Origin of the sequence: Allorhizobium sonneratiae (genome assembly GCF_023700755.1) — a bacterium.
GTDB classification, from domain to species: domain Bacteria; phylum Pseudomonadota; class Alphaproteobacteria; order Rhizobiales; family Rhizobiaceae; genus Allorhizobium; species Allorhizobium sonneratiae.
On the sequence record NZ_JAMKOJ010000001.1, the window covers coordinates 115,344 to 172,648 of the forward strand.

Here is a 57,305-nt window from a genome sequence, read left to right on the forward strand (position 1 = left end):
CGCTTGGCATTCCCGTTGATATTCCAGCCGATGGCGATTATGGCGCGGCATTCGGCGCGGCCCGTCTCGGTCTGATTGCCGAGACCGGTGCCGATCCGCTCAGCATCTGCACCGCCCCGCCGACCCGCACCGTGGTGGAGCCGGTCGCGGCACTGACGCCCGTCTATGAAGAGGCATATCGGCGCTATCGTGCGCTGTATCCGGCGCTCAAGGCGCTCTGAAGGGGCTTTATCCCATGCTGGTAATGAGACCGGTCGCAGACGCCTTGCCTCAGGAGGTCAGAACCCTTGCCGTGACGGCCAAGGAGGAAGGCTTTTCCCACATCGAACGGCTTGTGCGGGAATGGGATGACGGCTTTCGCTATGGACGTAGAGGTGAGGTTCTCCTGGCCGGTTGGCAGGCCGATCATCTCGCAGCCATTGGCGGTGTGACGCACGATCCTGTCCTATCGGATGCGCTGCGCATGCGTCGCTTCTATGTGCATCGCGACTATAGACGGCAAGGCGTGGGGCGCACTCTGGCGCGGTCCCTGCTGGACCATGCCCTCTCTTTCCATCGGCCTCTGTTCGTGCATGCCGGAACGGCTGACGCAGCCTCCTTCTGGGAGGCGATGGGCTTCAGCAGGCATGAGCAGGATGGCCATACACATCACTTCACTATCAATGACAATCAGGAGGAAGACCCATGAGCACAGGCTTTTTCGGTGATATCACCAAGATCAAATATGAAGGGCCGGACAGCAGCAATTCGCTGGCGTTCCGTCATTATAATCCCGATGACGTGGTTCTGGGCAAGCGCATGGAAGACCATCTGCGGTTTGCCGTCGCCTACTGGCATACATTCGTCTGGCCGGGGACCGATCCTTTCGGCGGCAATACCTTCGAGCGTCCCTGGTTTCAGGATACGATGGAGGCTGCCAGACTGAAGGCGGATGTGGCCTTTGAATTCTTCCAACTGCTTGGCGTGCCCTATTATTGCTTCCACGACGCCGATGTTCGGCCCGAGGGCAGGAACTTTGCCGAAAACACGAAGAACCTGAACGGGATCGTTGATTATTTCGCGCAAAAACAGGCCGAAACCGGCGTCAAGCTGCTCTGGGGTACGGCCAATCTCTTCTCGCATCGCCGCTATATGTCGGGTGCGGCGACCAATCCGGACCCGGATGTCTTTGCCTTTGCCGCGGCCACGGTCAAGACCTGCATCGATGCCACCCATAAGCTCGGCGGGGAAAATTACGTGCTCTGGGGCGGGCGCGAAGGCTATGAGACGCTGCTCAACACCGATCTCAAACAGGAACTCGACCATATGGGCCGCTTCCTCAATATGGTGGTGGAGTACAAGCACAAGATCGGCTTCAAGGGCACGATCCTGATCGAGCCGAAGCCGCAGGAGCCCTCCAAGCATCAATATGATTACGATGTGGCGACCGTTTATGGCTTCCTCAAAAATTATGGCCTTGAGAAGGAAGTGAAGGTCAATATCGAGCAGGGCCATGCCATTCTGGCCGGTCACAGTTTTGAGCATGAACTGGCGCTGGCCAATGCGCTCGGTATTTTCGGTTCTATCGATATGAACCGCAACGACTATCAGTCCGGTTGGGATACGGACCAGTTCCCCAACAATGTGCCGGAAATGGCGCTGGCCTATTATCAGGTGCTGGCGGGCGGTGGTTTCACCACCGGTGGCACCAATTTCGATGCCAAGCTGCGCCGCCAGTCACTCGATCCGGAAGATCTGCTGATCGGCCATATTGGTGGCATGGATGCCTGCGCCCGCGGGCTGAAGGCGGCTGCGAAAATGATCGAGGACAAGGCTCTGTCCGGCCCGCTTGAGGCCCGTTATGCCGGTTGGGCCAGCGATGCGGCCAAAACCATGCTGACCAGCGAAACGCTTGCGGATATCGCAGCGCGCGTCGAACAGCATGACATCAATCCGCAGCCGAAAAGTGGCAAGCAGGAACTGCTGGAAAACGTGGTCAATCGCTACGTATGAGGGTAAAGCGGCGAGCGTCCATATCGCGCTGAATACGTCTATAAAACGCCGTGCGTTTGAGAAACGCACGGCGTTTTAGCTTTAAAATCAGACGTCAAACCTGAATATTTTTCGTATTTCATTCGTCCCTCAGTGGAACATGAAGTTATCGTCAATTAACTTTTTAGTTGTATCAAAAGTTACAGATAACCATGGATTGCTTAACTAAAACGATAAACATCTTAAGAAACAAAGTTAACAAGACACGTTGATCAGAGGTTGTGGCAATGAGTACGACAACAAACCCCAGCAGTAACTCGACTGTAATTGCTGAATCCCCGAATGTTGCTGTCAGCATTTTTTACCAGGCGGCTGGCCAGGCTTATTCCCTGTCCATGCAGAATGCCTCTTCCAATCAGCAGAATGTAAACTCACTTGCCCCCTCCATTATCGCCAATGCGCTGGCGATGCTGAACAAATAACAATCCATCTTCAGAGCTGAAATACGATATCGAAAGATGAAGGTTGTGGGGCGATGTGGCCTTTTTCAAAAAAAACCTCCAGCATTGACCGGACAAATTCTACCTTGGTTGAACCAGTATCGGATGAACTCATGTCGGACGAACCAGTATCGGATGAACCCGTATCAGATGAAGCAACCACGTCTTTTCTCACCATTACCGATCCAACAGTTGATGTCTTTACGTCTGCCGCCATGGGGCAGGTGGTGTCGATGCTGGGGGAGGATGCCCGCTCTTTTCTGCAAGGTATGGAACAAATCTATATTACGGCTGCGGCAAAGGCACTGGGGATGATCGGTAGTCTTGATCCGCAACTGAGCAGTCAGGGCGTAACCCTGTTGAATAACATCAAGACGTCTCAGGCCGATACAGGCGTTTTTCTGAAAGACATCGCCGATGTCGCGAAAGATTTTGTCAGCATTCAGGAGTAAACCATGGCGCATAATCATATCATCGATATCACACCGAACCAGTCTTCTTCTTCCTCACAAGAGGGGAGTGCGGCTCAGGCGGCTCAGAGTGTGACGCTGAATGAGGCGTCGCAGAAGCTGATTGTTGAGGCGGTCAAGGCTGAGTTGATGCAGGAGATCGGGCCTCTCATCCTGGAGTTGAAAAAGCTCTCCGACAAAAAAGTGTCCCCTCAGGCAGGGCAGCCCTCCACCTTGGCGACATTGCTTGGAAAACGCGGGGTGGCCAACCTTGGCACCGGCAAGATGATGACGGCAGAAGAAAAAGCTGAACGTCTGGAAGAGGTCAGTCAGCGCGCATTTGATCGCGTCATGAAAGTCCAGGCTCGGTGTGAGGCCTTGCAGAAACGGGTCAATACGAAAAAGAAATAGGATCTCCATCCGGACTGCGCTGACCGTATGACCAAATCGTTTCCTCAATCAAACTCTGGAGTCGTTTAATGAGCACTGAAACGGATACACAATCGGATGAATTGACATCGGGCAATGCAGATGTGACGGCCTATGCCACAGCGATGGCTATGGGCAACAGCTATGTAACGTCAGCACATGCAATGGGGGTTGCCTTTGCAAATGCGGTCCATGCGCAAAACAATCATTCTATCCAGTCTTTAGCAAAAACAGAAAAAGAAGCCGGCGCGATACTCAAGCAATCGAATATGCTGGATGCCATTATTATGGTCAATCAAGTCACGGACGAAAAAACGACCTGGCCTTGATGATAACAATCTGGCGATTTTCATATCAGAGCCCAAAACAAGAAACATGCACTCGTCTTGGGCTGATGGCGGACCTGTGACGATCGCCTTTCACAAATACAGCTGATGCTGTGAACAAATCTCTTGCTTCACGAAAGCAATGGGATCGCCTGATTACGCAACAATCAGGTTATTTTCACCAAACTCAACATGGGAGTTTATAAATGTCTGTACCTACCACTGTCAATCCCGTTATCACCGATGCCGTTACCCAGGCCAATGTCAAAGTCGTTGCTGAGGCTCCGGCTATGGCCATGGGGTCGCTGTATCAGACGGCTGCTCACTCCACCGGCCTGATGTTTGAAAATTCAGTGACTGCCCAGAATAACCAGAACATTCTGGCTCAGGCTGCAACCACCCAGGGCGTCATGCAGATCTACAGCATCGATACGATCTCTGACGCGATCGCCGTTGTGCAGATGCTCAACGCAAGCTGATCCAGGCTCTGTTGCATAATGCCTGAAATCGGCTGAGATTTAAGGTGAAAATTATGCAGCAAATTTAAAGGGCTATAGCGTGCTTTGTGCGTTTTATAAAACGCATGGCGCTGTCGTGCCGGGAGCCAACAAAACTCCCGGCATTTTCAAACATGTTACGTGAAATCCTTGAACGGTTTTGCGGTTACAATGTCCTTGAAAACAAAAACCGTGAGATTGGCTGCTATAATTATCGGATCGAGACGTGCTCTACTGCACAATCTGTCAATCTTCGTTTCCCTTCGACCTTTGATCTCCAGCTCATAATTTTTTTATTCATGGAATGTCTGTGATGTCGAATACTCGTTAAAGTATTATTTATTAAGTTTTGCTATTTTTACGATATTGTTTTCAAGTGTTTGTATTCGTTTTATTTTTAATAATTTGGTCTCAAGCATAACCAGTCTCTGTTTGATGGAGTTTTCGAAATGTCAACGAAGCAAAAGACTGCTGATCGAAACAGAATGATGCGTAAAACTGGTGGTGGCATTTTGGATGATGTCCAAAAAATTCTCGAAATGTCGTCTCTGTTTTTTGATTTTGAGCCGATTGATATCAAAAAAATCATGTCTCTGGGTATATTGAAGAAGTATGACAAGAATGATCTTGTCGTGAGCGAAGGCGGCCAGAAGCGCTTCATCGGGTTTGCGATAACAGGACTGTTCGTCTGCAGGCGCTGCTCGCCCAATGGTCTTGTTCTTGCATTGCAGAATGTTCGGCCGGGCTGTGTTTTCAACGAGATGTCGCTCCTCGATGTGTCGGAAAGCAGTGTCGAAGTTGCTGCAGCCGTGGATCAGTCCTCTGCTTTGATGTTTCCTGTGGCCGTCTTTCGCGATCTGGTGGCAAAATATCCCATTCTCAGCAGCCGATTGATTGAGGATATGGTTGCCAGGATCGGCTCTTTGTCCGAATTGAGCTTCGAATTGGCGACGATGAAAACCGATGACCGTCTGCGGCGCACCATCACCAAACTTGCGCTTGAAAGCGATCAACTGAAAGATGGGGGGTTGATATGTCCTGCCCCGACCCATGCCGAATTGGCCTCCATGCTGGGGACGACCCGGGAAGTGGTCAGCCGCTCGATCACAGCGCTCTGCCGGGAAGGGCTGATCGAGACCAGCCGGCAATATATTCTCATTCGCTCTGCCGAGGCGCTGGCCTGATTCCTGCATTGCGGGCCGGGCGTGGTCACACAGATCACGTCCGGCATTTTGACTGCATAATTCGTGAAATCGAAATCGATTGTGGAGCATCGTGCGTTTGATCAAAAGCACGATGCTGTCATGTTCGGCAGATCAGGCGGCGCGATCGAAATTCTGCCCGTGTCTTTGCGTTTCGAGATTGAAGCGCACGACCAGATCCCTGAGACGATTGGCCTCGCTGGCCAGCGAGGCGGAGGCCGCGCTGGTTTCCTCGACCATGGCGGCATTTTTCTGAGTGTTCTGGTCCATGTGGTTGACGGCGGTATTGATTTCGCCAAGCCCGGTCGCCTGTTCGCGGGCCGACATGGCAATGGCGGCGACATGCTCGTTGATGGTGCCGACGAGCCCGCTGATCGTGCTCAGCGCGGTCCCGGTATTGGACACCAGCTTGACGCCTTCCTCAACCTGTGCTGCTGAATTGCTGATCAGGGCCTTGATTTCCCGGGCGGCATTGGCCGAGCGCTGGGCCAGTTCACGCACTTCCTGGGCAACGACGGCAAAGCCCTTGCCCGCATCACCGGCACGGGCGGCCTCGACACCGGCATTGAGCGCCAGAAGATTGGTCTGGAAGGCGATCTCGTCAATGACCGAGATGATGTTGGAAATCTGGGCTGCACTTTCTTCAATCCGGCTCATGGCGTCCACGGCCTGGGCCACGACCTCGCCAGATTTGGAGGCGCTGCGATCGGCCTCGGTCGCCACGCGACGGGCCTCTTCCGTGCGTTTCAGCGAGGAGGAGACATTGGCAGTGATCTCATCCAGGGCTGCGGCGGTTTCTTCCAGAGAGGCGGCCTGCTGTTCGGTGCGGCGGGAAAGATCGTTGGTATTGCCGGCGATGTTTTTCGTGCCGGCATCGATGTTCATGGCGGCGGAGACGACGACGGTCAGTGTCTGGCGCAGTTCTCGCACGGCATCGTTGAAATTGCTGCGCAGCTCCTCATATTCGGGCGCGAAACGTTCGGTAATGTCAATGGTCAGGTCGCCCTTGGCAAGCGCGCGCAGACCATTGGCAAGACTGTTGGTGGCCTTGGCCATTTCGCTGACGCGCTGCTGGTCGCTCTCGGCTTTCTGGCGACGCTCCACTTCGACCAGATCGCGGTTGGCATCGGCGTCACGGCGCAGATTTTCGGCCGAAACGACACTGTCCTTGAAATATTGCACTGCGCGGGACATGTCGCCGATTTCGTCACCGCGGTCCTGACTGGGCACAGGCGTGTCGAGCGCGCCCTTGGACAGCATGTTCATCACATTGGACAGGGAAACGAGCGGCCGGATGATCGAACGCAGCAGCACCATCAGCGCCAGAGCCGAGGCAAGAATGGTCAAGGCTGCGATCAGGGCAAGCCCGCCAAGTGAATTCCAGATCTTGCGGGAGATCGAGGAGGTGTCATAGGCCAGCACCATGCTACCGATGGTCATGTCCTTGCCTTCTTCGGTATGATGCAGCGGTATCGAGACGGTGCGCAGGTCCGTGCTGTCTGTGGTTGATCCCGCTGAGCCGGAGCTTTTGTCGAGCACGGAACTGTCGCCGGCTGTATAAAAGGGCTTGCCCTTGTCGTCGAGGATCAGGGCGGCGCGAAAATCCGGATCGGTGGCCATAGGCTGGAACGTGTCCTGTGCCAGACCTTTATCAAACTGCCACATGGCGGTCGATGCGCCCGATGTGGTCATCGAGGCGCTCAGTTTGACCTTGTCGTCGAACATGGTTTTGGCGGTTGTGGCCTGAGACCAGCCGGAATAGATGCTCAACGCGGCACAGCCAGCCAGAATGAGCGCCAGCGAGGGAACCATGACCTGCGTGCGGATGGATTTGCTTTTGAACATGGGAGTGTCCTGACATGGATAGAATGGTGACGAACGATGACGCGTCCGGTCATTCCCTCGGATTGAGCCAATATTGCTTGTCCATCTCCAGCATGGATTGCGGGAGGTTGGGATTATGGATGTCGATGATCGTTCGCTTTTTCAGATCGCCCTTGGTAAAGGCCAGTTGCACATCCGGATCGGCCATGAAGACTTTTTTGAAGGAACCGTCCTGCCAGGCCAGCTTCAGCCCGTTCAGGAGATCATCGCGCAGTTGCGGTCTGGATTTCGGCACGTAGAAAATCGCCGCGGAGGGGTAATGCAGTATCAGGGTCTTTTCGACAGCCAGACCCGGAGCGGTGGCAACCTGTGCGGCCTGTTCGTTGAAGGCTTCGTTGATGGCGCGGGAGAAATAGTCGCCCCGGCCGCCGACCGTCATACGGTAGAGGTTCTTTTGCGGAGCGGTGCGCACAGTCAGGCCGTTCTTGCGCATAATATCGACATCCGCCCAGCCAATGCCGAGAAGACCGATATAATGGCGCAGATCGTCAAGCGTTTTGATGCGGGAAAATTCGTCCTGACGGGCGCCGTCGATCAGAAAGATACGATAGCCGACCAGGCCGCGGTCAATCGGAAAAGGCACCGCTAGCGCCTTGCCCTCGAAGGCTTTCGTCGCATTGACCCAGGCAATGTCCAGTTTCGACCCATCAGCAAGGGCGTTAATCATCGCTGGCGTCGTATTGTACCCCATGGGGGACGGTTTCAACTGATAAGGCTTGCCCGATTTTTCAATGGCAAGCTGCAGAACCTTGAAGCCAAGCGTCTTATCCTTGTTGCCATAGGAATTGTAGTAGATCGTGTTGCCATCATCTGCCTTGGCTGGCGATGTATGAAGTTGGAATGTTATGAAAAAACACAATAGAACATAGAGTATAAGTCTCGCCATCACTTGCCCTCCAGCGATAGGCAAAATATGGCGAAGCTGTCTTAAGAAAACTATAAAACTGCCGTATTTCCTGCCGGTTTAAAAGGCAGTCGATACAATAGAGAGGGTGGAGGACCGTGAAATAAATTTCATCCTCTATTTATTTTGTATTCCTAATATTTGATAAATCTTTAAATGCAGTGTCTCAGTCGCCGAGATGTTTTTCGCCGCGACGTTTGGCAAGGGCGATCTGCTTTTGTCGCTGGCGATACCGTTCCCGGTCTTCCTCGCTGCGGCTGTCATGGCAATGGGGGCAGGAGACGCCTTCCTCATACAGTGGAGAGGCCGCATCTTCTGCCGTGATCGGGTGGCGGCAGGCATGGCAGAGGCGATGCTCACCCTGTTTCAGACCATGGGTGATCGAAACACGCTCGTCAAAGACGAAGCAGGCGCCATCCCAGAGGCTTTGCTCTTCCGGCACCTCTTCGAGATATTTCAGAATGCCGCCCTTGAGGTGATAAACCTCCTCGAAGCCCTGCTGCTTCATGAAGGCGGTGGCCTTTTCGCAGCGAATGCCGCCGGTGCAATACATGGCGATTTTCGGCTTGTTGTGCAGGCCGGGATTGTTCTTCACCCAGTCGGGAAATTCACGGAAGGTCTTGGTGTTCGGGTCCACCGCGCCACGAAAGATGCCGATTGCGGTTTCATAATCGTTGCGCGTGTCGATGACGATGGTTTCCGGGTCGGAAATCAGCGCGTTCCAGTCTTTCGGCTCGACATAGGTGCCGACGATCCTGTTGGGGTCGATGTCCTCGACGCCCATGGTGACGATTTCCTTTTTCAGCCGCACCTTCATGCGCAGGAAAGGCATGGTCCGCGCCCTGCTTTCCTTGTGCACCAGATGGACAAATTCCGGCTGGGCGCGCAGAAACGAAAGAACGGCGGCTATGCCGTCATCCGTGCCGGCGATGGTGCCGTTGATGCCCTCATGCGCCAGAAGCAGCGTGCCCTTGACGCCATTGTCACGGCAAAGCGTCAGAAGCGGCTGGCGAAAGGCTTCAAATCGGGCAAAGGCGGCAAAATGATAGAGCGCGGCCACGCAAAACGCGCCACCCTCTTCATGGGCAGGAATGGAAAGATCATCGGTCATGGATCGGCGCAATACCGCCAAACCCGGCAGGAATCAACGGATTTCGTCAAGTCTGGCGAAGTTTGAATTTTGTCAAGCCTGCCTCTCCGTTACCGCCTTGAGCCAGAGTGTCCCGATCGTTTCTGCTTCGAGCACCTCTCCGTCGGCATAGAGGCTTTCTGCCAGCATCAGGGCATCACGGCGCAGGCTCTGCTGCTTGCCAATGATGATTTCCAGGAGATGGGCCAGGGTTTCGCTGCTGCCAAAGGGCAATGTTTCGCGGTCGATGACGGCTGTCAGCACTGAGAGATCGTTTTCATGGCCGAGCAGGTCGGTGAGTGTCTTGGCCCGCTCCCGTTTCAGGGCAAAGACACTTGGCCAGAGATCGGCAACCAGTGCCAGATGCATCCAATAGGTCTGGGTTGCTTTGCGCAGGTCGTGATAGCTTTCGCCGTGGCTGCCCTGACGGCATTGCTCCATGGCGAAAAGCGCTTTGCGGATGGTTTTCCGCCATGCCTTCTTCAGCATTTTCGCCACCTTTGCCGGGCGGTTGCCGAAGGCGATATGATCGAGCGCGGTTGCCGCTTCCCGGCATCCTTTTGCCGCCTGCGCCATTTTTGTTGCCAGATCTGCCTCGTTTTCGGCAATCCGGTCGCGACGGGCCATCAGCAACGGGCGAAGTTCTTCAAGTGCCTCAAACTGCCGTTCGTTCCAGCTGTCCCTTAGCAGGTCATCGGTGGTTTCGATCAGTGCTGTGGCATCGCGCACGGCAGACAGTGAAGCGGCAATGCTGCTCAGACGGCGATTTTCAGCGCGCGCGAGATCGCTCACGGCGGGTTTGAAAAGGCGTAGCAGCGCACGGGCGCGCTTGAGCTTCTTGCGTGCCTTGTGGATCGCGTCGTGCCGGTTGTCTGTGTCATGGCCGTCCAGCAGGTTTGCAGCCTGATGGAGCAGGGCCGACAGCAAGGCGCTGGCGTCATGGAAAAAATCGCCGTCCGGCCTTAAACGATAGGCCATTTCCGCTTTTCGGTCTGCGGGCGGGAATGGGCCAGCCATTGGTTGGAATAGCGTTTGTCGCCGGTGACTTCGCGGCCCACCCAGGGCGGCAGCGGCGGGTCTTCCCGATCATTTTCCAGCTCGACTTCCGCAACAATGAGACCGGCATGATCGCCCTCGAACACATCGACTTCCCACAGATAGCCGCCATATTCGACATTGTAGCGGGTTTTTTCGATAACGGCTCCGCGGGCCTTGCCGATCAGTTCCAGCGCATCGGCCAGCGGCACGTCATACTCAAACTCATCGCGGGAAAGACCGGCCTGGCCGATCTTGATGGTCAAGGTGGCCTGGCACTGGTCCTTGATCCTTATACGGACCGAGCGGTCGTCTTCGGACAGGATATAGCCCTGGCAGAAACGGGAAACCTTGCTGACATGCGCCTGCCAGCCATCGTTACGGATCAGGAATTTACGCTCTATTTCCTTGGCCATGGCCGCTTGTCCATCCCTTTGTAACGCGCGCAGTCTATAGACTGTCGTGAATTTGACAATAGCATGGCGCAAAAGCTGGCTGATTGATCGAGCGCATGGCTCGACAGATGCGGCAGGTCGCGATAATCAGGATCGATTAAATCGTTTGAAAGGGAGTGTCTCATGGCTGCGAAAACGGACAGACTGCTTTCGGTGCTGAAACTTCAGCCGGTGGTGCCGGTGTTGATCGTTGAAGACGCGCAAAGTGCCGTGCCGCTTGCGCGCGCGCTGGTGGCGGGCGGGCTCAAAGCCATCGAGATCACCATGCGCACGCCCGCAGCGCTCGAGGCCATCGAGCGGGTGGCCAATGAGGTTGAAGGCGCTGTTGCCGGTGCGGGCACCATTCTCAATCCGGCGCATTTCGATCAGGCCGTCAGAGCTGGCTCTCAGTTCATCGTCAGCCCCGGGACGACGCCGGAACTGCTGGCCGCCGCCGCCGGTTCGGACGTGCCGCTTCTGCCGGGCGCTGCCACGGCAAGCGAAGTCATGCTGCTGCGCGACAAGGGCTATGAAGTGCTGAAATTCTTCCCCGCCGAACAGGCAGGCGGCGCTGCCTATCTCAAGTCGCTGTCTTCGCCGCTGGCCGGTACGCTGTTTTGCCCGACGGGCGGCATTTCGCTGAAGAATGCCCGCGATTATCTGTCGCTGCCGAATGTCGTCTGCGTTGGCGGCTCCTGGGTTGCGCCGAAGGAATTGGTCGCTGCCGGTGACTGGGCCGGGATCACCAAACTGGCCGAAGAGGCATGCTCGTTGAAGGCCTGATCATTGATATCCGCAATGGTATTGATGAGACTTGCTGATGCGGTCCCGAATGCCATTGCCTTGCCTTGCTGCCTGACCTAATCCTGCTTGAACGCAAAATAACGAGGCCGTCATGCAGGATCTAAGCCAGTATAAAGTCGAAGCGCCGTCGCCGGTAACACTGGAGGGGCGCTTCGTCCGTATTATCCCTTATGATCGCGCCATCCATCTTCAGGCGCTGTGGGATGCCTTTGGCGGTCTCGAGATCAATCCGACGCTGGATTATTTCAGCCAGCCCTATTTCAAGGGCATCGAGGATTTCGATCTCTGGCTGCAGGGGGTGCAGAAGGGCGGCTGGCTCACCCATGTGTTCATCGACAAGGCGAAGGATGCCGTGGTCGGCATGGCGAATTATATGCGCGCCGATCCGTTGAATGGCGTGGTCGAGGTGGGTGGTGTCGCCCATTCTGCGGCGATGAAGCGCTCACCTTTGTCGACAGAAGCGCATTATCTGATGGCGCGCCATGTGTTCGAGGGTCTGCAGTATCGCCGCTATGAGTGGAAATGCGACAATCGTAATGAGCCGAGCAAGATTACGGCGGCGCGCTATGGCTTCACCTTCGAGGGTGTGTTTCGCCAGCATATGATTTCCAAGGGCAGGAACCGCGATACGGCCTGGTTTTCGATGATCGATACGGAATGGCCGGGTCTGAAAGCGGCGTTTGAGGCCTGGCTCTCCCCGGAGAATTTCGATGCGGCGGGACAGCAGCGTCAGAGGCTTGAGGATATTCGCGCCGCAGGTCAGACCAAGGCGGTGTCATGACGCCGAAGGATCGCAATTCCGCCATTGCCGCCGCACTGATCCTCATCGGTTTTGCCGCGCTGTTGATGCTGATGCCGACACTGGTCCTGTGGATCGGTGCGGTGTCGCCGCTTTTGGCGGCCCTTGTCGGGGCGCTGATCATCCTGTCGTTTTTCGCGGTCTTCTGGCTGCGCGCCCGCTATCAGCGGCGTCATAAGGATGAAATGTGATCCCCGGCCAGTGAGGCCATCAGCAGCACCATCCCGAGCAGAATGACGAAAAGCGCACCACCAAGTTCGATGATGGTGCCGACACGCCGTGCCGTGGCAGACCCGGGGCCGGAAAGCCGCAGCGCCAGACCTTTGGCGCCGACAGCGGCCAGGGCAAGCGCCGAAACGGTCACGGCGGTGCCGAGCGCCATGGCGGCGACAGAAAGAATGCCGCCGAGATAAAGCCGGTTCAGCATGGAAAAGGTCATGACCAGAAGCGCGCCCGAACAGGGGCGCAGGCCCACGGCCATAATGGCCGACCAGGCTTCCCTGAGATGGAACCGTTCCGCGCCAAGCAAAGCGGGTTCCGGCATATGGGCGCCGCGGCAGTCTTCGCAATATGTTCCATCTTCCGGGCCGATATGGGTATGATCAAGGGCCTGGGCCTGAAACAGCAGGCCGGTTGCCGCAGATGTGCCTGTGCCTGCGCCAGCAAAAAGCGGGGCGGTCGTGCCGGAGAGGGGCAAGGCTGCCTTTTGCGGGCGGGCGCGGATCAGTGTCCGGGTCTTGCGCAAAAACAGCCAGCAGCCGAAGAGAACGACCAGCGCAAAGCTTGCCGCCTCCATCGTGTCCGTGGCGCGGGTCAGCGTGAAGCCGGTGCCACGCAGGGTGAGGAAAATCAGCCCGACGGCAAAAATCGCCACCAGCCCCTGCACCATGGAGGAGACGAAGGCGATGGCGATGCCGCGCCTAAGCTGGATTTCATTGGCGATCATATAGGAGGAGATCACCGCCTTGCCGTGGCCGGGACCGGCTGCGTGAAAGACGCCATAGGCAAAGGAGAGACCGATCAACAGCCAGAGCGCATGCGTATCCTGCCGCATGTCACGCAGCGCCCCGGTCAGCGCCCGGTAAAACGCCTGCTGGTGCTCGTTGACGAACAGCATGACGCCTGCAAACGGCCCGGTCATGGCGAAGGAGGGTTCCGCCGTGCCGATGCCGAGCGGCGAACCGGCATAGGCCAGAGTGGGGGCCAGAGCGTGCAAGAGGGCGGCTGCCAGAAGCGCGCCAAAACCAAGCCGGAGCAGGGAGGAGGGGCCCGGCAGGCTCAACCGCATTGCAGTTCCAGCCGAACGGCAAACAGCTTGCCGTAATCGGTCCCGGTCGGATCGTTGAAAAAGGCTTCCGTCAGCATGCCCTGATTCTGCTTGATCACCTCATCCGGATTGGGCCGGACAATCTTGCGCTTGCAGGCCTTGAAGGCATCGCCCGTTTCGGAAATATCGCTATCATTCTTGAAATCGATGGCCGTATAAAGCGTCGGATCGTGGACGCCGAAGCTCAAATGCCCCTTGATCTTGATCGGCTTGGCCGGCTTGGTGATGAAGAAGACGATCAGGCGGTTGTCGCGGTAATCGGCGTTGAACACCTGCGGCTTCGTGGCTTTGATGTCGGCGCCATTATCGGTGAGAAAGGTAAAATAGCCATAATCACCAAGCGAAGTGCGGATGGTGTTGGCGATCGCCTTCAATTCGCTGGCATCGAGCTTCAGATCACCATTCTTGTCGAAATCCATCAGCACCGAAGAGGAGAACACCTCGTCGAAGCGCCAGGTGTTGCGCAATTCCTTTACTGTGCCGTCGCTGCCGGCGACGATGTTGAGTGTGGCATCAACAAAGACATGCGGATGGGCAAAGGCCGAAAGCGGCGCAAGGCACAGCGCTGCGGCAAGAAGAACGGGGCGGGCCTTGAACATGACGGTATGCCTTCTTTGCGGTCAATCTCTCATTTCAGCGCAATCGGACGGAAATGCGGCAGCATCAGCCGTTCTGCTTGAACCAGTTGGAGAGAAAATCGACCAGCGCCCTGACCTTGGCGGGCAGATAGCGGCGATGGGGATAGACCGCGTAAATACCACGATCCGAGGGCAGATAGGCCTCGAACATCGAGACCAGTGCACCGCTTTCGATATGTTTGCGGGCGATGAAATCCGGTAGCATGGCTGCGCCCAGACCGGAGAGCGCGCCCCGCAGCGTTGCCTGCGGACTGTTGACCTCGATCTGGCCGGAGACGGTAACAGGCAGGGGGTCACCGTCCGGGCCGCGAAAACGGATGGTGTTGTGGCTGCGATTATTGGTGTCGATCATGACGGGCACTTTCGTCAGATCGGACGGGTGGTTGAGTGTGCCATGGCGCTGGATAAAGGCCGGGCTTGCGCAGGCATAGACGCGGAAATCGGCAAGCTTTCTGGCAATCATGCCGGAATCGTCTAGGCGGGTGACGCGAATCCCAAGATCGAAGCCTTCCTCGATCAGATCGACAAAACGGTCTTCGGCAACGATGTCCAGAGAAACAGCCGGATGGGCAATGGCGAAATCGATCAGCGACTGGCCCACATCGGCATCGATGAAGCTGCGCGGCACGGTCAGTCTCAGCCGTCCGCGGATATCGGCATTGTTCTCGCGCACCAGATCGGCAAGATTGTCGATCTCCTTCAAGATATCGGCGGCGCTGCGATAATAGGTATGACCGGCTTCGGTAAGCGAAAACTGCCGCGTGGTGCGGTTGAGCAAAAGTGCACCCAGCTCATCCTCCAGCTCGCGCACATATTTCGACAGCAGCGCCTTGGAGCGCCCGGTCTTGCGGGCGGCGGCTGAAAATCCCTCCGCTTCGACAACGTCGATGAAGGCGCGTATGCGTGTAAGCGTATCCATTTGGCTGCTCCTGTGCGGACCGGCATGAAAGTGAACAAATGTGCTGCATTGTTCAACCGGCTTGATGGACTGTCCGCACGAAAAATTTGCAGATGGACAAAAAACCACTTGATTATGACAGCGGTTTTTCTTATCTCCCTGCTTGCCCAAAGTCGCACGTGCCTGTGGGTGTCCGCCGACCCTCGATGTGGTGAGGGATATCGGTAAGGTACCTGGAACTAACCCCTCCAGTCGCTCTTCCGGCCAACCGGATAATGCGAGGACATCTTGAAGCAACGACGGTGCGGGCCTTTCTGGTTCTCTGCCGGCTTTCCACCAGCCGGGGTTACTGAAGAGGCACACCATCATTGCCGGAAGTGCGGTCGGTTTTTCCCACCAATCCATGGCAGACAAAGCGGATGAATGCTGTCGCTTGGCGCTGGCGTTTGTTCACCATCTCGCGTCCGCGCATCGTATGTCGCCAGGGTCTCCATCGGCTGGTTTCATGCGAATGTTCGGCGTCCTTTGTCCATCCGGTTCCGAGCAGGGCCGGGCCTATCGACCTTGGAAAGGGATCAGACCATGGCAACCGCACGCATTCTCGACTTTCTCAACACCCGCCGTCCTGAAGGTCCATGCCTGGTCGTGGACCTCGACGTGGTGCGCGATAACTACACCGCTTTCCGCCGCGCCCTGCCGGACAGCTCGATCTATTACGCCGTCAAGGCCAATCCGGAGCCGGCGATCCTGTCTTTGCTGGCTTCGCTCGGCTCCAATTTCGATTGCGCCTCCGTGGCTGAAATCGAAATGGCGCTCAATGCCGGCGCAAGCGCCGATCGCATATCCTTCGGCAACACCATCAAGAAAGAGCGTGACGTCGCCCGCGCCCATGCGCTCGGCATTGACCTCTTTGCCGTGGATTGCCATGAGGAAGTGGAAAAGATCGCCCGCTCAGCACCCGGTGCCCGCGTTTTCTGCCGTGTGTTGACCGATGGCGAAGGTGCCGAATGGCCGCTCAGCCGCAAGTTCGGTTGCGTGCCGCAGATGGCTGTCGATGTTCTGGTCTATGCCCATCAGCTCGGCCTGGAAAGCTATGGCGTCTCCTTCCATGTCGGTTCGCAGATGACCAAGGTCGATGCCTGGGATTCGGCTCTGTCCGATGCCAAGCGGGTTTTCGCACAATTGGCCAAGCAGGGCATCTACCTGCAAATGGTCAACATGGGCGGCGGCTTCCCGACCAAGTATCTGCGCGACATTCCGACGGCGGAAGCCTATGGTCAGGCGATCAATGCCTCGCTGAAAAAGCATTTCGGCAACAATATTCCGCGCACGATCATCGAACCGGGCCGCGGCATGGTCGGCAATGCCGGTGTGATCAAGGCGGAAGTGGTGCTGATCTCGAAGAAGTCGGACAATGACGCCCATCGCTGGGTGTTCCTCGACATCGGCAAGTTCGGCGGCCTGGCTGAAACCATGGATGAGGCGATCCGCTACCCGATCCGCACGGCCCGCGATGGCGACGAGATGGAACCCTGTGTTCTGGCCGGTCCAACCTGCGACAGCGCTGATGTTCTTTATGAAAAGAACATGTATCCGCTGCCGTTGTCGCTGACCATTGGTGACGAAGTGCTGATCGAAGGCACGGGCGCCTACACCACCACCTATTCGGCGGTGGCCTTTAACGGCTTCGATCCGCTGAAGGCTTATGTGATCTGATCGTCATGATCTGATCTGGACCGTGCCGGACCTGATCCGGCACGGAAAACAACAAAAACAACTCCCGGAAACACTTCCTTTTAAGGATCGGAGGCTCTGTTATGGCCACTGTTCTCAATGTCGTGCGCGCGTTTTTCTCGCAGCCAGACTTCACCGTCGATGCTGAAAACCCCTCTGACGTCGTTGCCCGCGAAAACCTGCTCGATCAGGCTATGGGGGCCGATCGCCGCAAGAAATCCTCGGAGAAGATCCGCCGTGGCCGCATTCCGGCCGAGGGTCTGGCGCTGGTTGCCCGTGACCGCAAGGGCCATGTCATCGGCACGGTACGGCTGTGGAACATTGAAGCCGGGGTCAATGGCGAAGGTCATGCCGTGGATGCGCTGCTGCTGGGGCCTCTGGCCGTCGATCCGGCGCAGGAAGGCAAGGGCATTGGCTCGGCCCTGATGCGCGCGGCGATCACAGAGGCGAAAAAGCGTGGCCATGGCGCGGTGCTGCTGGTGGGGGATGCGCCTTATTATCAGCGCTTCGGTTTTTTTGCCGAAAAGACCGCACATCTCGTCATGCCCGGCCCCTTTGCCCGCGACCGTTTTCTGGCGCTGGAACTGATCCCCGGCTGGCTCGATGGGGCCGTCGGCATGATCGTGGCCTCAGGCCGCAAACTGGCGCGCGCATCGCGCAACAAGGCGGCATGACAAGGGTAAGGCCGGAATGGATCGGGAAGGACGGATCAACAGCGCCGTGCGCCATATATGGCGCACAAAGGACGCGGTAACACTTTTAATCTGCTCCATAATTTTCTCCTTAAACCGATTCCGGTTTAAGGAATTATGCAGTAGCGAAACGTCATCCTGATCCGTTCTGCCTGATCGCGATGCCGCAGATATGAAAAGCGGCAGGGAAACTTTATGCGACCCGGTTGGCCTTTTTGCTGATGATCGGAATGTCCGGTTGTTCAAAGGCCTCGAAGGCAGGCCGGGCAATGGCGTAACCCTGAATGAGATCGACGCCGATATCGGCCAGGGTTTCCAGTTCGCTCATGGTTTCCACCCCTTCGCACAGCGGCAAAATACCGAAATCCTTCAGCATGTTCACCGTGTGGCGCACGACGAGATGCCGGGCGCGGTCACGGTCGATGCCGCGTACCAGATCCATGTCGAGCTTGACGATATCCGGCTGGAATTTGGCCAGAAGATTGAGGCCGGAATGGCCAGCGCCAAAATCATCGATGGCCGTTTTGAAGCCGATCGATTGATAGGTCTCAAGGATGGACAGGAGGTGGCCGGTATCCACCGCTTCATTTTCGGTGAATTCGAAAATGATCCGGTCGAGAGGAAAGCCGACCCGCTCTGCCGTGGCGAGTGTGAGGCGAATGCAGGCGCGTGGCTCATAGACGGCATTGGGCATGAAATTGATGGAAAGATGCGTTTCAGGCTGGCGTCTGCTCAGGTCGGCGGCATATTCCAGTGCCTTGATCCGGCATTGCTGATCGAAAGCATAGCGGTTTTCTGCCGTGACCTGTGACAGAATGGTTGCCGCCCCTTCACCCTTTGCGCCGCGCACCAGTGCTTCATAGGCAAAGATTGACTGTCTGCTCATATCGACAATCGGCTGGAATGCCATGGAAAAGGTGGACTCAAAGCCTTTTGCGTCCCGGCAGCCATGACATGCCATCGATGATCCCCTTGCAAGCGCTGTTCAATCCATGACTTATATCAGGCAATCGTTAAAAACCTGATTGCTTCAGGGGTGTCCGGGCTATTTTTCGCTCTCAGGTTTCCAGCCATCGGTCAGAGTGCCAAGGAAGGCGACGATATCCTTGATCTCCGCCTCGTTCAGGGCAGGCGGCTGGCCCAGCTTCCGGTCCATTGGTGCATCGATATAGTCGATATTGCCCTGATATTGGGCGGGCAGATCGTTGAATTTATCGACCGTGCCATCGGGCTTTTTCGGATAGATGGTGTCGGGGCGCGTGTCGCGATTGACATAGAAGCGCACCACATCGTCAAGCCTGGTATAGACGCCATTATGGAAGAACACCTTGCGGGTGGCGACATTGCGCAGGGTCGGCGTTTTGAACAGACCGCAATTCTGCTTCTGGCTGGAAAATGTGTCCTGCCGCATCGGACCGCAGATGCCCAGATCATAATAGTTGGGGTCCTTGTTGGCCGGAATGGCGGGATTGCGCGGCACGCCCAAAGCCTCGAATTCGAAATCGGTGAAATCCGGCATCTGACCGTCACCGGTCATCTTGTCCAGATGGCAGGCAGCGCAATTGCCCTTTTTCGGATCGTCGAACAGGGCAAGACCGCGTTTTTCCGCTGCCGTCAGCGTGGCCTTGCCGCGCAGATAGGCGTCATATTTGCTGCTATAGGGGTGAAAGGACGGCTCCTCGACCTGATAGCGGGCGAGCGCAAAGCCCATTTCCGCCAGCGCCATGTCGGGATCGTTCAGCACCTGATTGCCGAAGAGCGCCGCAAGCGTCTTGCCGTAACGGACCTTGATTCTGCTATAGAGCGTAGCCTTGTCCGGGTTGGCCATTTCAAAGGGCGACAGAAGCGGACCCATCGCCTGATCTTCCAGACTGTCGGCGCGCCCGTCCCAGAACAGGCCGCCCTGCGGCACGTCATTGCTGGCAGGCGCAATGTCCTTGACCACGGGCTTGCCCGTGACCGGGCCACCAATCGGGCCCTTCTGATCGGCAAGCGCCACGCCGCTCGCCTCACTCATCGGCGAGGCTTCCGCGGCTTCTTCAGCGGGGTTTTCCGGGCCGACGGAAAAGGCGGGCGTGTTGATCTTGTAGGTCAGGGTCGGCACGGTGCGGATGCCGGGCAGGTTCAGATCCGGTCCGCCCAATTGCACCACGAGCCCGTTGGCCGGGGCATAATGATGGGCCGGATCGTGGCAGGTGGCGCAGGACATCTTGCCGCTGCCGGACAGTGAGGTGTCGTAAAAAATGGCTTTGCCCAGTTCCGCCACGGCGCTGAGCTTGACCGTATCGTAACCGTCACTGTCCTGATTGGCGGCGCGGGAGGAAGAGGTGGTCACCAGGCCGAAAGCTGCCCCCGCAAGGCAAAGCCCTGCGAGCGCGAAAACGGGGAGACCGGATTGTCGGTCAAAAGAAAACATGATCCGGTCTCCAGTCTTTATCAGCCCTTCAGGCCGGTCTTTTCATTCAGCATCAGCCTGTCCGTGCGGGCCTTGGACCAGTCGAACATGCCGTCAAGCGAGCCGGAAATGGCATCGAAAGAGCCGCCGCCCAGACGCTGGCCGCCCATCCAGTTGTCTTCGATGAAACGCATGACCGAGGTCTGGTCTGTGAGCGTGTGATCGACGAAGTTCTTTTTGGCGTAGGGCGAGACAACCAGAAGCGGCTGACGCGTGCCGTAACCGCAACGGCCTTCGACCGGCTGGCCGTTGACGCCCGGCAGCGGTGTACCGGAGCCGCAATGGTCGCCATCGAGCACGTCATAGCCCTTGACCGGCAGGTTGGACGAATTGATTACGGCATGGGCGTGATCGTACCAGCCGTCCGAATCGTCATAAAGGATGATGACGGCGGTATCGTTCCAGTCTTTCGACTTCTGCAGATCGTTCAGCACATGAACAATGAATTCCTGCTCGTCGAGCGGATCGGAATAGCCGGCATGGCCATCCTGATAGGCCGGTGCCTTGAGGAAACTGACGGCCGGCAGGTTGCCGTTCTTCAGAACGGCATAGAAGTCGTTCATGTCGTATTGATGGTTGGCGCCACCATCATGGCTGGTGCCGATCACGTCGACCGAGGACGGACGGATATGCTGCGGATTGGCCGTCGAGGGATAATACTGGAACGGCTCGTGATGGGGAATGTAATCCACCTCATCCACCTTGGTGACATCCGAGGTGGTGGAGCGCTTGCAGCCCGTTGTGCCGTTCGGGTTCTTGACCGTCAGGTCGAAACCGCCTTCGAACCAGCCCCAGGTGATGTTGTGGTCGTTGAGCATGTCGCCGATATTGCGACCGCTCATCAGAGCCGTCGGATATTTCGGGCTGGAGCAGACGTCGCCGGTCGGGTCGAAGTCGGAAATGATCGTCCAGCCGCCCTTGCCATCGGGAACGATGCGACCGCCATCATAGGTGCCGTCCTTTTCCAGCTTGTAGCCGGGGGGTAGGAAGGCGCCGTTGGTCTGGCCGGAAATCAGGTTGATCGCGCCCGGCGTCGAGGGGCCGAAATTGGTCGAGAAGGAATTGTCGCTCATGGCGAAGTCCTGGGCGTAGTTCCACAGTGCCGTGACGGTGTTGCCGTCATAATAGCCCATGACCTGGCCCTTGGTGCCAAAAGCGCCAGCCGCACCCTTGCTGCCCTTGCCCGTATTGGCGGGGAAAAGATCCATAGCAAAGTGGTCATAAGCGGCTTGTTCAGCCGTGTAACCATGGTTCTGGTCGGCGGTGGCCGCCTGGGTCCGGTCAAGACGGAAGGGGGCTGTCGCGTCAGCGCCATTCTTGGCGTTGGTCTTGTTCGGGTTGTTATCGAGAAGGCCGGCATGGGCCAGCGTGTCGATGTCTTTCGGCGTCGTGGCGCTGGCGCTGAAGGCCGGCTCACCGGAAACATTGGCGGCCTTAGGGTAAGTGGCGAAATAATGATCGAAGGAGACGTTCTCCTGGAAGATCACCACCACATGCTTGATCGGTGTAGCCGTGTTGGAGGCGGGCGCAGCAGCCTGGCTGGGCGCGATAAGACAGAGCGATGACAGCGCCAATGCGCTACCGGCGCGCAATGAGATGCGACGCGGATTGAGTGCCATGATTTTCCCTTTCCCCGAAGTAAGGCCGGCAGAGCTTGCTGTATGGCCAGAACACTTTGCAGATCTCAATTTTGATTTGCGGCATGTGCGAACGGGAAACCGGTTTCCCCTTTCCCGGCCAATGCTCTAGGAGCCATATTTATCAGTTCCGTGACGGTGTCTGCTTATTCGGCGGAGTTCGTCATCACAGATTCTTCACAAGAACGTGAATGTCTGGATGAAAAGAGGAGGATGATCCTGCAACTGATGCAGAAATGACACGCTAGTCAGGATTGCAATGATTTTACATCAGGCATGCCTTACATATTGATCCAGCTCAAGCAATGCCAGCGGTTTCCTCTCCATGATTGCAGCCGAAGATGGGGATGCGAGTGGGCTCCCCCTCCGTACCACACACATGCATGTGCCGGGGTGCCGCTTTGATCGGCAGGCCGGGCAAGACCAGGAGAGATGAGATGTTGATGAACCGGCCCCTGATGCGGACCCTGTTTGCTTTAACCGCACTTGCCGGCATGACCGCCTATGCCGCCGCAGCCGATCTGACGGCGGGTGTCGATGCCGCACCCCAGCCGCAAAAGACCGAAAAACTGACAAAAAGCCCATGGCAGGTGCGTCTGCGGGCGCTGGGTGTGGTCACGCGCGATTCCGGCCATGTCAACGGCGTTGCCGGGTCGGGCCTGTCCTATAGCGATACGGTCGTGCCGGAACTGGATTTCTCCTATTTCTTCACACCGAATATCGCTGCCGAACTGATCCTTGGCACAAGCTATGCCAATATCAACGGCACGGGTTCGATTTCCAGCCTCGGCAAGGTCGGCAAGACCTGGTTCCTGCCGCCAAGCCTGACCTTGCAATATCATTTCACCAATTTCGGCAAGTTCCAGCCTTATGTCGGCGCAGGTATCAACTATACGATGTTCTATAATCAGAAGGCGGGATCGGCCGATTCGCTGAAGGTGAAGAACACATGGGGTCCAGTCCTGCAGGTGGGTGCCGATTACATGATCAACGATCATTGGGGCATCAATTTCGACGTCAAGAAAATCTTCCTGCGTCCGGATTTCGATGTCACCGTCGGCGGCAACAAGCTGAGCGGCAAGGCCAAGCTTGATCCTTGGCTGATCGGAACGGGTGTCACCTACCGCTTCTGATCCCGGTTTGCCCGAGACAATCAGCATAGCCGGAAGCCGGGCAGGCTTCCGGCTATGCAGGCATACGATAAAATCCTGGCGGTAAAGGGTCATGCAAATCGTATATTTCAGAGTCGATGAAAGAAAAGCGTCGAAGGGCCTTGCAAAATTTCAAATTGCGCCTATCTTAAGCCCATCGACCATTGCTTGTGACGTCGGATCAGGGCTTTTGCCTCTGGCGGTTCTCCTCTCAACTAATCGATCTATTCCTGCAAGGTATCGCAGGACCCACAACGATTGCTTTGAAAGGAAATCGTTATGAATACTGGTACAGTCAAGTGGTTCAACGCAACCAAGGGTTTTGGTTTCATTCAGCCGGATAATGGCGGCGCCGATGTGTTCGTGCATATTTCTGCCGTAGAACGCGCTGGTCTGCGCGCTCTCGCCGATGGCCAGAAGATCACCTACGACATCGTGCAGGACCGTCGGTCCGGCAAGAGCTCTGCCGACAATCTTCGCGCAGCATAATTCGTCATTCGCTGACGCTGACCACGGATGTACTGGCAGCAAAGCTGAGTGACTGTGAGAGGTCGGGTTCACGCCCGGCCTTTTGTTTTTCTGCTTCGTCACGGCATAGCGCCCTAAACCGAGACCGATTGACATATTGTGCGGTAGGCAAGGGGTCTCACAGACGATTATTGGCTGTTGAGAAGACGTCAGGTGCTGTAAATCGTGTCACCTTGATCCTGTCTATGGACGCTGGATCGACTGACGGCGGCGTGATGACGACGCCACAGATGGCAGGTGGTGAGGTGGTAGACCCATTTTACCGAGATATCGCGCCCAGAAGTCTGTCGCGCAAACCTAGACTGATTCTGCAATAATACCATGCGACAAAGCATGGATTGGAAGCATGTTGACTGATGCTGATGCGCTGTAACATTCTTTCAAGAATAAATGATGTTATCGCCTGAAAAGGCATAGTGTCCAATATCGCTTCGCGCTTTTCCTCTCCTGTTGTTGTGTGCACTGAAGCAGTGCCGGTCTGTTGCCAAGCGCGTCTATTATTCCTCACCACTTTGGGATGTATCATGGCCCTTATTCGTTGTCGCCCCGGTGACACCATTCTGTTGAAGCCGAACCTCTTGCGTGGTCGCCATGGCGGGGGTCCTGCACGTGTCATTGCGATTTTGCCGGACAGCCAGGGAATAGCGCAATACAGGGTTCGATTTCAAAATGAAACCTTCGATCGCAATATCCGTCAGGACGATATCGAAGGGTTTTCGAGTGGTGTCCCCCGCCCAAAAAATCAACCCTCCGAGCAACCAGGCTCAAGCTGGATCAATCCAAATTCCATCCGTATCCATAAATAGCGCCTTGCGCTCAGTCAGGAGATATTTTGCAAGTTATCGTTCGAGAAAACAATGTTGATCAAGCCCTGCGCGTTTTGAAGCGTAAAATGCAGCGTGAAGGGGTCTTTCGCGAAATACGCGCTCGGCGCGGCTATGAGAAACCATCCGAAAAACGCATCCGCGAGCATGCGGAAGCCGTGCGTCGGCATCGGAAGATGGCGAAGAAAAAATTACAACGGGAAGGCCTTCTGCCTTTGCCGAAAAAGACCGTGCGCGCGCGTTGACACAGACCTGTCGTCACGCATCACCACGCCATGCTATAAGGGAAGCGCCCAAACTTCGTTTTATGACGTTAAGAGCGTTCTCAACAAGGTTTCATAGCGATCGCAGAATTGTAGAGCTTGCATGCCTGCACTGCCAATAATCACGACAATCCCTCTCAGAAAAGGAGATCCTATGAGCATCTCGAAAGAGGACTTTTTCAAGCCCGGTAGGGCGTCAAGTGTTGTCAAGGCAGAGACGACAAACTCTATTGCCCGCCAGATCATCGCCACGGAAGCGGCTCAGCGCCATTCGAAAACAGAGCGATTGCGGCAATTGCGTGAAGACCGGGAGGCGGAAAATGCCAGCATGCCTGCTGCGCCTTCGCGCAGGAAGAGACGCAGCACATAATGTGTTGCGTCTTTGACAGGCTGTGAGCAGGGTGCGTTCAGAGGAAAGAAAACCGTGTCTTCGGCAGTTTTTGTCGGAGAGCATGTGCGAAAGTGCGGGGCCAAAGGCAACGGGAGACAGAGTAAGTTGACTGCCCCCCGGCCCGGTCAAAAACCGGCATCCGCCGCTCCTTCTTCCAGCATTCCAAATGCGTATTCGGCAAAAGACCGCCAACATTCCAGCCGGAAACTCTCTTTCTTTTCTCGGAAAAGCACGATTTCGATCTTGCCGAACACGGTGCGCGCACAGGCGCCAACGGGGAAGGTTTCGAGCGAAAGGTTGAGGGGGCAACCAGCATTGATGGCAGCGGCCGCATCCGGCCCTGTCATAACAAAGCCGATATTGCGGTGGGAGACATCAGTGGCAGAGTGAACCGTGCCGGAGCTGGCGCAATCCTCCATAAGATCGGCCCCGTCCTTGTCGATCAGCAGCCATTCATCCGGGCCGAGCCACAGCGCCAGACGCGATGCTTTATGCGCCGAGCTTTTCGGCTGTTGAGGAAGGTCAAGACCAAGTGACGCGGAAAGGGCGGCAAGCGCCTCTTCGCCTGCTCTGAGATTGACGCGCGCAGCCGGTGATGCAAGCGTAATACGCGCCCGGGCCGTGCCGCCTTCCATACCCTCCAGCACGGTCTGGCGTTCAGCCAGGGGCGATTTTGCCTTTGCCTTAGCCATGGATGCGCGCTCCTTCCTTGTCAAAAAACACCATGTCGGTCACCTCGACGGCAATGGTCTTGTCTGCCATCGGCACGTAGAGGGTTTCGCCCATGCGGGCGCGTCCGCCTGCCACCATGGCAATGGCAATCGAGCGGCCGAGATTTTCCGACCAATAGGATGAGGTGACGTGACCAAGCATGGTCATCGGCTTTGGCTGGTTGGGATCGGCGACGATCTGCGCACCTTCCTCCAGCACCTCTTTCGGGTCCTTTGTGAGCAGGCCGACCAGTTGTTTGCGGCCCTCCCGCACCAGATCAGGGCGTTTCAGGCCGCGAATGCCGACGAAATCCGTCTTCTTCTTCGAGACGGCCCAGCCATAATTGGCATCATCCGGCGTCAGCGTGCCGTCGGTGTCCTGGCCGACGATGATATAGCCCTTTTCGGCGCGCAGCACATGCATGGTTTCCGTGCCATAAAGGCAGGCCCCCAGGCTTTCCGCCCGTTCCCACAGCGCCGTGAAGATGGCGGCACCATAATCGGCGGGCACGTTGACTTCATAGCCCAGTTCGCCGGTAAAGGAGACGCGGAAGAGCCGCGTCGGCACACCGCAGACCGTTCCTTCCGCCACGCTCATATGCGGGAAGGCCTCGTTGGAGAGATCGATGCCCTCGACGAAAGGCTGGATGATCTCGCGTGCTTTTGGTCCCTGAACGGCAATCACCGCCCATTGTTCGGTGGTGGAGGTGAGCCACACCTTCAGCTCCGGGAATTCCGTCTGCAGATAGTCTTCCATATGCGCCAGCACACGCGGTGCACCGCCCGTGGTGGTGGTGACGTGGAAGCGGTCCTGCGCCAGACGCCCGACCACGCCGTCATCATAGATGAAGCCGTCTTCGCGGGTCATGATGCCGTAGCGGCATTTGCCGGGCTTCAGCGTATCCCAGGCATTGGTGTAGATCAGGTTGAGGAATTTCGCCGCATCCGGGCCGACAACCTCGATCTTGCCCAGTGTCGAGGCGTTGAAAATGCCTGCCACCTCACGCACCGTTTTGCATTCCCGGTTGACGGCAGCATGCATGTCCTCGCCGGGGCGGGGATAATACCAGGCGCGTTTCCAGTTGCCGACATCCTCGAAATCCGCGCCGAGTTCGGCTTCCAGATCATGCATCGGCGTCTTGCGGGTGGGATCGAACAGATCGCCGCGCGAATGGTTGATCAGCGTGCCGAAGGTGACGGGCGTATAGGGCGCGCGGAAGGTGGTGAGGCCCACTTCCGGAATATCCTTGCCCAGCATTTCGGCGGCAATTGCCAGACCATGCATATTGGAAAGCTTGCCCTGATCGGAGGCCATGCCATTGGTGGTGAAGCGCTTGATATGCTCGATGGAGTGCATGCCCTCGCGCACGGCAAGGCGGATGTCTTTGGCGCAGACATCATGCTGGAAGTCGATGAAGGCTTTTACCGCATCGTCGGGGCCGGCGCCTTCGGCAGCGCCAATCATGCCGCCGGTCCAGGCATGGGCGTTTTCGCCCTTCGGCGCATCTGCGCTTTCGCCTTTTGCCCCGGCCTCCTTCGCCAGCCGCGCCCCGCTGGCATGGGCTTCGGCCAACAGGGCTGCCATGTCATCCGTGCCGTTGCAGGCACCGATGCAGATGCCGTCCTCGGCATAGATCTTCGGCAGAAAGCGCTGGTTTTCCGTGTCGAATGTCAGCTTGCCGCGCGATTGCGAGAAGAGATGGACGGAAGGCGTCCAGCCGCCACTCATCAGCACGGCATCGACGGCAAGCTTGCGCCGGTCAAAGCCGCCGCGGCTGGCAATGGTGATGGATTTCACCCGCAACCGGCCTGCCGTATCGACCACGCCATGATCGCTGATCACCTCGATACCGGCGGCCTTGGCCGCAGCCAGCACGCTTGTCCCCGGCGCGCGGCGGCAGTCGATGATCGCCACGATCGCGACGCCAGCCTTCTTGAGATCGATGGCCGCTTCATAGGCACTGTCATGGGCGGTATAGACGGCGACTTTTGCGCCGACCGCCACGCCATAATGGTTGAGATAGGTGCGTGCCGCCGATGCCAGCATGATGCCGGGGCGGTCGTTATTGGCAAACACCATCGGACGCTCGATTGCGCCGGTGGCCATGATGACCTTTTTCGCCCGCACCTGCCACAGGCGTTCGCGCGGCGTGCCTTTGGCCGGATTGGGAACGTGGTCGGTCACGCGCTCGGCCAGAGCGATGAAATTGTGGTTGTAATAGCCGAAGGCGGTGGTGCGGGTCAAAAGCGTCACATTGGCCATGGTCTTGAGTTTCGCCGCCGTGGCCTGCGCCCAGTCATAGCCGTTCTGACCGTCGATGGTTGCGCCCGTATCGTAACGGAACGCGCCGCCGACCACCGGGTTTTCATCGACGAGAAAGACGCGGGCGCCGGTTTCAGCTGCGGCAAGGGCCGCCGTCAATCCGGCAACACCCGCGCCCACCACCATGACATCGCAATGGGCATAGCGGTTGGCATAGTGATCACCATCGCTTTCATCGGGGGCGACGCCGAGACCGGCAGCGCGGCGGATCATCGGTTCATAGAGTTTGTGCCAGAAGCTCTTCGGCCACATGAAGGTCTTGTAATAGAAACCGGCGGCGAAGAAGGGCGACAAGAGATCGTTGACCGCGCCGAAATCCATGGTGATCGAGGGCCAGCGGTTCTGGGTCGATACCGTCATGCCGTCAAAGACATCCTGCACGGTCGCGCGCACATTCGGCTGGCGGCGCGACGGATCGCGGGAGACGTCGAGGAGCGCGTTCGGCTCTTCCGGTCCTGCGGTCAGGATGCCGCGCGGCCGGTGATATTTGAACGAACGTCCGGCGAGATGAATGCCGTTGGCCAGAAGCGCAGACGCCACAGTGTCACCTTCCAGCGCGGTGAGGATGCGGCCGTCAAAGGTGAAGCGGGCGGTTCTGGCAGGCGTGAGGCGGCCGAAGCCGGGAATACGATTGGCGCCGCTCATTCGGCAGCTCCCTTGGTTGCAGACGGATGGAGACCTTCGCTGAGATCGGGCTTCGCTTCACCGGCCTTGTAGGTCATGAGGAACCGGTCGCTGACCGTATCGCGCACGGCATTGAAGAAGCGACCGCAGCCATGAATATGCCGCCAGCGCTCGTAGATGATGCCCTTGGGATTGTCGCGGAAGAAGAAATAATCGGCGAAATCCTGATCGGAAATTTCGGCAATATTCGTCGGGCGGGCAATATGGGCCTCGCCAGCGGCGCGGAATTCAAGCTCCGAGCGTTCTTCCTGGCAATAGGGACATGTGATCAGAAACATAGGCTCTCTCCCCTGTCAGTGCGCTACGGCCGCAGCGGCAGCCTCGTCGATCAGTCGGCCGGTATTGAACCGGTTGAGCGTCAGCCCCTCGGCCAGCCGGTGCGGTTCACCTTTCGCAATCAGATGGGCGAAAAGATGGGCTGAGCCGGGCGTAGCCTTGAAACCGCCGGTGCCCCAGCCTGCATTGATGAACAGGTTCGGCACGGGCGTAACACTCTGGATGGCGGAACGATCCGGCGTGTTGTCGGTAATGCCGCCCCATTGCCGCATCATCTTGACGCGGCGGAAGATCGGGAACAGCTCGCAGATCGCGTCCAGTGTGTGGGTGATGATCTGAAGCCCGCCGGTCTGGGAGAAGGAATTATACTGGTCCGTGCCCGCGCCGATCACCAGTTCGCCCTTGTCGGACTGTGATATATAGGCATGCACCGTGTTGGACATGACCACGCAGGGGAAGATCGGCTTCAGCGGCTCGGAGACCAGTGCCTGCAAGGGATTGGAGGCAAGCGGCAGGCGCACGCCCGCCATGCCCATGATCAGCGAATTGTGGCCGGAGGCTGAGACGCCGATCTTCTTCGCCCCGATAAAGCCCTTCGAGGTTTCGACGCCGGTGACTTCGCCGTTGGCTCCGCGACGAATGGCGGTGACCTCACAATTCTGGATGATATGGACGCCGCGATCTGAGGCCGCCCGCGCATAGCCCCAGGCCACGGCATCGTGACGCGCCGTGCCGCCACGGCGCTGCAGGGCTGCACCATTGATCGGGTAACGGGCGGTCTTGGAAATGTCGAGCGGCGGACAATAAGCCTTGGCCTGTTCCGGCGTCAGCCATTCATTGTCGATACCGTAGAGCGAATTGGCATGGACATGGCGCTTGAAGCTCTGACGGTCATGGATATTGTGCGAGAGCATCATCACGCCGCGCGGCGAATACATGACATTGTAGTTGAGGTCCTGGGAAAGGCCCTCCCACAGCTTGAGCGAATGCTCGTAAATGTCCATGCTCTCTTCGTAGAGATAGTTGGAGCGGATGATGGTGGTGTTGCGCCCGGTATTGCCGCCGCCAATCCAGCCCTTTTCAATCACGGCAATATTGGTGATGCCGTGTTCCTTGGCCAGATAATAGGCCGCCCCCAGCCCGTGGCCGCCACCGCCGATGATGATCACGTCATAGGATTTCAGTGGCTCCGGCGAGGTCCATTGCGCGCTCCAGCCCTTATGGGCGCGCATGGCTTCCCGTGCCACGGCAAAGATCGAATATTTGCGCATCGGCTCACTCCTGTTCCGCAGGCCATGGTGTGGCGCTTCGGGTTTATCCCATCGGTCTGACAGATCACGACCGTCCTTGCGCCCTTTTTTGCGACATTGCCCTGTCCGGCTTTCGACAAGATGGCATTCTCTCTCCATCGCACTATCCCTGTGTTGCCGGTTTTTTTCAATGGCAGGCCGCCAATCCTACTGGACTTGATCTGCGCATTCTGATATTGGCGCTTGCTAATCGCTGATCCTACGGGTCAGGCGAATGTTTTATCTTTTGCCTCTGCAGGCGGCTATCGCCGCAGAGTTAAACAGCAAACCAAAGGAACGGGATTAGACGTGCAGGTACTTGTCCGCGATAACAACGTTGATCAGGCGCTCCGCGCCCTGAAGAAGAAGATGCAGCGCGAAGGCATCTTCCGCGAAATGAAAATGCGTGACTATTATGAAAAGCCGTCGCAGAAGCGCGCGCGTGAAAAGGCGGAAGCTGTTCGCCGTGTTCGCAAGCTGGCCCGTAAGCGCATGCAGCGTGAAGGCCTGATTGCAGGCCCGGCACGTCCGAGCCGCTAATTGGCCATAATCCGGCGTTTAATCGTGAGAAAAGCGGCGGCGGGCTCGCAGGCCGCTTTTTTGATGTCTGTATGACAAAGCTGTGTGCCATGATGCGACAGGTATTGCATCATGGTTAAAGACAATGCCAGTCTTGCCATGGCAGGTCTTCGAGGCGATACATGACGCAATCTCCAATGGGAGGGTGTCGTAACGCAAATCCGAAGGGCAGATTTTTGGGTTGGCCATCTTTGCGATGGTTTTGGACGGCGGAAGAAAAGCATGGATCCTATGGCATCTTCGGTAATCAGCAACGGTCCCGTTCGGGGCGCAACCAACTGTTCCCTTTTTGCCAAGGCCGCATTGGCCGCCGGTCTTCTGTCTATCCTGATGCTGTCAGGGTGCCAAACCTCGTCGAACATGACCTCCGACGTGATCACCATCGACAAGAGCCAGGGGTCGAAGGAAAATATCGACAGCCTGACGGCGGTCATCAACGCCAATCCGAAGGATCCGAGCGGCTATAATGTGCGCGGTTCCGCTTATGGTCGGGCAGGGGACTTCAACCGGGCGTTGGCCGATTTCACCACCGCTATCAAGCTCAATCCCAATTTCTATCAAGCCTATGCCAACCGTGCGCTGATCTATCGCAGCATGGGCCAGCCGGTGCAGGCAGCAGCCGATTATACCTCCGCGTTGAAGATCAATCCGAAATATGACGTCGCCTATATCGGACGCGGCAATATCTATCGTCAGGCTGGCCGGATTGATGAGGCGTTTCAGGATTTTTCCCGCGCCATCGATCTCGACACCACCGACGGGCGTGCCTATCACAATCGGGGTCTGATCTATCAGTTGCGCGGTCAGCATGAAAAGGCGATTGAGGATTTCTCCAAGGCGATCATGCTGTCGCCGAATGCGCCGGAGCCCTATAACGGTCGGGGCATCAGCTATCTGGCGCTGAATGATGACGACAATGCCTTTGCCGATTTCAATCACGCCATCGAGCTTAATCCAAAGCTGGCCGAAAGCTGGGCCAATCAGGCGCTAGTCTATGAACGGCGCGGCGACAAGGCCAAAGCGGCGCGTTCCTACGCCCATGCCGTCGCACTGGATCCAACCTACACGCCAGCCAAGGAAGGCCTGGCGCGGGTGCGCGGCAGCAGTTGATCTTGAGAATACAGCGTCAGAAAGCCGGTTCGTGAGAGCCGGCTTTTTTGTTGGTCACTCTGCCTGCAGCAGCAGCGTCAACCCATCAAGAACACACCGACGACGCTAAGGATCACGAAGACCAGAATGCCGCCGAGAAAACCGCCAGCGGTGAAGAAACCGGCGGCCATGCCCAACATCAGGGCGACGATGATGGCTGTTCCATATTTGGTGGCCGCAATGAAACGGTCATAGGTCTTTTCGTGTTCGCTGTAATCCATGGTCGCGCCGGTTTCGGCGGGGCCGGAAGGATGTTCCTGCATGATCCTCTCCTCTCCCAAAGGTCTTGCGCAAGCCATGACGGGTGACGCTTGCAGCAGACAGGCTTAAATTAGCGCAGCTTGTGATATTCGGCAATTGTTCTGATTTCTGCATTTTACCTGAGAGCGCTTCACTGTTTCACGGAAACTTGGAAGCGCTTTAATTTTTTTGTTTTTACGCAGTGCCAGACGGAAAACCGTTTCCTACTTTTCTCGGGACAATGCTCTACAGCGTCGTGCGCCAAATATGGCGCGCTAAGGTCGCTGTAACACTTTAAATCTGCGGCATCATTTCACCTTAAATCTCACCCGATTTAAGGAATATACAGTGGCAAGAGCGAACCTGATCAAGAAAGGCATCCCGTAACAATGGCGTTGGTCTGCTCATCGTTCACTCCCGCTGGTTACACACCCTCCGGCCTGTCCTTCGGGTCGAACTGGATCAGGGTCAGCCATTTCGCCGTCAGTGCCGGTTTGCGTTCCTCTTCGATCTCGATGGAGACGTCATAGGTGGTCATGACCATGCCGGCGCCGCGAAAGCGTGCGCCTTCGAGGATGAAATGACCGCGCACTCGCTTGCCTGAGCGCACCGGGCTCATGAAACGCACACTGTCAAAGCCGTAATTGATGCCCATGGTCTGCTCGCGCACCGTTGGCACGCAATCGTAATTCATCGCCGACAGTAGGGAAAGAGTGAGAAAACCATGGGCAATCGTGCCGCCATACGGCGTTTCGGCGCTGGCGCGGACGGGATCGGTGTGAATGAATTGATGATCATCGGTTGCTCTGGCAAAGGTATCGATCATCGTCTGATCGACGGTGAACCACTTCGAGATACCAAGGGTCTGGCCGACCAGGCCGGGTATATCTGAAAGGCTGATGTCATGAGGCATGAATGCGTCGCTTTCCTTTTTGGCACGGCAGCATCATGCGTCCGATCCTCGCATGATGTCTATAAGGCTCCTGATGTGCTGGAGAATGTCTGCATGCACATCCGATTCAGGCCATCATGACGTAGATGAGTTTTACGTCATGACAATGTCTGTCTTTCGATGGAGCATTTCCGAGATGGAAAACGATCAGTCCGGACGGGGAGATTCGATGGCAAAGGCAAGGCTGCGTTCCGGCAGGGCAAGACGTGTCACGTCGTCTCCGTCCAGCAAATCCTGCCATGCCCATCCCTCGCGCTGGGGCAGGGGCATGTCTGTCGCGCGGTGACGGTTGATGGCGATAGCAAGCCGCAGGCTCTTGCCGGTCTCGCCGTCGTTCGTGGTGAGGAGCATGGCAAGCCCCGGCCCGTATTCGGCCTGCCAGTCTTCCACAGTCATCGGCTGGCCGGAGAGCGACAGCCATGCGATATCGCCCGTGCCGGTGAAGAAGGCCGGATCGGCAAGGGTATTGAAACGTTTGCGCCAGCGTGACAGGCACGCCGCGTGATCGATCAATTCGCGGTCGAGACCCTGCCAGTCGAGCCAGGTGATGGCATTATCCTGGGCATAGGCATTGTTGTTGCCGTTCTGGCTGCGCCCGCCTTCATCGCCGGCGGTCATCATGACCCAGCCCTTGGAGACGAAAAGCGTGGCGATCAGCGCTTTCAGATCACGCCTGCGCGCGGCAAGAATGGCCGGATCCTCGCTTTTGCCCTCGACGCCATGGTTCCAACTGTAATTTTCATTGTGACCGTCGCGATTGTCTTCGCCGTTGTCTTCATTGTGCTTGCGGGCATAGGACACGAGATCGCAGAGGGTAAAGCCGTCATGGGCGGCGATGAAATTGACGCTACGGGTTTTTGCCGCCCCATCATGGCCGAATATATCCGAAGAGCCAGCAAGAATTGTGGCGATCTCTCCGGTCAGAGAGGTGTCGCCGCGCCAGAAACGGCGGATCGTGTCGCGGGCCCGGTCGTTCCATTCGAGAAACGGAGCGGGAAAGCGGCCCAGCTGATAGCCACCGGGGCCGATGTCCCAGGGTTCGGCAATCATCACCCGGTCTTTGAGCAGCTCATCGTTCAGCATGGCTGTCAGGGTTTCGCCTTGCGGCTCGAACCCTTGCGCCGTGCGCCCCAGAACCGGCGCCAGATCGAAACGAAACCCATCGACACCGGCATGACGGACGAAGCGGCGCAGGCTGGAGACGATCAGATCACGGACTGGTGCCGCGTCACAGGCAAGCGTATTGCCGCAGCCGGTATCGTTGACCAGCTCCCCCGGCTGGTTCGGCAGGTGCCGATAATAGCTGAGATTGTCGAGACCGCGGAGCGAAAGCGTGGTGCCGTGACGGTCGCTTTCGCCGGTGTGGTTGAAGACCAGATCGAGAATGACGCCGATGCCGTTGTCATGCAACGTCGCCACTGTCTCAGACAATTCCCGCCAGCCGCCGGGGCAGAGGCGGGGATCGAGCGCGGCAAAGGCCACAGGATTATAGCCCCAGCTGTTCGTCAGACCGAGCGGGGATAAATGCCGTTCGTCGATCCAGGCGGTGATCGGCATCAGTTCGACGGCATCGACGCCCAGATGCTTCAAATGCCGAAGAATGGCCGGATGGGCGAGGGCGGCAACGGTGCCACGCTGCTCTTCAGCGATGTCCGGATGCAACATGGTGAAGCCGCGCACGGAGATTTCATAGATGAAGCCGCCTTGGGGCAAAAGCGGCGGAACGATTTTCACGGTTTGCGGCGCAATCAGCCGGGCTTTCGGCATGAGATGCGCTGTCTCGGTGCCGAAGGCTTGCAGCGCTGGATCGTGGCGGAAAGGCCGGTCGATCTCCAGCGCATAGGGATCGACCAAAAGCTTGGCCGGATCGAACCACAGGCCGTTATCCGGGTTAAAATCACCCTCGGCGCGATAGCCATAAAGTGCACCTTCCCTGATCCCTTCGACCGCAACATGGTGCCAACCATCCTCCTGTCTCTGCATTGGCAGGCGACAAAGTTCTGTCTCGCCGAAAGAGTCGAACAGACAGAGGCTTATCTGCGTTGCATGGCGGGAATAGACGGAAAATTCCGCGCCTTTCTCTGTCAGATGTCCGCCAGCCTCTGCCATCGGCGTGTCAGGTAATGACGCTTGGCGCATCGCGCCCGGTGCGGGTTCGGATATCCGCCAGTTCTTCCGCCGCGGCAATCAGGTCGGCCAATGCCTCCTGGGTGTCGATATCGTGCAGGGCCGAATCCGGTTCGAAGCGGTCCATATAGACCCGCAGCGTCGCCCCGGAGGTGCCGGTGCCGGAGAGGCGGAAAATCAGCCGCGAACCGCCTTCGAAAAGGATGCGAATGCCTTGCTTGCGGCTTTCGGAATGATCGATCGGGTCGTGATAGGCAAAATCATCGGCGGTTTCGATGGTCAATTCGCCGATTTTCGTGCCGGGCAGGGTTTCGAGCCGGGCACGCAGAGCATCGATCAGGCCATTTGCGGCTTCGGCATCGACTTCCTCGTAATCATGGCGCGAATAATAGTTGCGGCCAAAGGCGGCCCAATGCTGGCGCACGATTTCCTGCACGCTTTCGCCGCGGCTGGCCAGTACGTTGAGCCAGAGCAGCACCGCCCAGAGTCCGTCCTTTTCGCGCACATGGCTGGAGCCGGTGCCGGCACTTTCCTCGCCGCAAATGGTCACTTTTCCGGCATCGAGCAGATTGCCGAAGAATTTCCAGCCGGTCGGGGTTTCATACATGCCGATTTTCAGCTTGTCGGCCACCCGGTCTGCCGCCGCACTGGTGGGCATGGAGCGGGCAATGCCGGCAATACCGCCGGAATAGCCGGGCGCAAGCCGTGCATTGGCGGCAAGAATGGCCAGACTATCGGAGGGGGTGACGAAAATGCCCTGGCCGATGATCAGATTGCGGTCGCCGTCGCCATCGGAGGCTGCGCCGAAATCGGGGGCGTCCTCGCCCATCATCTCGTCGAACAGGTCCTTGGCGTGCACAAGATTGGGGTCCGGATGATGGCCGCCGAAATCGGGTAGGGGCACGAAATTGCGCACCGTGCCGTCCGGTGCGCCCAGCCGGTTTTCCAGGATTTCCTTGGCGTAGGGGCCGGTGACGGCATGCATGGCGTCGAAGACCATGCGGAAACCGAGGCTGAACAGGTTGCGGATCGCCGGAAAATCGAACAACTGCTCCATCAGCGCGGCGTAATCGGCCACCGGATCGATGATTTCGACGCTCATAGCGCCCAGATCGAAACTGTGCAGCCGGTCAATATCGACATCGCCCATGTCGAGCGTTTTATAGGAGGTAATGGTCTTGGAATTGGCGAAGATCGCATCGGTGATCTTTTCCGGCGCCGGCCCGCCATTGCCGATATTGTACTTGATGCCGAAATCCTCGTTTGGGCCGCCGGGATTGTGGCTGGCGGAGAGGATGATGCCGCCGAAGGCCTTGTATTTGCGGATGATATTCGAGGCCGCAGGCGTCGATAAAATCCCGCCCTGACCGACCAGAACCCGGCCGAAACCGTTGGCGGCGGCCATTTTGATCGCTTTCTGGATCACCTCGCGATTGTAAAAGCGACCGTCGCCGCCGATCACCAGGGTCTTTCCCTTGAAATCCTCAAGCGAGTCGAAAATCGACTGGATGAAGTTTTCGGCATAGTGTTCCTGCTGAAAATGCGGAACCTTCTTGCGCAGGCCCGATGTGCCGGGCTTCTGGTCCGAATAGGGTTTGGTTGGAACCGTAATGATCATGCGTGTTTCAGCCTTTTCCGAGGAGGCGTTGATAAAGAGCAACGTAGAGTTCGGCGCTTTTCGCCCAGGATACGTCCGTCTTCATGCCCTGCTTCTGGATCTGATGCCATGTTTTCGTATCGTTATAGAGACGGAAGGCCCGGCGCAATGCCTGGCGCAAACCATCCGGCGTCACCGGAGAGAACTGCAGGCCCGTCGCTGCGCCTGCGGCAAGGGCTGCCGCATTGGCGTCAATGACGGTGTCGTTCAGTCCGCCCGTGCGTGCCACCACCGGAACGCAGCCGTAGCGCAAGCCATAAAGCTGGGTCAAGCCACAAGGTTCAAATCGGGACGGAATGAGAATGGCATCGGCACCTGCCTGCATGAGATGGGAGAGCGGTTCGTTATAGACGAGTTCGATGCCGATACGGCGCGGATGCCGTTCGGCCGCCGCCGTCAGCGCCCGTTCGAGCACAAGGTCGCCGGAGCCCAGAATGACCAGTTTGCCGCCCATGGTCACCAGTTCATCGGCCATGTCCGCCAGAACATCCATGCCTTTTTGCAGGGTGAGCCGGGAAATCACGGCAAAAACCGGCCCTTCATCGTCATCGATGCCGAAATGGGTGGCAATGGCGGCGCGGTTCTTTTTCCGCGTTGCCAGTCTTGCCAGCGTATAGCGGGCGGCGATTTCCGTGTCGGTCGCAGGGTTCCAGGTCTTTTCGTCGATACCGTTGACGATGCCGGACAGCGCGTCAGCGCGGCTGGCAATCAGCCCTTCCATGCCCATGCCGAATTCCGGTGTGAGGATTTCCTCGGCATAGGAGGGGCTGACCGTGTTGATCGCATGTGCCGTGACGATAGCACCTTTCAACATGGACAGCGTGCCGTAATATTCCAGCGCTTCCCACCAGGCATGATCGGGCAGGCCGAGCCCTTCGAACCGGTTTGAGGCAAACTGTCCCTGAAAGGCGATGTTATGGATGGTGAGCAGGCTCGGAATTTCCGGCTGGTCGCTGTAGCGCATGAAAACGGGGGAAAGGGCCGCCTGCCAGTCATGCACATGGACGAGATCGGGCTGCCAGCCGGGCAGCGCCCCCTGCGCCACCCGCGCTCCCGCCAGTGATAAGGCGGCAAACCGCTCGAAATTGTCGGCATAATCCCTGCCGTCACGCCCTATATACGGACCGCCATCGCGGTCATAAAGGGCAGGACTGTCCAGCACGAGAAGATCGAGGCCCGCAGCGCGCGCGCTGATCAGCCGCGCTTCCGCCCCGAAGAGATCAGGAAGGTCCAGCACGGTTTCAGCCGCCTGCAGACTGGCCATCACGGCGGGATAACCGGGCAGCAGCGTGCGGCTTTCCACTCCCAGCGGCTCCAGCGACAGCGGCAGGGCACCTGCCACATCGGCAAGCCCCCCGGTCTTGATCAGGGGATAGACTTCCGAGGCGATGGACAGAACGCGCATGGTGCTCCTTCTGTGCGGGGCCTGATGCGACGGGCGCCTGGCCTGTCGCGATCCCGCTTAGCTCAACTTGTCAATCATGGGTTGCGTTATCAGGCAGATGCCTTTTTCCGTTCGGCGGAAGCGTTTGGCGTCCATCTCCGGGTCTTCGCCGACGACCATGCCTTCGGGAATGGTAACGCCGCGCTCGACCACCACATTGGTCAGCCGGGCATGGCGACCGACCGTGACATTCGGCAGGATGACGCAGCCTTCCAGGCGCGAATAGGAATTGGCGCGGACCCCGGTAAACAGCAGGCTGTGAAACAGCGATGAACCGGAAATAATGCAGTCGCCCGAGACCAGCGAGGAAATCGCCGAGCCGCGACGGCCTTCGTCGTCATGGACGAATTTCGCCGGCGGGTTGATTTCGGCATAGGTCCAGATCGGCCAGGATTTGTCGTAGATGTCGAGTTCAGGCACGATGTCGGTCAGATCGACATTGGCCTGCCAATAGGCATCGATGGTGCCGACATCGCGCCAATAGGCGGCTTTTTCGAAATCGGAGCGCACGCAGGAGCGGGCGAAACGATGGGCCACCGCCTTTCCGTGCTCGACGATATAGGGAATGATGTCCTTGCCGAAATCCCGGCTGGAATTGGGGTCTGCCGCATCGCGCCGCAGGCAGTCGAGCAGGAATTTCGTATGAAAGACATAGATGCCCATCGAGGCAAGGGCGAAATCCGGCTTGCCGGGAATGGCCGGCGGATCGGCGGGCTTTTCGACGAAGGCGACGATTTCGTCCTTGTCGTTGACATGCATGACACCGAAGCCGGTCGCTTCCATGCGCGGCACTTCCATACAGCCGATGGTGACATCCGCGCCGCTGTCGACATGCTCCTGCAGCATCTGCTCGTAATCCATCTTGTAAATATGGTCGCCTGCGAGAATGACCATATATTCAGGACCGTAAGCTTCGATGATGTCGGCGTTTTGAAACACCGCATCGGCTGTGCCTTCATACCATTGGGTTTCGGAAACGCGCTGGCTGGCAGGCAGGATGTCGAAGCTTTCATTGCGCTCCGGCCGCAGGAAATTCCAGCCGCGCTGCAGATGGCGGATCAGCGAATGCGCCTTGTATTGTGTGGCCACACCAATGCGGCGGATGCCGGAATTCAGCGCGTTGGAGAGGGCGAAATCGATGATGCGGGCCTTGCCGCCGAAATAGACGGCGGGCTTGGCGCGCATGTCCGTCAGTTCCTTCAGGCGGCTGCCGCGACCTCCCGCCAGCACATAGGCCATGGCATCACGCGACAGGGGCTGGATTCTTTTGGTTGTCATATCTCGTTCTCCCCCGAACTGTTGTTGTCGTCTCAGGCTTCCGGTTCCAGCAGAATGACCGCCAGCGGCGGCAGCGCCAGAACGGCAGCAAAACCGCCGTCTTCCGTCTTCTTGGCCTCCACCCGACCGCCATTGCCCTTGCCGCTGCCACCGTAAATCTCGGCATCGGTGTTGAGAATTTCCCGCCAGCGACCGGCCACCGGCAGGTTCAGGCGGTAACGCTCATGATAGACCGGCGTCAGGTTGGCGATGACCGCAATCGGTTTTTCACCGGGTGCCTTGCGCAAAAAGGCAAAGACCGAATTGTCCATGTCCTCGGCAATCAGCCATTCGAACCCATCGCCCTCGCAGTCGCGCGCGTGCAGCGCGGGCTTGGCGCGATAGGTGAAGTTGAGATCGCGCACCAGACGGCGCATGCCCTCATGCAGCGGATATTGCAGCAGGGTCCAGTCCAGCGACCGGCTTTCGCTCCATTCGCTCCACTGGGCGAATTCCTGGCCCATGAACAGCAGCTTTTTGCCGGGATAGCCCCACATGAAGGCATAATAGGCGCGCAGATTGGCGAATTTCTGCCAGTCGTCGCCGGGCATCTTGGCAATCATCGAGCCTTTGCCATGCACCACCTCATCATGGGAGATCGGCAGCACGAAATTTTCGCTAAAGGCATACAGCAGCCCGAAGGTGATCTCCTGATGGTGATATCTGCGATGCACCGGATCGCGGGAAAAATAGCTCAGCGTGTCATGCATGAAGCCCATATTCCACTTGAAGCCGAAGCCAAGGCCACCCTCATGCACCGGATGGGAGACCTTGGGCCAGGAGGTGCTTTCCTCGGCAATGGTCATCGCCTGGGGATGTGCGCCATAGACATGCTGGTTCATCTTTTGCACAAACCGCACGGCATCGAGATTTTCCCGCCCGCCATATTCGTTCGGCACCCACTCGCCCTCTTTGCGCGAATAATCGAGATAAAGCATCGAGGCGACCGCATCCACCCTCAGCCCGTCGAGGTGAAACTTCTCCGTCCAGTAGAGCGCATTGTTGACCAGATAGGACAGAACCTCGATGCGGCCGAAATTATAGATCGCCGTGTTCCAGTCCGGGTGAAACCCTTGACGCGGATCTTCATGCTCGTAAAGGGCGGTGCCGTCGAACCGGCGCAGCCCATGCGCATCCATGGGAAAATGCGCTGGCACCCAGTCCAGAATAACGCCGATGCCGACCTTGTGACAGCCATTGACGAAGCGGGCAAAGCCTTCCGGTTCGCCGAAACGGGCCGATGGCGCATAAAGCCCGGTGGTCTGATAGCCCCAGGAGGGGTCATAGGGATGTTCGCTGATGGGCAGAAATTCGATATGGGTAAAACCCATATCGGTCACATAGGGGATCAGCCGGTCGGCCAGTTCATCCCAGCTGAGAAAGCTGCCATCCTCACGCTTCTGCCAGGAGCCTGCGTGAACCTCATAGATCGAAATCGGCTGACGGCGCTTGTCGATCCGGCTCCAGTGATCGATATGGGCGGCATCCTCCCAGACCTGCTCCAGCTCCGGCGCGGTGATCGAGGCTGTTTGCGGGCGAAGCTCGCTGGCGCGGGCATAAGGATCGGCTTTCAGCGGCAAAAGCGTGCCATCCATGCCGATGATTTCAAACTTGTAGGCGGATCCGGCGCGCACATCGGGGGCAAAAATTTCCCAGATGCCGGTGTCGCGCCTCAGCCGCATCACATGGCGGCGACCGTCCCATTCGTTGAAATCGCCCACCACCGACACGCGCTGGGCATTTGGCGCCCAGACAGAAAAGTGAAAGCCCTCCACCCCTTCATGGCGCAGAGGATGTGCCCCCATCCTGTCGAACAGTCTGAGATGGGAACCTTCGCGGACGAAATAATCGTCCATCGGCCCCAGCACCGGGCCGAAACTATAGGTATCGGTGACCGACCATTCGACATCGCCGCGAAAGGCGCGGTAACGCAGGGGCTGAAACTGCCGGATCGAAACCGGCCCGACAAAAAAGCCTGCCGGATGCAGGCAGGCCAGCGTTCCGATCGCAGCGCCATCCAGCGTCAGCACGCTGACGCCTTCGGCTCCGGGCAGAAAGCAGCGGGCGACAAAGCCGTCTGCGGTTTCATGCGGCCCCAGAATGGCGAAGGGATCGGGATGGCGCCCAGACACGATGGCTTCGATTTCATCGGGGGAGGGGCTGGCGGAGGCTTTTGGCTTTTCCGCCTGCCGGGGGGATTTCGTCATCAGGCTCTCCAGATATCCGCGCTGTAACTGCGGATGGTGCGGTCGGAGGAGAACCAGCCCATACGGGCGGTGTTGAAAATTGTCTTCGAAGTCCAGGCGTCGCGGTCGAGCCAGAGTTCGTCCACCTGACGCTGGGCATTGGCATAGGCATCGAAATCCGCGGCGACCATAAACCAGTCGTGATTGTACAGCCCATCGACCAGTTCGCCGAAGCGACTGCGGTCATCAGGCGAGAAAACGCCAGAGGCAATCGCGTTCAGGGCCTGCGATAATTCCCGCGAGGCTTCAATCACGGCACGAGGATTGTGCCCATCCGCCCGCGCTTTGCCGACAGCCTCCGAGGTCATGCCGAAAATCACGATATTCTCCTCCCCGACATGCTCGCGCATTTCCACATTGGCGCCATCGAGTGTGCCGATGGTCAATGCACCGTTTAACGCGAATTTCATGTTGCCGGTTCCAGAGGCTTCCATGCCTGCGGTGGAAATTTGTTCCGACAGATCGGCGGCGGGCACCATGACTTCGGCGAGCGAGACGTTGTAATTGGGAATGAACACGACTTTCAGCAGGTTGCGTACCGAAGGATCGTTGTTGATCACCCGTGCCACGTCATTGATCAGTTTGATGATCAGCTTGGCATTATGATAGCTGGGGGCTGCCTTGCCTGCGAAAAGCTTGACACGCGGCACCCAGTCGCGTTCGGGATGGGAGCGCATCTGGTCGTATAGCGCCACCGTCTCGATGATATTGAGCAATTGGCGTTTATATTCGTGAATGCGCTTGATCTGGATGTCGAACAGCGCCGAGGGATCAAGCCGGATGCCCATGCGGGCGGCGACGAGATTGGCAAGCCGCACCTTGTTGTCGTGCTTGACGGCGGCGAATTTCTCCTGAAAGCCGCGGTCATGGGCGAAACGGTCAAGCGCCGTCAGCTTTTCGGCGTCATCCATGAAATCGTCGCCGATTGCCTCGCGGATCAGCCCGGTCAGGCCAGGATTGCACTGCATCAGCCAGCGGCGTGGGGTAATGCCATTGGTCTTGTTGTTGATCCGGTCGGGATAGAGCCGGTTGAGATCGGCAAACACCGTTTCCTTCATCAGCTCCGTATGCAGGGCAGACACACCATTGATCGAATGCGAGCCCATGAAGGCGAGATTGCCCATGCGCACGCGGCGGTCGCCATTTTCGTCGATCAACGAGATGGCAGCGATTTCGCCGTCGGAAAAGCCTTTTTCCTTGCGCGCCTCGCGCAGGCATTTGGCGTTGATGGCATAGACGATCTGCATGTGGCGCGGCAGAAGCCGCTCGAACAGCGGCACCGGCCAGCTTTCCAGCGCCTCGGGCAGGAGTGTGTGGTTGGTATAGGCAAAAACGCCCTTGCAGATCTCCCAGGCCTCGTCAAAGTTGAGGCCGTGAATATCGGTGAGCTGGCGCATCAGCTCGGCAACCGAGACCGCCGGATGGGTGTCATTGAGCTGGATGGCCACCTTGTCCGGCAATTGGGCAAGCGTATTGCCCTGCTGCAGATGGCGGCGCACGATGTCCTGCAACGAGGCGGAGCAGAAGAAATATTCCTGCCGGAGCCTGAGTTCCTGACCGGCAGGGGTGGCATCGGCAGGATAGAGCACCCGTGTCAGCGTTTCGGCCCGGTTGCTTTCGCGCAGCGCGCCGATATGGTCACCGGCATTGAAGGCGTCGAGCAGGATCGGATCGATCGGCTGGGCCGACCAGAGCCTCAGCGTATTGATCCGTTCGCCGCGCCAGCCGACGATGGGGGTGTCATAAGCCATGGCGATGACGCGCTCGCTTGGCTTCCACACGTGGCGGGGCTCGTCATTGCCGGTGGATACGGTTTCCACGCCGCCGCCAAAGCCGATTTCATAGGAGCTTTCCCGGCGCTCAAACTCCCAGGGATTGCCATGGGCAAGCCAGGTTTCCGGCAGTTCCACCTGCCATCCATCGGCCATCTGCTGGCGAAACAGCCCGTGCACATAGCGGATGCCATAGCCATAGGCGGGAATGTTGACCGTGGCCATCGATTCCATGAAACAGGCCGCGAGACGACCGAGACCGCCATTGCCGAGGGCCGCATCCGGCTCCAGACCGGCGATCACCGCAAGATCGACACCGAGCGAACCAAGGGCTGCCTGAATCTCTTCCATCAGGCCGAGATTGCTCATGGCATCGCGCATCAGGCGACCGATGAGGAATTCCAGAGACAGATAATAGACGCGCTTGGCATTGGTGGCATAGGTGGCGCGGGTACTTTCCATCCACTTGTCGATGATGCGGTCGCGCACCACAAGGATGGTGGCGGTCAGCCAGTCATGCGGCTGGGCGACCTTGGCGTCCTTGCCGATGCTGTACGCCAGATGTTCAATGATCTCGGCGGCCAGTGCCTCCGGTGTCGAGACACGTGGAGCCGGCAGGGGAAGGTCGCTTTGCTTGAGAGTTTCCGTCATGACACCGCCACAGGAGAGAGAGGGGAGCGTTTTTCATCCGCTTGATTTGAACCGGATGGAAAACTCACTTCGACCAAGACCTGTTCCCGCTGTTTGTAATGTCTGTCGTCTTTTCGGCGGAAATCAGTGTCCGGCTCTGCTGAGAGCGGTTCAGTGTTTCACGCAAACACTGAACCGCTCTCAGTCTTTATTCTGACGCATTTCCGGACGGAAAACTGTTTCACACTTTTCCCGGACAATGCTTTAAATACCACTCTAAGCAGCGTTTTTTATCATGGCAATAAAGGATTTACCACGAAGCCGATTTTCTGCGGTTTCGCGGTAAATCCTTGAGCGGCAATTCTTTCTTGACTTTTCGGCTTTCTCAGTTCGTCAATCGAGTCGCGCTCTGCGTGGCCTTTTCGGCAATAGATCCGAAGGCGGCGACGATGTCTGCCATGGTGTTCGGCTGGAAATAGTCGTCGCTGCTTGAGGCGCAATATTGCAGCAGGGATTTGCCGCGGTCCGGGGCCATGAAGGCAACGGTGAAAATCTGGATACCATCTGCCTTGATGCTGGCGCAGAGCGAGCGGACATTGGCATCCAGTGAGGAATTCCAGGTGCTGCTGTTTCCGGTCATCTCGCCATCGGTCATGAAGATGAGATATCGGTCGAACTTGGAAACGCCATAACTTGCATGCGCTACCGCTTCGGTGGTGTTGGCGGATTTCAGCGCATTATAGGCATTGGTCAGGGCACCGGTGGCGTCGGTGCCGCCTGTCGGATAGGTCGGAATATTGTTGACATAGGTGGTGGCTGCCGATGTGCCCCATTGTATGTTTTGGGGGGTCTGGGCGGAGCCGTTGAAACTGTCGGCACCCATGCGGATGAGTTCGGATTGCGGTTTGGAATTGGCGCTGTAGGTCGGATCTGCATTGTTGAGAATTTGTGCCATATAGGCGACAGCCGTCTTTAGCGCCGTGCTCTTGTTGATGTAGCAAGGAGATGAGTACCAAAGATAAGGATAATAGCCCCAATTGCTGTCAGTATAGTTCTGGCAGGAGTTTTGCGAGGTGTTGATCTGGTCGGTGACGAAGGACATGGAACCGGAGCGGTCCAGCACCAGATAGAGTGAAAGGCCCCGCTGACTTGCTGTCGTACCTGCCTGAGCAGTGCTGGATGCGCTGAGTGTGACTGTCTTCCAGCCCATGACCTGCGACAGCGGGTTCATCTCTATCGTATAGGTTTTGGTCATATTGACCGTATAGGTGGTGCTTTTGCCTGATGTCGTCGCACTTATATTGATTGTCGGTGGGGCGTTGGTGTTGGTCTGGCTGATCTCGGTGGAGCCCTGCTCATCGGCCAGGGCATTGGCAAGCTGGCTGGCGATGAAGCTGTTGGCCAGCGCCTCTGCGTCTTCCTGGCTCTGGCCCTTGCTCAGCGCCGAGGCTGCTGCAAGCGTTGCCGCATCAACCGCGCTTTGCAGTACACGCTTTGTTTCCACCATTTTTGTTGCATCCATGGCAAGACCGGCCGAGCCTAGGGCTATCGGCAGGATGATTGCGGTCATGATGCCGAAATTGCCGCCCTTGTCGGCGATCAATCGGTGGAAATTGCTCTGCAATCGCTTGTCGGACATGTACCCAGCCCCAGACATGAAACATCTTCTGTCTGAATAGGTCAGAGGGGTTATTTTGAGTTTAAACAACAAGATTGAATTTTAATGAATCCCATAAAAGGACATCTGTGAATGCGATATCATTTGGACAGCCTCAGCTCAGGGGAATGAGGTCAACCTCCTGTACCGTGCTGTGGCTGCCATAGCCTTTCAACACGCCGATCACCGGGGCGACGTCGGCATAATCGCGGCCATAACCGACGACGACATGGTCGGCACTGGCGGGAATGTTGTTGGTCGGATCGAGTTCGATCCAGCCCATGGTCTTGCCGCACCAGACCCTGACCCAGGCATGCATGGCATCGGCACCTGCCAGCCTTTCCTTGCCCGGAGGCGGAATGGTGCGCAGGAAGCCGCTGACATAGCCGGCGGGAATGCCGAGGCTGCGCAGACCGACAATCATGATATGGGCAAAATCCTGGCAGACACCGCGTTTCAGCCGGAAGGATTCGGCAACAGGCGTATCCACCGTCGTCGCCTTGGCGTCATATTTGAAATCCTTGTGGATGCGGGCACAAAGATCGCGGGCAATCTGGTGAACGGTCATGCCGGGTCTTATCCCCTTGCGGGCATAGTCGGCGATATCGCTGTCGTCGGCAAGACGCGGACTCTGTCCCAGAAAGTGATGGGGTGAGGCAGCGGCGAGAGACCATTCCTCGGCAATCTCGCTGGAAAGCCGATCGAGAGGCGGCGAAAAATCCGCCGTCATCGGCAGGTTTTCCACCTGAACCCGTGCCTGAAGCCGGATATCGAGTTTCTCATGCGGGGAGCGATAAGCAAAGGTAATGGCGGGCTGGGTGAAGAAATCGGTAAAGCCGCCCCGTTCGTCCGGTTCGGGCGCTATCGTCACCGAACCGGCAATCAATCGTTGCCGGTCGGGGAGCGACAGCGGCATGATTCTGAGAATATGCCGTCCGCCCGCAGCGGGAATATCATAGCTATAGCCCAGATGAAGCGTGAGATCGTAGAGCATGGGTGCTATCCGAGGTAGGTCTGGGCGAGAAGATCGGACAGAGTTTCAAGCTCGCGCTCGAGTGTCTGAAACACCTCAGGCGTCAACAGATCAGGGGTCATGACCGCCACACTGGCCTGGACTTTCGTGGTTTCGCGCAAAAGCCTGGACATCTGGCCATTGGTGTGGGCATTGGGCAATTCCGCCACCTCGGCGTGAATTTCATTGAGCTGGAACAGGATCGAACGCGGATTGAGCGGATCGAGCGCCAGAAGATCAGTCACGGTCAGATAAGCGGTGTTGACATTATAGCGTCGCCGGTGGGTCATGACGCTGTCACCGATTTCGAGCAGCATGTCGAGCGCCCCGTCCGGCGTTTGCGGTGCGGTCATGTGGCCGAGAAGCCGCGTCATGTGTAGACCGCGCTCCAGCGTCCGGCCGATCGTCAGAAATCGCCAGCCGGTGAAGCGATACATGTTTTCATGCACCAGACCGGCAAAACCTGCCAGCTTGCGCAACAGCACCGTCATGGCATGGGCTGCATCGTCGCCGGGGCGCACTTTTTCATGAAAACGACGGGCAGTCTTGGCGAGATCGTTGAGGGCCAGCCAGCCATCGGGAGAGAAACGGTCGCGGATATTGGAGGCGGAATAGACGGCGCTGTTGATGTTGGCGATCAGGCTGTCCGGCACGCCTTGAGCGGTTTCGATGTCAAGTGCTTCGAGATATTGGCTGACAAAGGCGAGAAGCGGCTGTTTGCGGTCTGCTGTCTCGGCGAAACGGGCGTGCCAGGCGCGCAGGATTCTGAGCGCGCCTTCCGCGCGCTCGATATAGCGGCCCAGCCAGAAGAGATTGTCGGCGGCCCGGCTCGGCAGGCTGCCTGGCAGATTGCGGGTAAACTGTTCCTCGGCGGGCAGCAGGCTGACCCGCTCGACCGGTTTTTCAGACACAATCCATACATCCGCCGCCGAACCGCCCGCCTGCATGGCAATGGCGGTGGCATCCGTGCCGGAGCCGATGCGACCGAAACCGCCGGGCATGATCTGCCAGCCATCCCTGGTGCGTGCGGCAAAAACGCGAAGGCTCATCGGTCTTGGTTTCAGTCGGCCATCGACCATGGCGGGCGTGGTTGACAATGTCACCGCTTCCTGTCCGACAAGTTTCAGTCCGTCGCTTTCCAGCCAGCCGGTGATGATCTGCTGGGCCGTGGCCCGCAGACTGGCGCCCAGCACGGATTCGCGATTGTCGTCGAAAAACGGCTGGCGCGAATAGGCCGGGCCGATGACCATTTTTTCGATATGGCGGGCAACATGCTCGCGCTCGGCTTTCTGGCCGCACCACCAGGTGGCGATCGACGGCAGTTTCAGCTCTTCTCCCAGAAGATGGCGACAGAGCGAGGGCAGAAAGGCGAGAAAGGCGCGGGTTTCGAGAATGCCGGAGCCAAGCGCATTGACGAAGGTGACAGAGCCGTCCCGCAGCGCCTGCACCATGCCCGGCGTGCCGATATGGCTCATCTGGTTGAGTTCGAGCGGGTCGGCGAAAGCCGCATCCAGCCTGCGCCACAAGACGCTGATGGGTTTCAGCCCGGCTACGGTGCGCACCATGACCTTGCCGTTCATCACCGTCAGATCCTCGCCCTCCAGCAGCATGATGCCGAGATAGCGGGCAATATAGGCGTGCTCATAATAGGTTTCATTGGCGGGGCCGGGGGTCAGCACGGCGATGCGGTCGTCCGCCGAAAGTTTGTGGCCCTGAAGCGCATCGCGGAATGCGCCGAAAAACGAGGCCAGCCGATGCACATGGGTTTCGGCATAGATGTCGGAAAAGGCGCGTGCCGTCGCCACCCGGTTTTCCAGCGCAAAGCCCGCGCCGGAGGGCGCCTGGGTGCGGTCGGCCAGCACCCACCAGTTGCCGTCCGGTCCACGGCCGATCTCGAAGGCGCAGAAATGCAGATAATGGCCGCCCGCCGGTTTGACACCGACAAGAGGTCGCAGGAATTCGCCATTGGCGGCAATGAGCTGCGGCGGCAGATAGCCTTCGCGCACCAGCCGGTTGTCGCTGTAGATGTCGGCGACAACCTGTTCGAGCAGCTCTGCCCGCTGCACCAGCCCGTCGGAGAGAACCTGCCACTCGGCATCGGAAATCAGCACCGGAATATGGGAAAAGGGCCATGCCCTTTCCGAGGAACTGACAGCCCCGTCATAGGCACGGTAAAACACGCCGGCATCGCGCAGATAGCGGTCGGCACGGGCGAAGCGCTCGTGCAGCTCTTCCGGTCCCATATGGTTGATGGCGGTCACGAAACTCTGCCAGACCGGACGAATGTGGCCTTCCGCATCGAGCATTTCGTCGGCAATGCCGGGCAGGGCACGATAGTCCTCCCCCAGCGCCGGTGCAGGTGCTGCGGTTGGAACGATCGTGTCTGCCGTCTGGCGTGTCGTCATTTCGTCTTACAATCCTTGCGGGCGGCGCAGATCCAGCGTATGCGGGCATTCGGGCGACACGGTTTCCGGCCAGAGCGTGTAGGCCCCGGCTGTATGGCCAAAGGGCTCGAACCGCGCAAGCCGCCGGGCTTCCGCTTCATTGCCATTCACAGGGAATGTATCGTAATTGCGCCCACCGGGATGGGCGACATGATAGATACAACCGCCAATCGCGCGGCCTGTCCATCGATCATATACGTCGAATATTAGCGGTGTATTGACAGGCAGCACCGGATGCAGGCCGGAGGCAGGCTGCCAGGCTTTGTAGCGCACACCCCCTACGGCAACGCCATTGACGCCGGTTTTCGCCAAAGGCACCTGTCGCCCGTTGCAGGCGACGACGTAACGGTCCGGATTGCCGGTGTCGAGTTTGACCTGAAGCCGCTCGACGGAGGAGTCCACATAACGCACCGTGCCGCCGGCAGCGCCCTGTTCGCCCATGACATGCCAAGGCTCCAGCGCCTGCCTCAGCTCCAGCTTCGAGCCTTCGTATTCCACTTCGCCGAAGAAGGGGAAGCGGAATTCGAGCTGAGCTGAAAACCATTCCGGCTTGAAGTCGAAGCCGTGATCCCTGAGGTCAGAAAGCACCTCAAGAAAATCCTGCCAGACATAATTTGGCAGCATGAAGCGGTCATGCAGCGCCGTACCCCAGCGGACGAAATTGCCGGTGATCGGGTTTTTCCAGAAGCGGGCGATCAGCGCCCGGATCAGCAGTTGCTGGGCAAGCGACATGCGGGCATTCGGCGGCATTTCGAAGCCGCGGAATTCGACGAGACCGAGCCTTCCGGTTGGCCCGTCCGGCGAAAACAGCTTGTCAATGCAGATTTCCGAACGATGGGTATTGCCGGTGACATCGACGAGAAGATTGCGGAACAGCCTGTCCACCAGCCAGGGCAGGGGCGGCAGCGCGCCCTGACCGGGCAGCGGGATCTGCGCCATGGCGATTTCCAGCTCATAGAGACTGTCATGGCGGGCTTCGTCGATGCGCGGCGCCTGACTGGTCGGGCCGATGAACAGGCCGGAAAACAGATAGGAGAGCGAAGGATGACGCTGCCAGTGCAGCACCAGACTCTTTAACAGGTCCGGGCGGCGCAGGAAGGGGCTGTCATTGGGGTTTGCGCCCCCGACCACGACATGGTTGCCGCCGCCGGTGCCGGTATGGCGGCCATCGATCATGAACTTGTCGGCCCCGAGCCGTGTCTGGCGGGCTTCCTCATAGATCGCGGTGGTGATGTCGACGCAGTCCTGCCAGTGGTAGGCCGGGTGGATATTCACCTCGATCACGCCCGGATCGGGGGCGACGCGAATGACATTCAGCCGCTCGTCCTGCGGCGGCGTATAGCCTTCGATGTGGATCGGCAGTGACAGTGCTGTTGCGGCACGTTCGGCGGAGGCGAGCAGATCGAGATAATCCTCCAGCGTCGCTGTCGGCGGCATGAAGACGCAGAGCCGTCCGTTGCGCGCTTCCACCGAAATCGCGGTGCGCACCCGGCCGCCGATTTCCTCGTAGGATTGCGGCATGCGGTTCTGTTGAGCGATGTCCGCCTGGAAGGAATGTTCCGGCAGGATACGGCCTTTTTCGGTCGAGAAATCCGGCAAAGGCGGCTTTTCCACCGTGGGGTCGGCGGGATTGATATAGGGATACCAGGCCGGCGGTACATAAGGCAGCGTATTCAGCGGCAGACGGAAACCGACCGGGCTGTCGCCGGGAACCAGATAAAGACGCCCGCGCCGTGTGCTCCAGACTTCGCTCACCCAGGTGCGGCCCGAAACCCGTGCCTGCCATGCCTGAACCGGCAGCACATAGCCCGCCGGTGTCGTCAGACCATTGGAAAAGACCTTGGCGATGCGGCTGCGCTCTTCCGGGTCCTTGAGCTTTGAATTGGCCGGATCGACATTTTCCGGCAGATTGGCTTCCTTGATAAGCCATTCCGCCGGATCTTCATAAGCGGGCATGACATGGGTGGGGGCAATATCGAGCTCGACGGCGATGGCCTGCAACAGTTTGGCTGCATCCTCGTGGGTGACCTGGTAGTTTTTGTCTTCCAGCGCCACCAGTTCGGGGTTCTGCCAGACCGGCAGACCGTCGCGCCGCCAATAGAGCGAAAAGGTCCAGCGTGGCAGGCTTTCGCCGGGATACCACTTGCCCTGGCCGTAATGCAGGAAACCGCCCGGTGCGAAACGCTGCCGCAGGCGGCGGATCAGCAGATCGGCCTTGGCACGCTTGGTCGGACCGACGGCGGCGGTGTTCCATTCCTCGGACTGGAAATCGTCGATGGAGACGAAGGTTGGTTCACCGCCCATGGTGAGGCGCACGTCGCCGGCGCGCAATTCGGCATCGACTTTTTCGCCGAGCGCATTCAGCGTCTCCCAGCTTTCCTCGGAAAAGGGCTTGGTGATACGCGGATGTTCGGCAACCCGCTTCACCTGCATGTCAAAGGCGAAGTCGGTCTTGGCCTCGCCAAAGAAACCGCCGGAAATCGGCGCGGCATTGCGGTAATGCGGTGTGGCGGCCAGCGGAATATGGCTTTCGCCGGTCAAAAGCCCCGACGTTGGATCGAGGCCGATCCAGCCTGCTCCGGGAATATAGCATTCCGCCCAGGCATGAAGATCGGTGAAATCCACCTCGGTTCCAGACGGTCCGTCCAGTGCCTTCAGATCCGGCGTCAGCTGGATGAGATAGCCGGAGACGAAACGGGCGGCAAAGCCCAGACGGCGCAGGATGTTGACGAGCAGCCAGCTGGTGTCGCGGCAGGAGCCCTTGGCCCGTTCCAGCGTCTCGTCCGGCGTCTGCACGCCCGGCTCCATGCGGATGACATAGCCGATGTCCTGCTGCAATTTCGCATTGATGCCGACAATCATATCCACCGTGCCCTGACCGGGCGTCTGGTCGATGGTTTTCATATAGGCATCGACACGGGGGCAGTCCGGCTCGGGCTTTTTGTAGATCGCCAGATCCTCGGCAATATCGGCGCTGTAGCTGAACGGCCACTTCACCGCCTCTTCCTCGGTGAAGAAGTCGAACGGGTTATAGACCGTCATGTCGGCGATGAGATCGACCTCGATCTTCAGTTCGCGCACGGGCTCGGGAAAAACGAAGCGGGCGAGATAATTGCCGTAAGGGTCCTGTTGCAGATTGACGAAATGATTGGCGGGGGAAACCTTCAGCGCGTGGGACAGAACCTTGGTGCGTGAATGCGGGGCGGGCTTCAGGCGGATGATCTGGGGTCCAAGGCGGACCGGCTTGTCATAAATGTAATGGGTGAGATGATAAATGCTTGCCTTGATTGCCATGGAACCCCTCATCCGGTTGTCCGGACATGATCTTATTGTGGTGTGAGGGTGATCTTGTGCAATGCAATCGGGAAAAGCAAGGCGGGGGCCGGCGATTTCGGTCTGTGCCGCGCCTCGTCATCCTGAGGCTTCACGCGAGGATGACGCAGCGGCGGACATAACCCGTTGAAATCGTCTCAGGCGCGGCCGAATTCATCCACAAGACGGACGATGTCGTCCTCGCCGAGATAGGAGCCGGTCTGGATTTCGATCATCTCCAGAAGGATCTTGCCGGGATTGCCGAGCCGGTGCACCGCGCCTTGCGGAATATAGATTGACTGGTTTTCATGCAGGATCGTCACCTTGTCGTCGATGGTGACTTCCGCCGTGCCCTTGACGCAGATCCAGTGTTCGGAGCGGTGGAAGTGCTTCTGCAAAGACAATTTCTTGCCCGAATGGACGAAAAGCCGCTTTACCTGAAACCGGTCACCATTGAGGATGGAGGTATAGCCGCCCCAGGGCCGCAGCGAGGTCGGGTGGGTTTCGGTGAGGTTCGCCGTCTTTTTATCGGCGGCAAGCTGCTTGACCAGCGCGCCGACCGCCTGGGCATTGTCGAGGCGACCGACAAAGACGGCATCTTCCGAGGCAATCACCGCCACGCCGTCCAGCCCCTGTACGGCCAGATGGCTGTGCCGCGACATGACCAGCGAGTTTTTCGTGTCATGCACCGTGGCGTTGCCGCTGACGACATTGCCTTGCTGATCGGCGGCGCCGATTTTCCAAACCGCATCCCAGCTGCCAAGATCGGACCACTGGATGGGGGCGGGCACGATGGCGGCAATGTTGGTTTTTTCCATCACCGCATAATCCACAGAGATGGACGGCGCAGTGGCAAAGGCGTCCGCATCCAGGCGGATGAAGTCGATGTCGCGGGTCGATTTTTTCACCGCTGCCGTGGCAGCTGCCATCACGTCCGGCGCATGGCGCTCGAGTTCGGCGATGATCTTTCCGGCAGCAAACAGAAACATGCCGGAATTCCAGTAGTAATTTCCGGCGGCAAGCAGCGCCTTGGCCTTTTCCGCATCCGGTTTTTCGACAAAACGGCTGACGGCGTTGGCGCCGTGACCAAGATCGTCCCCCAGTTCGATATAACCGTAGCCGGTCGCCGGTTCGCTTGGGGTGATGCCGAAGGTCACCAGCTTGCCGGTGCGGGCGGCGATGGCGGCATTGGCAATCGCGGTCTGATAGGCCTCATCCACGGTAATGGCATGATCGGATGGCAACAGCAGGATCAGCATGTCCTCGCCGAAACGGTCGGCGGCGACTCGCGCGGCAACGGCAACGGCGGCGGCGGTGTTGCGGGCCATCGGTTCCAGCACGATGCCGGACAGGTCCGCTCCGATTTCGCGGGCCTGTTCGGCGACGAGAAAGCGAAACTCTTCATTGGTCACCACCAGCGGTGCTTCATAGAGACTGGCATCGCTCACGCGCTTCAGCGTATCCTGAAACAGGGTTTCCTCGCCCACGACTTTCAGAAACTGCTTGGCGGCGGTGGCGCGTGACAAGGGCCAGAGCCGCGTGCCCTTGCCGCCGGCCATGATAACGGGGAGGATGCGAGCAGTCATGGTCGGGTCCTTTCATCGGCGCGCGATCTGATTGAAGCATTGGTAGGCTATGTGCCAGCATCCATCAAGGCATGATACTTTGATGCTTGTCTATCTGCTGCACGAATTTCAGACATAATCCACTAAAATGATGACTGTTGCACAGTCGATTCTCTCGAAAAACCCACGCAATGACATCCAGTCAAAATAGAACGGTCCAATATGTCTCGATTTTGCTTTGAACTGTGCCCGGTCGGTTGGCTATGTCAGGTGGCTATCTCTTCCTGAGGGCCAGTGCGACCGTTGGTGTCGCTGCGGGCTGGTGATGCCATGGTCTGCGCCCGTGTGAGCGGGACGGGTTCCTCGATCCTGAGCCGGGGCAGGGCGTGCGGATAGTCCGTCTGGATGAAATCGATCAGGTGCTCACGGATGTAACAGCGCAGATCGAAGGCCTTTCCGGCATTGGCGGCGGAGGCGAGGATACGGATTTCCATAACCCGGTCTTTGAGATCGGTTACGGCAAGGTTGAAGACCTGGCCATCCCACAGCGGCGCAGCCTTGACAATCTCTTCGGCTTTCTGGCGCAAAATGGCGACCGGGATGGAATAATCCACATAGACCATGACCGTGCCGATCAGGGTCGAGCTTTCCCGCGTCCAGTTCTGAAAAGGTTTTTCAATGAAGTAATTGAGCGGCAGCACCAGTCGCCGCCAGTCCCAGAGCTTGACGACGACATAGGTCGAGGTGATTTCCTCGACATTGCCAAATTCTCCCTCGACGATCAGGGCATCGTCAATACGGATCGGCTGGGTGATCGCCAGTTGCAGGCCGGCGATCAGGTTCTTTAGCATCGGTTGCAGTGCAAGGCCGAGCACGATACCGGCGACACCGGCGGAGGCAAGAAGGCTGACGCCATATTGCCGCACGGCCTCAAACGACATCAGCGCCGCCGAGGCGGTGACGGCGATGATCGTCCCGACTGCCACCCGTTCCATGATCCGTGTCTGGGTGACATGTTTGCGGGCAAGAAGATTGTCTTCGGCGTCGAGCTTGAACCGGCGCAGATAGACGATCACCCAGATTTTCAGGGCAATATGCGCTGTCCAGCCCAAGAGCACGATGAAACCGAGCAGAAGGGCGTGGCGCAACAGCGCCGTTGCCGCATCGCTCAAGGGGGCGGTGGTGGCGCCAAGAGAAATCGTCCAGGTCAGAATGGCGAGCCGCAGGGGGCTGAAGGTGCGCTTTACCAGCGAGCGCCAGAAGAGGTCGCGATGTTCCGTCAACCGCGTCAGAATTCTGAAAACGATGCGGTGAATGATGAGGCCCGCGAAGATGGCGAAGGCAAGCACACATAGTGAAATCGCCCAGTCCGGCGTCCAGGCCAGCACCTGGTGTGTTTTGTCTATAAGCGTCTGCATAGACACCAAATTAGGGTGGTGCAGCGCAAATGGCAAATGGAGGATGATCAAATAAAGCGTCTGTCGCGCAAGCTGCTTTATGGACCGAAATCCAATGCAGAGGATCGGATGGTGGGCGTGACAAGGATCGAACTTGTGACCCCTACGATGTCAACGTAGTGCTCTCCCGCTGAGCTACACGCCCATCCGATGGCGGCGGATAGACCACAAAACCCTTCGTTCCGTCAATGGGAATTTTCAGTTTTGTGACAAGAAACCGCCATGCGATTGATAAGAAAGGATTTATGCCGCCAGGAGCTTGTTGACCTCATCGACGAGATCGCGCAGGTGGAATGGCTTGGACAGAACCTTGGCATCCTTGGGCGCCTTGGAATCGGCATTCAGCGCCACGGCGGCGAAGCCGGTGATGAACATGATTTTCAGGTCCGGATCGAGTTCGCTGGCGCGGCGCGCCAGTTCGATGCCGTCCATTTCCGGCATGACGATATCGGTCAGAAGCAGGGAGAAGGGCTCTTCGCGCAGGCGGTCATATGCGCTTGCGCCATTGTCATAGGAGGACACTTTGTAGCCAGCCTTTTCCAGTGCTTTAACCAGAAAGCGGCGCATATCGTTGTCGTCTTCGGCGAGAAGAATTTTTTGAATCATGGGCCTGTTGCTCGAGTTGTGATGATGTTCAGCTTTCCCAAATATTCCATAGCCTGTAAACAGGCAGTGAAAAGGGTTGGCTTCCTGTGATTTTTTGTCAGTATGGACTTCGCTGGGGCCAACTGGCAACATATGTTTCAATATGAAATGTCGTTTTGGTAAAGAAGGGGAGCAATGCCGTCTCAGCCTGCCGATCGGGAGCTCTTTACGGTCGTTGAGCCAGCCGAACACACCATACCCTTCGTCTATAACTCTCCTCATAGTGGCCGCGATTATCCACAGGAGTTTCTTGCCGCATCGCGTCTCGATCGCCTGTCCATTCGTCGTTCGGAAGATCATTTCGTCGAGGAGCTGTTTTCCTCTGCGCCTGAAAAAGGCGCGCCGCTTCTTCACGCACGGTTTCCGCGCGCCTATGTCGATGTCAATCGCGAGCCTTACGAGCTCGATCCGCGCATGTTCACCGGGCTGTTGCCCTCCTATGTCAACAGCCATTCGGTCCGGGTGGCGGGCGGGCTTGGCACCATTCCGCGCATCGTTGCCGAGAACATGGAAATCTATAAGGCAAGGCTTGGCGTGGAAGAGGGGCTTTCGCGCATCGAGACCGTCTATAAACCCTATCATTCTTGCCTGAGACGGCTTGTGGCCCGCACCCATGCCGCCTTCGGCACGGCCATTCTGATCGATTGCCATTCGATGCCAGGCACGATCCGCGTGGCCGGTAACGCGGCGCGGCCGGATTTCATCATCGGCGATCGTTACGGTACCAGCGCTTCAGCCGACCTGACCCATGCCGCCATGCAGATTCTTGGTGATTTCGGCTTTGTCGCGCTGCGCAACAAGCCCTATGCGGGCGGCTTCATCACCGAGCATTACGGTCGTCCGGCCCGTGGCCTGCACGCGCTGCAGATCGAGATCAACCGGGCGATCTATGTGGACGAGACGACGCTGGAGAAGCG

The 57,305-nt window shown here is 57.9% G+C and carries 53 protein-coding genes and 1 tRNA gene (2 of these 54 cut by a window edge); 22 read left to right on the top strand and 32 right to left on the bottom strand.

All coding sequences use genetic code 11. The features are described from left to right. The 9 genes from xylB to NAC44_RS00470 form a co-directional block, all read left to right on the top strand. Positions 1–221, top strand: the 3' portion of a protein-coding gene (gene xylB, locus NAC44_RS00430) for a xylulokinase (protein WP_250936789.1). Its footprint begins 1,225 nt before the window's first position; 221 of the gene's 1,446 nt are visible here — the last part of the coding sequence; the start codon falls outside the window, past its left edge; the stop codon is at positions 219–221. A gap of 14 nt (positions 222–235) precedes the next feature. Then, entirely contained in the window at positions 236–688 is a 453-nt protein-coding gene (locus NAC44_RS00435; protein ID WP_250936790.1) for a GNAT family N-acetyltransferase, read from the top strand. Beyond that, positions 685–1,992: a xylose isomerase gene (gene xylA / locus NAC44_RS00440; RefSeq protein ID WP_250936791.1), complete on the top strand. Its 1,308-nt coding sequence runs from the start codon at positions 685–687 to the stop codon at positions 1,990–1,992. The genes NAC44_RS00435 and xylA overlap by 4 nt, the downstream gene beginning before the upstream one ends. 266 nt (positions 1,993–2,258) lie before the next feature. Next, the gene (locus tag NAC44_RS00445) at positions 2,259–2,453 is read left to right on the top strand and encodes a RebB family R body protein (protein WP_250936792.1); all 195 of its coding nucleotides are present in this window, start codon (positions 2,259–2,261) and stop codon (positions 2,451–2,453) included. Between the two features lie 131 nt (positions 2,454–2,584). Further along, positions 2,585–2,923: a hypothetical protein gene (locus NAC44_RS00450; RefSeq protein WP_250936794.1), complete on the top strand. Its 339-nt coding sequence runs from the start codon at positions 2,585–2,587 to the stop codon at positions 2,921–2,923. Positions 2,924–3,013: 90 nt separating this feature from the next. Then, complete coding sequence (locus NAC44_RS00455; protein ID WP_250936795.1) at positions 3,014–3,331, top strand: hypothetical protein; 318 nt, start codon at positions 3,014–3,016, stop codon at positions 3,329–3,331. A 68-nt stretch (positions 3,332–3,399) separates the two neighbouring features. Then, the gene (locus NAC44_RS00460) at positions 3,400–3,678 is read left to right on the top strand and encodes a RebB family R body protein (protein WP_250936796.1); all 279 of its coding nucleotides are present in this window, start codon (positions 3,400–3,402) and stop codon (positions 3,676–3,678) included. Positions 3,679–3,881: 203 nt separating this feature from the next. Further along, positions 3,882–4,154 carry a RebB family R body protein gene (locus NAC44_RS00465; protein ID WP_250936797.1) on the top strand — a complete coding sequence of 91 codons (273 nt, stop codon included), beginning with the start codon at positions 3,882–3,884 and terminating at the stop codon, positions 4,152–4,154. 605 nt (positions 4,155–4,759) lie between these two features. Then, entirely contained in the window at positions 4,760–5,356 is a 597-nt protein-coding gene (locus NAC44_RS00470; protein WP_250936798.1) for a Crp/Fnr family transcriptional regulator, read from the top strand. A gap of 132 nt (positions 5,357–5,488) precedes the next feature. On the opposite strand, the gene NAC44_RS00475 is transcribed toward NAC44_RS00470, so the two are convergent. The 5 genes from NAC44_RS00475 to NAC44_RS00495 all read right to left on the bottom strand — a co-directional run bounded on the left by NAC44_RS00475 (position 5,489) and on the right by NAC44_RS00495 (position 10,742). Next, a complete protein-coding gene (locus NAC44_RS00475) occupies positions 5,489–7,219 on the bottom strand; it encodes a methyl-accepting chemotaxis protein (protein ID WP_250936799.1) in 1,731 nt (576 codons plus the stop codon). Positions 7,220–7,268: 49 nt separating this feature from the next. Then, on the bottom strand, positions 7,269–8,144 hold the full coding sequence (locus NAC44_RS00480; RefSeq protein ID WP_250936800.1) for a substrate-binding domain-containing protein: 876 nt from the start codon (positions 8,142–8,144) through the stop codon (positions 7,269–7,271). A 184-nt stretch (positions 8,145–8,328) separates the two neighbouring features. After that, positions 8,329–9,273 (bottom strand): oxygen-dependent tRNA uridine(34) hydroxylase TrhO, encoded by a 945-nt coding sequence (gene trhO / locus NAC44_RS00485; RefSeq protein ID WP_250936801.1) that lies wholly within the window; start codon positions 9,271–9,273, stop codon positions 8,329–8,331. Positions 9,274–9,345: 72 nt separating this feature from the next. After that, positions 9,346–10,269, bottom strand: a complete 924-nt coding sequence (locus NAC44_RS00490) for a CHAD domain-containing protein (protein WP_250936802.1) — start codon at positions 10,267–10,269, stop codon at positions 9,346–9,348. Beyond that, complete coding sequence (locus NAC44_RS00495; protein ID WP_250936803.1) at positions 10,254–10,742, bottom strand: CYTH domain-containing protein; 489 nt, start codon at positions 10,740–10,742, stop codon at positions 10,254–10,256. The genes NAC44_RS00490 and NAC44_RS00495 overlap by 16 nt, the downstream gene beginning before the upstream one ends. A gap of 162 nt (positions 10,743–10,904) precedes the next feature. Between NAC44_RS00495 and NAC44_RS00500 the strand changes: the two genes are divergently transcribed. The 3 genes from NAC44_RS00500 to NAC44_RS00510 all read left to right on the top strand — a co-directional run bounded on the left by NAC44_RS00500 (position 10,905) and on the right by NAC44_RS00510 (position 12,554). Beyond that, entirely contained in the window at positions 10,905–11,543 is a 639-nt protein-coding gene (locus NAC44_RS00500; protein ID WP_250936804.1) for a 2-dehydro-3-deoxy-phosphogluconate aldolase, read from the top strand. A gap of 112 nt (positions 11,544–11,655) precedes the next feature. Then, positions 11,656–12,345, top strand: a complete 690-nt coding sequence (locus NAC44_RS00505) for a GNAT family N-acetyltransferase (protein ID WP_250936805.1) — start codon at positions 11,656–11,658, stop codon at positions 12,343–12,345. Further along, on the top strand, positions 12,342–12,554 hold the full coding sequence (locus tag NAC44_RS00510) for a hypothetical protein (RefSeq protein ID WP_250936806.1): 213 nt from the start codon (positions 12,342–12,344) through the stop codon (positions 12,552–12,554). Before NAC44_RS00505 ends, NAC44_RS00510 begins: the two co-directional genes overlap by 4 nt. On the opposite strand, the gene NAC44_RS00515 is transcribed toward NAC44_RS00510, so the two are convergent. The 3 genes from NAC44_RS00515 to NAC44_RS00525 all read right to left on the bottom strand — a co-directional run bounded on the left by NAC44_RS00515 (position 12,536) and on the right by NAC44_RS00525 (position 15,247). Further along, positions 12,536–13,651 carry a nickel/cobalt transporter gene (locus NAC44_RS00515; protein WP_250936807.1) on the bottom strand — a complete coding sequence of 372 codons (1,116 nt, stop codon included), beginning with the start codon at positions 13,649–13,651 and terminating at the stop codon, positions 12,536–12,538. The genes NAC44_RS00510 and NAC44_RS00515 overlap by 19 nt on opposite strands. Next, positions 13,642–14,289, bottom strand: a complete 648-nt coding sequence (locus NAC44_RS00520; protein ID WP_250936808.1) for a DUF1007 family protein — start codon at positions 14,287–14,289, stop codon at positions 13,642–13,644. Before NAC44_RS00520 ends, NAC44_RS00515 begins: the two co-directional genes overlap by 10 nt. A gap of 64 nt (positions 14,290–14,353) precedes the next feature. After that, entirely contained in the window at positions 14,354–15,247 is an 894-nt protein-coding gene (locus tag NAC44_RS00525) for a LysR family transcriptional regulator (protein WP_250936809.1), read from the bottom strand. A gap of 561 nt (positions 15,248–15,808) precedes the next feature. On the opposite strand from NAC44_RS00525, the gene odc2 reads away from it, so the two are divergent. Both odc2 and NAC44_RS00535 read left to right on the top strand, forming a co-directional pair. Continuing rightward, positions 15,809–16,942, top strand: coding sequence for an ornithine/lysine decarboxylase (gene odc2 / locus NAC44_RS00530; protein ID WP_250936816.1), 1,134 nt, complete (start codon positions 15,809–15,811; stop codon positions 16,940–16,942). Positions 16,943–17,043: 101 nt separating this feature from the next. Beyond that, positions 17,044–17,634, top strand: a complete 591-nt coding sequence (locus NAC44_RS00535) for a GNAT family N-acetyltransferase (protein ID WP_250936818.1) — start codon at positions 17,044–17,046, stop codon at positions 17,632–17,634. A 211-nt stretch (positions 17,635–17,845) separates the two neighbouring features. On the opposite strand, the gene NAC44_RS00540 is transcribed toward NAC44_RS00535, so the two are convergent. The 3 genes from NAC44_RS00540 to NAC44_RS00550 form a co-directional block, all read right to left on the bottom strand. Next, positions 17,846–18,562 carry an EAL domain-containing protein gene (locus NAC44_RS00540; RefSeq protein WP_250936820.1) on the bottom strand — a complete coding sequence of 239 codons (717 nt, stop codon included), beginning with the start codon at positions 18,560–18,562 and terminating at the stop codon, positions 17,846–17,848. Positions 18,563–18,697: 135 nt separating this feature from the next. Further along, on the bottom strand, positions 18,698–20,068 hold the full coding sequence (locus tag NAC44_RS00545; protein ID WP_250936822.1) for a cytochrome-c peroxidase: 1,371 nt from the start codon (positions 20,066–20,068) through the stop codon (positions 18,698–18,700). Positions 20,069–20,088: 20 nt separating this feature from the next. Continuing rightward, positions 20,089–21,726, bottom strand: a complete 1,638-nt coding sequence (locus NAC44_RS00550; protein ID WP_250936824.1) for a phospholipase C — start codon at positions 21,724–21,726, stop codon at positions 20,089–20,091. 461 nt (positions 21,727–22,187) lie between these two features. Between NAC44_RS00550 and NAC44_RS00555 the strand changes: the two genes are divergently transcribed. From NAC44_RS00555 to NAC44_RS00575, 5 genes are all read left to right on the top strand, one after another. Beyond that, entirely contained in the window at positions 22,188–22,877 is a 690-nt protein-coding gene (locus NAC44_RS00555) for an OmpW/AlkL family protein (protein WP_250937596.1), read from the top strand. A gap of 297 nt (positions 22,878–23,174) precedes the next feature. Next, a complete protein-coding gene (locus NAC44_RS00560) occupies positions 23,175–23,384 on the top strand; it encodes a cold-shock protein (protein ID WP_250936826.1) in 210 nt (69 codons plus the stop codon). A 563-nt stretch (positions 23,385–23,947) separates the two neighbouring features. Further along, on the top strand, positions 23,948–24,229 hold the full coding sequence (locus tag NAC44_RS00565) for a cold-shock protein (RefSeq protein ID WP_250936828.1): 282 nt from the start codon (positions 23,948–23,950) through the stop codon (positions 24,227–24,229). 26 nt (positions 24,230–24,255) lie between these two features. Then, positions 24,256–24,492 carry a 30S ribosomal protein S21 gene (gene rpsU / locus NAC44_RS00570; RefSeq protein WP_250936830.1) on the top strand — a complete coding sequence of 79 codons (237 nt, stop codon included), beginning with the start codon at positions 24,256–24,258 and terminating at the stop codon, positions 24,490–24,492. Positions 24,493–24,664: 172 nt separating this feature from the next. Beyond that, on the top strand, positions 24,665–24,880 hold the full coding sequence (locus NAC44_RS00575) for a hypothetical protein (RefSeq protein WP_250936832.1): 216 nt from the start codon (positions 24,665–24,667) through the stop codon (positions 24,878–24,880). Positions 24,881–25,026: 146 nt separating this feature from the next. Here the strand turns inward: NAC44_RS00575 and NAC44_RS00580 are convergent, their stop codons facing one another. The 4 genes from NAC44_RS00580 to NAC44_RS00595 are packed head-to-tail and all read right to left on the bottom strand — an operon-like array spanning position 25,027 to position 30,165. After that, complete coding sequence (locus NAC44_RS00580) at positions 25,027–25,593, bottom strand: sarcosine oxidase subunit gamma (RefSeq protein WP_250936833.1); 567 nt, start codon at positions 25,591–25,593, stop codon at positions 25,027–25,029. Beyond that, positions 25,586–28,579 (bottom strand): sarcosine oxidase subunit alpha, encoded by a 2,994-nt coding sequence (locus tag NAC44_RS00585; RefSeq protein ID WP_250936835.1) that lies wholly within the window; start codon positions 28,577–28,579, stop codon positions 25,586–25,588. The genes NAC44_RS00580 and NAC44_RS00585 overlap by 8 nt, the downstream gene beginning before the upstream one ends. Next, entirely contained in the window at positions 28,576–28,896 is a 321-nt protein-coding gene (locus tag NAC44_RS00590; protein WP_250936837.1) for a sarcosine oxidase subunit delta, read from the bottom strand. Before NAC44_RS00590 ends, NAC44_RS00585 begins: the two co-directional genes overlap by 4 nt. Before the next feature lie 15 nt (positions 28,897–28,911). Further along, positions 28,912–30,165, bottom strand: a complete 1,254-nt coding sequence (locus NAC44_RS00595; protein WP_250936839.1) for a sarcosine oxidase subunit beta family protein — start codon at positions 30,163–30,165, stop codon at positions 28,912–28,914. A 327-nt stretch (positions 30,166–30,492) separates the two neighbouring features. Between NAC44_RS00595 and rpsU (NAC44_RS00600) the strand changes: the two genes are divergently transcribed. Continuing rightward, the gene (gene rpsU, locus NAC44_RS00600; protein WP_250937598.1) at positions 30,493–30,723 is read left to right on the top strand and encodes a 30S ribosomal protein S21; all 231 of its coding nucleotides are present in this window, start codon (positions 30,493–30,495) and stop codon (positions 30,721–30,723) included. Here the strand turns inward: rpsU (NAC44_RS00600) and NAC44_RS00605 are convergent. Then, entirely contained in the window at positions 30,720–30,863 is a 144-nt protein-coding gene (locus NAC44_RS00605) for a hypothetical protein (protein ID WP_250936840.1), read from the bottom strand. The genes rpsU (NAC44_RS00600) and NAC44_RS00605 overlap by 4 nt on opposite strands. A gap of 229 nt (positions 30,864–31,092) precedes the next feature. Here NAC44_RS00605 and NAC44_RS00610 point away from each other — a divergent pair, with 229 nt between their 5' ends. Next, positions 31,093–31,872, top strand: a complete 780-nt coding sequence (locus NAC44_RS00610) for a tetratricopeptide repeat protein (RefSeq protein ID WP_250937600.1) — start codon at positions 31,093–31,095, stop codon at positions 31,870–31,872. Between the two features lie 77 nt (positions 31,873–31,949). Here the strand turns inward: NAC44_RS00610 and NAC44_RS00615 are convergent, their stop codons facing one another. The 16 genes from NAC44_RS00615 to cpdR all read right to left on the bottom strand — a co-directional run bounded on the left by NAC44_RS00615 (position 31,950) and on the right by cpdR (position 56,349). Beyond that, positions 31,950–32,174, bottom strand: a complete 225-nt coding sequence (locus NAC44_RS00615; RefSeq protein WP_250936841.1) for an aa3-type cytochrome c oxidase subunit IV — start codon at positions 32,172–32,174, stop codon at positions 31,950–31,952. Positions 32,175–32,575: 401 nt separating this feature from the next. After that, positions 32,576–33,064 carry a MaoC family dehydratase gene (locus tag NAC44_RS00620; protein WP_250936843.1) on the bottom strand — a complete coding sequence of 163 codons (489 nt, stop codon included), beginning with the start codon at positions 33,062–33,064 and terminating at the stop codon, positions 32,576–32,578. Between the two features lie 186 nt (positions 33,065–33,250). Then, entirely contained in the window at positions 33,251–35,212 is a 1,962-nt protein-coding gene (gene glgX, locus NAC44_RS00625; protein ID WP_250936845.1) for a glycogen debranching protein GlgX, read from the bottom strand. 7 nt (positions 35,213–35,219) lie between these two features. Continuing rightward, positions 35,220–36,848 (bottom strand): alpha-D-glucose phosphate-specific phosphoglucomutase, encoded by a 1,629-nt coding sequence (locus tag NAC44_RS00630; protein ID WP_250936846.1) that lies wholly within the window; start codon positions 36,846–36,848, stop codon positions 35,220–35,222. Between the two features lie 7 nt (positions 36,849–36,855). Further along, positions 36,856–38,292: a glycogen synthase GlgA gene (gene glgA, locus NAC44_RS00635; protein ID WP_250936847.1), complete on the bottom strand. Its 1,437-nt coding sequence runs from the start codon at positions 38,290–38,292 to the stop codon at positions 36,856–36,858. 57 nt (positions 38,293–38,349) lie between these two features. Then, positions 38,350–39,609, bottom strand: a complete 1,260-nt coding sequence (glgC, locus tag NAC44_RS00640; protein ID WP_250936848.1) for a glucose-1-phosphate adenylyltransferase — start codon at positions 39,607–39,609, stop codon at positions 38,350–38,352. Between the two features lie 32 nt (positions 39,610–39,641). Then, on the bottom strand, positions 39,642–41,855 hold the full coding sequence (gene glgB, locus NAC44_RS00645; protein WP_250936849.1) for a 1,4-alpha-glucan branching protein GlgB: 2,214 nt from the start codon (positions 41,853–41,855) through the stop codon (positions 39,642–39,644). Continuing rightward, positions 41,855–44,317 carry a glycogen/starch/alpha-glucan phosphorylase gene (locus tag NAC44_RS00650; protein ID WP_250936850.1) on the bottom strand — a complete coding sequence of 821 codons (2,463 nt, stop codon included), beginning with the start codon at positions 44,315–44,317 and terminating at the stop codon, positions 41,855–41,857. Before NAC44_RS00650 ends, glgB begins: the two co-directional genes overlap by 1 nt. 364 nt (positions 44,318–44,681) lie before the next feature. Further along, positions 44,682–45,935 carry a vWA domain-containing protein gene (locus NAC44_RS00655; RefSeq protein ID WP_250936851.1) on the bottom strand — a complete coding sequence of 418 codons (1,254 nt, stop codon included), beginning with the start codon at positions 45,933–45,935 and terminating at the stop codon, positions 44,682–44,684. A 133-nt stretch (positions 45,936–46,068) separates the two neighbouring features. After that, a complete protein-coding gene (locus NAC44_RS00660; RefSeq protein ID WP_250936852.1) occupies positions 46,069–46,947 on the bottom strand; it encodes a transglutaminase family protein in 879 nt (292 codons plus the stop codon). 5 nt (positions 46,948–46,952) lie between these two features. Then, positions 46,953–49,343 carry a circularly permuted type 2 ATP-grasp protein gene (locus NAC44_RS00665; protein WP_420839846.1) on the bottom strand — a complete coding sequence of 797 codons (2,391 nt, stop codon included), beginning with the start codon at positions 49,341–49,343 and terminating at the stop codon, positions 46,953–46,955. 33 nt (positions 49,344–49,376) lie between these two features. Continuing rightward, positions 49,377–52,703 carry a transglutaminase family protein gene (locus NAC44_RS00670; protein ID WP_250936855.1) on the bottom strand — a complete coding sequence of 1,109 codons (3,327 nt, stop codon included), beginning with the start codon at positions 52,701–52,703 and terminating at the stop codon, positions 49,377–49,379. 176 nt (positions 52,704–52,879) lie between these two features. Beyond that, positions 52,880–54,307, bottom strand: a complete 1,428-nt coding sequence (locus NAC44_RS00675; protein ID WP_250936857.1) for a mannose-1-phosphate guanylyltransferase/mannose-6-phosphate isomerase — start codon at positions 54,305–54,307, stop codon at positions 52,880–52,882. A 245-nt stretch (positions 54,308–54,552) separates the two neighbouring features. After that, positions 54,553–55,674 (bottom strand): mechanosensitive ion channel family protein, encoded by a 1,122-nt coding sequence (locus tag NAC44_RS00680; protein ID WP_250936858.1) that lies wholly within the window; start codon positions 55,672–55,674, stop codon positions 54,553–54,555. A gap of 139 nt (positions 55,675–55,813) precedes the next feature. Next, positions 55,814–55,888 (bottom strand) — tRNA-Val (locus NAC44_RS00685). 98 nt (positions 55,889–55,986) lie between these two features. After that, positions 55,987–56,349, bottom strand: coding sequence for a cell cycle two-component system response regulator CpdR (cpdR, locus tag NAC44_RS00690; RefSeq protein ID WP_250936859.1), 363 nt, complete (start codon positions 56,347–56,349; stop codon positions 55,987–55,989). A 174-nt stretch (positions 56,350–56,523) separates the two neighbouring features. Between cpdR and NAC44_RS00695 the strand changes: the two genes are divergently transcribed. After that, positions 56,524–57,305, top strand: partial view of an N-formylglutamate amidohydrolase gene (locus NAC44_RS00695; protein ID WP_250936861.1) — the 5' portion only. 103 nt of this gene lie beyond the right edge of the window; 782 of the gene's 885 nt are visible here — the first part of the coding sequence; it begins with the start codon at positions 56,524–56,526; its stop codon lies beyond the right edge, outside the window.

Coding starts and splice junctions, on each gene's coding strand:
- NAC44_RS00520 (WP_250936808.1), bottom strand. CDS start 14,289: ATGTTCAAGGCCCGCCCCGTTCTTCTTGCCGCAGCGCTGTGCCTTGCG.
- NAC44_RS00585 (WP_250936835.1), bottom strand. CDS start 28,579: ATGAGCGGCGCCAATCGTATTCCCGGCTTCGGCCGCCTCACGCCTGCC.
- glgX (WP_250936845.1), bottom strand. CDS start 35,212: ATGGCAGAGGCTGGCGGACATCTGACAGAGAAAGGCGCGGAATTTTCC.
- NAC44_RS00610 (WP_250937600.1), top strand. CDS start 31,093: ATGCTGTCAGGGTGCCAAACCTCGTCGAACATGACCTCCGACGTGATC.
- trhO (WP_250936801.1), bottom strand. CDS start 9,273: ATGACCGATGATCTTTCCATTCCTGCCCATGAAGAGGGTGGCGCGTTT.
- NAC44_RS00435 (WP_250936790.1), top strand. CDS start 236: ATGCTGGTAATGAGACCGGTCGCAGACGCCTTGCCTCAGGAGGTCAGA.
- NAC44_RS00510 (WP_250936806.1), top strand. CDS start 12,342: ATGACGCCGAAGGATCGCAATTCCGCCATTGCCGCCGCACTGATCCTC.
- glgA (WP_250936847.1), bottom strand. CDS start 38,292: ATGCGCGTTCTGTCCATCGCCTCGGAAGTCTATCCCCTGATCAAGACC.
- NAC44_RS00595 (WP_250936839.1), bottom strand. CDS start 30,165: ATGCGCAAATATTCGATCTTTGCCGTGGCACGGGAAGCCATGCGCGCC.
- NAC44_RS00545 (WP_250936822.1), bottom strand. CDS start 20,068: ATGTTTTCTTTTGACCGACAATCCGGTCTCCCCGTTTTCGCGCTCGCA.
- NAC44_RS00630 (WP_250936846.1), bottom strand. CDS start 36,848: ATGATCATTACGGTTCCAACCAAACCCTATTCGGACCAGAAGCCCGGC.
- NAC44_RS00655 (WP_250936851.1), bottom strand. CDS start 45,935: ATGTCCGACAAGCGATTGCAGAGCAATTTCCACCGATTGATCGCCGAC.
- NAC44_RS00565 (WP_250936828.1), top strand. CDS start 23,948: ATGGCCCTTATTCGTTGTCGCCCCGGTGACACCATTCTGTTGAAGCCG.
- NAC44_RS00620 (WP_250936843.1), bottom strand. CDS start 33,064: ATGCCTCATGACATCAGCCTTTCAGATATACCCGGCCTGGTCGGCCAG.
- NAC44_RS00555 (WP_250937596.1), top strand. CDS start 22,188: ATGAACCGGCCCCTGATGCGGACCCTGTTTGCTTTAACCGCACTTGCC.
- NAC44_RS00450 (WP_250936794.1), top strand. CDS start 2,585: ATGTCGGACGAACCAGTATCGGATGAACCCGTATCAGATGAAGCAACC.
- NAC44_RS00575 (WP_250936832.1), top strand. CDS start 24,665: ATGAGCATCTCGAAAGAGGACTTTTTCAAGCCCGGTAGGGCGTCAAGT.
- NAC44_RS00470 (WP_250936798.1), top strand. CDS start 4,760: ATGTCTCTGGGTATATTGAAGAAGTATGACAAGAATGATCTTGTCGTG.
- NAC44_RS00515 (WP_250936807.1), bottom strand. CDS start 13,651: ATGCGGTTGAGCCTGCCGGGCCCCTCCTCCCTGCTCCGGCTTGGTTTT.
- glgB (WP_250936849.1), bottom strand. CDS start 41,855: ATGACGAAATCCCCCCGGCAGGCGGAAAAGCCAAAAGCCTCCGCCAGC.
- NAC44_RS00535 (WP_250936818.1), top strand. CDS start 17,044: ATGGCCACTGTTCTCAATGTCGTGCGCGCGTTTTTCTCGCAGCCAGAC.
- NAC44_RS00475 (WP_250936799.1), bottom strand. CDS start 7,219: ATGTTCAAAAGCAAATCCATCCGCACGCAGGTCATGGTTCCCTCGCTG.
- NAC44_RS00580 (WP_250936833.1), bottom strand. CDS start 25,593: ATGGCTAAGGCAAAGGCAAAATCGCCCCTGGCTGAACGCCAGACCGTG.
- NAC44_RS00590 (WP_250936837.1), bottom strand. CDS start 28,896: ATGTTTCTGATCACATGTCCCTATTGCCAGGAAGAACGCTCGGAGCTT.
- glgC (WP_250936848.1), bottom strand. CDS start 39,609: ATGACAACCAAAAGAATCCAGCCCCTGTCGCGTGATGCCATGGCCTAT.
- xylA (WP_250936791.1), top strand. CDS start 685: ATGAGCACAGGCTTTTTCGGTGATATCACCAAGATCAAATATGAAGGG.
- NAC44_RS00500 (WP_250936804.1), top strand. CDS start 10,905: ATGGCTGCGAAAACGGACAGACTGCTTTCGGTGCTGAAACTTCAGCCG.
- NAC44_RS00670 (WP_250936855.1), bottom strand. CDS start 52,703: ATGGCAATCAAGGCAAGCATTTATCATCTCACCCATTACATTTATGAC.
- NAC44_RS00540 (WP_250936820.1), bottom strand. CDS start 18,562: ATGGCATTCCAGCCGATTGTCGATATGAGCAGACAGTCAATCTTTGCC.
- NAC44_RS00480 (WP_250936800.1), bottom strand. CDS start 8,144: ATGGCGAGACTTATACTCTATGTTCTATTGTGTTTTTTCATAACATTC.
- odc2 (WP_250936816.1), top strand. CDS start 15,809: ATGGCAACCGCACGCATTCTCGACTTTCTCAACACCCGCCGTCCTGAA.
- NAC44_RS00650 (WP_250936850.1), bottom strand. CDS start 44,317: ATGACGGAAACTCTCAAGCAAAGCGACCTTCCCCTGCCGGCTCCACGT.
- NAC44_RS00550 (WP_250936824.1), bottom strand. CDS start 21,726: ATGGCACTCAATCCGCGTCGCATCTCATTGCGCGCCGGTAGCGCATTG.
- NAC44_RS00460 (WP_250936796.1), top strand. CDS start 3,400: ATGAGCACTGAAACGGATACACAATCGGATGAATTGACATCGGGCAAT.
- NAC44_RS00495 (WP_250936803.1), bottom strand. CDS start 10,742: ATGGCCAAGGAAATAGAGCGTAAATTCCTGATCCGTAACGATGGCTGG.
- NAC44_RS00465 (WP_250936797.1), top strand. CDS start 3,882: ATGTCTGTACCTACCACTGTCAATCCCGTTATCACCGATGCCGTTACC.
- NAC44_RS00560 (WP_250936826.1), top strand. CDS start 23,175: ATGAATACTGGTACAGTCAAGTGGTTCAACGCAACCAAGGGTTTTGGT.
- NAC44_RS00445 (WP_250936792.1), top strand. CDS start 2,259: ATGAGTACGACAACAAACCCCAGCAGTAACTCGACTGTAATTGCTGAA.
- NAC44_RS00675 (WP_250936857.1), bottom strand. CDS start 54,307: ATGACTGCTCGCATCCTCCCCGTTATCATGGCCGGCGGCAAGGGCACG.
- NAC44_RS00660 (WP_250936852.1), bottom strand. CDS start 46,947: ATGCTCTACGATCTCACGCTTCATCTGGGCTATAGCTATGATATTCCC.
- NAC44_RS00505 (WP_250936805.1), top strand. CDS start 11,656: ATGCAGGATCTAAGCCAGTATAAAGTCGAAGCGCCGTCGCCGGTAACA.
- NAC44_RS00615 (WP_250936841.1), bottom strand. CDS start 32,174: ATGCAGGAACATCCTTCCGGCCCCGCCGAAACCGGCGCGACCATGGAT.
- NAC44_RS00605 (WP_250936840.1), bottom strand. CDS start 30,863: ATGGCAAGACTGGCATTGTCTTTAACCATGATGCAATACCTGTCGCAT.
- NAC44_RS00490 (WP_250936802.1), bottom strand. CDS start 10,269: ATGGCCTATCGTTTAAGGCCGGACGGCGATTTTTTCCATGACGCCAGC.
- NAC44_RS00525 (WP_250936809.1), bottom strand. CDS start 15,247: ATGGATACGCTTACACGCATACGCGCCTTCATCGACGTTGTCGAAGCG.
- cpdR (WP_250936859.1), bottom strand. CDS start 56,349: ATGATTCAAAAAATTCTTCTCGCCGAAGACGACAACGATATGCGCCGC.